The 57,671-nt window shown below is 35.3% G+C and carries 57 protein-coding genes, 4 pseudogenes and 1 riboswitch (1 of these 62 running past the window's edge); of the genes and pseudogenes, 16 read left to right on the top strand and 45 right to left on the bottom strand.

Annotated elements, in window-relative coordinates:
- The 3 genes from CQ058_RS24075 to CQ058_RS24065 form a co-directional block, all read right to left on the bottom strand.
- Positions 1–318 carry the 5' portion of a DinB family protein gene (locus CQ058_RS24075; RefSeq protein WP_002128104.1) on the bottom strand. 153 nt of this gene lie to the left of the window's left edge, so 318 of the gene's 471 nt are visible here — the first part of the coding sequence; the start codon lies at positions 316–318; the stop codon falls past the left edge of the window.
- Between the two features lie 237 nt (positions 319–555).
- A complete protein-coding gene (locus tag CQ058_RS24070) occupies positions 556–1,932 on the bottom strand; it encodes a sensor histidine kinase (protein ID WP_002168021.1) in 1,377 nt (458 codons plus the stop codon).
- A 1-nt stretch (position 1,933) separates the two neighbouring features.
- Positions 1,934–2,611: a response regulator transcription factor gene (locus tag CQ058_RS24065; RefSeq protein WP_002033085.1), complete on the bottom strand. Its 678-nt coding sequence runs from the start codon at positions 2,609–2,611 to the stop codon at positions 1,934–1,936.
- A 610-nt stretch (positions 2,612–3,221) separates the two neighbouring features.
- Between CQ058_RS24065 and CQ058_RS24060 the strand changes: the two genes are divergently transcribed.
- Complete coding sequence (locus tag CQ058_RS24060) at positions 3,222–3,734, top strand: DUF6141 family protein (RefSeq protein WP_002190137.1); 513 nt, start codon at positions 3,222–3,224, stop codon at positions 3,732–3,734.
- 222 nt (positions 3,735–3,956) lie between these two features.
- On the opposite strand, the gene CQ058_RS24055 is transcribed toward CQ058_RS24060, so the two are convergent.
- The 3 genes from CQ058_RS24055 to CQ058_RS24045 form a co-directional block, all read right to left on the bottom strand.
- Positions 3,957–4,796, bottom strand: coding sequence for a YitT family protein (locus tag CQ058_RS24055; RefSeq protein WP_000747487.1), 840 nt, complete (start codon positions 4,794–4,796; stop codon positions 3,957–3,959).
- Between the two features lie 339 nt (positions 4,797–5,135).
- Positions 5,136–5,405, bottom strand: coding sequence for a 2TM domain-containing protein (locus CQ058_RS24050; protein ID WP_002110712.1), 270 nt, complete (start codon positions 5,403–5,405; stop codon positions 5,136–5,138).
- Positions 5,406–5,585: 180 nt separating this feature from the next.
- Entirely contained in the window at positions 5,586–6,227 is a 642-nt protein-coding gene (locus tag CQ058_RS24045) for a F0F1 ATP synthase subunit alpha (protein ID WP_002168020.1), read from the bottom strand.
- A 311-nt stretch (positions 6,228–6,538) separates the two neighbouring features.
- On the opposite strand from CQ058_RS24045, the gene CQ058_RS24040 reads away from it, so the two are divergent.
- Both CQ058_RS24040 and CQ058_RS24035 read left to right on the top strand, forming a co-directional pair.
- The gene (locus tag CQ058_RS24040; RefSeq protein WP_002190139.1) at positions 6,539–7,570 is read left to right on the top strand and encodes a S66 family peptidase; all 1,032 of its coding nucleotides are present in this window, start codon (positions 6,539–6,541) and stop codon (positions 7,568–7,570) included.
- A gap of 196 nt (positions 7,571–7,766) precedes the next feature.
- Positions 7,767–8,177, top strand: a complete 411-nt coding sequence (locus CQ058_RS24035; RefSeq protein ID WP_002190140.1) for a DUF3224 domain-containing protein — start codon at positions 7,767–7,769, stop codon at positions 8,175–8,177.
- A 215-nt stretch (positions 8,178–8,392) separates the two neighbouring features.
- Here the strand turns inward: CQ058_RS24035 and CQ058_RS24030 are convergent, their stop codons facing one another.
- From CQ058_RS24030 to CQ058_RS23980, 10 genes are all read right to left on the bottom strand, one after another.
- A complete protein-coding gene (locus CQ058_RS24030) occupies positions 8,393–8,770 on the bottom strand; it encodes a hotdog family protein (protein WP_002033079.1) in 378 nt (125 codons plus the stop codon).
- Between the two features lie 85 nt (positions 8,771–8,855).
- On the bottom strand, positions 8,856–10,103 hold the full coding sequence (locus tag CQ058_RS24025) for a DUF1015 domain-containing protein (protein WP_002190141.1): 1,248 nt from the start codon (positions 10,101–10,103) through the stop codon (positions 8,856–8,858).
- 13 nt (positions 10,104–10,116) lie between these two features.
- Positions 10,117–11,289, bottom strand: a complete 1,173-nt coding sequence (locus CQ058_RS24020) for a 3-phosphoglycerate dehydrogenase family protein (protein WP_002190142.1) — start codon at positions 11,287–11,289, stop codon at positions 10,117–10,119.
- Between the two features lie 12 nt (positions 11,290–11,301).
- Positions 11,302–12,384: a 3-phosphoserine/phosphohydroxythreonine transaminase gene (gene serC, locus CQ058_RS24015; RefSeq protein ID WP_002190143.1), complete on the bottom strand. Its 1,083-nt coding sequence runs from the start codon at positions 12,382–12,384 to the stop codon at positions 11,302–11,304.
- Between the two features lie 209 nt (positions 12,385–12,593).
- Positions 12,594–12,785 carry a DUF378 domain-containing protein gene (locus tag CQ058_RS24010; protein WP_002084566.1) on the bottom strand — a complete coding sequence of 64 codons (192 nt, stop codon included), beginning with the start codon at positions 12,783–12,785 and terminating at the stop codon, positions 12,594–12,596.
- Positions 12,786–12,873: 88 nt separating this feature from the next.
- A complete protein-coding gene (locus CQ058_RS24005) occupies positions 12,874–13,941 on the bottom strand; it encodes a glycoside hydrolase family 113 (RefSeq protein WP_105590015.1) in 1,068 nt (355 codons plus the stop codon).
- 137 nt (positions 13,942–14,078) lie between these two features.
- The gene (locus CQ058_RS24000) at positions 14,079–16,469 is read right to left on the bottom strand and encodes a penicillin acylase family protein (RefSeq protein ID WP_002190145.1); all 2,391 of its coding nucleotides are present in this window, start codon (positions 16,467–16,469) and stop codon (positions 14,079–14,081) included.
- Between the two features lie 101 nt (positions 16,470–16,570).
- Positions 16,571–19,990 carry a DUF4132 domain-containing protein gene (locus CQ058_RS23995; RefSeq protein WP_105590014.1) on the bottom strand — a complete coding sequence of 1,140 codons (3,420 nt, stop codon included), beginning with the start codon at positions 19,988–19,990 and terminating at the stop codon, positions 16,571–16,573.
- Positions 19,991–20,101: 111 nt separating this feature from the next.
- The gene (locus CQ058_RS23990; protein WP_002190147.1) at positions 20,102–20,860 is read right to left on the bottom strand and encodes a DnaD domain-containing protein; all 759 of its coding nucleotides are present in this window, start codon (positions 20,858–20,860) and stop codon (positions 20,102–20,104) included.
- A gap of 449 nt (positions 20,861–21,309) precedes the next feature.
- Entirely contained in the window at positions 21,310–21,891 is a 582-nt protein-coding gene (locus CQ058_RS23980; protein ID WP_002190148.1) for a TetR/AcrR family transcriptional regulator, read from the bottom strand.
- Between the two features lie 221 nt (positions 21,892–22,112).
- Here CQ058_RS23980 and CQ058_RS23975 point away from each other — a divergent pair, with 221 nt between their 5' ends.
- On the top strand, positions 22,113–23,345 hold the full coding sequence (locus tag CQ058_RS23975) for an MFS transporter (RefSeq protein ID WP_002190149.1): 1,233 nt from the start codon (positions 22,113–22,115) through the stop codon (positions 23,343–23,345).
- Between the two features lie 185 nt (positions 23,346–23,530).
- On the opposite strand, the gene CQ058_RS23970 is transcribed toward CQ058_RS23975, so the two are convergent.
- The 10 genes and pseudogenes from CQ058_RS23970 to phaZ all read right to left on the bottom strand — a co-directional run bounded on the left by CQ058_RS23970 (position 23,531) and on the right by phaZ (position 31,045).
- Positions 23,531–23,989, bottom strand: a complete 459-nt coding sequence (locus CQ058_RS23970; RefSeq protein WP_002190150.1) for a hypothetical protein — start codon at positions 23,987–23,989, stop codon at positions 23,531–23,533.
- Between the two features lie 381 nt (positions 23,990–24,370).
- Entirely contained in the window at positions 24,371–24,682 is a 312-nt protein-coding gene (locus CQ058_RS23965; protein WP_002190151.1) for a DUF3895 domain-containing protein, read from the bottom strand.
- Positions 24,683–24,928: 246 nt separating this feature from the next.
- A pseudogene (locus CQ058_RS32770) lies at positions 24,929–25,090 on the bottom strand (alpha/beta hydrolase); the annotation flags it as partial.
- Between the two features lie 442 nt (positions 25,091–25,532).
- Entirely contained in the window at positions 25,533–26,264 is a 732-nt protein-coding gene (locus CQ058_RS23955) for a M15 family metallopeptidase (protein ID WP_012261264.1), read from the bottom strand.
- A 48-nt stretch (positions 26,265–26,312) separates the two neighbouring features.
- Positions 26,313–27,548 carry a CapA family protein gene (locus CQ058_RS23950; RefSeq protein WP_002190154.1) on the bottom strand — a complete coding sequence of 412 codons (1,236 nt, stop codon included), beginning with the start codon at positions 27,546–27,548 and terminating at the stop codon, positions 26,313–26,315.
- Between the two features lie 323 nt (positions 27,549–27,871).
- Positions 27,872–28,154: pseudogene (locus CQ058_RS23945) on the bottom strand (DUF817 family protein); the annotation flags it as partial.
- Positions 28,155–28,348: 194 nt separating this feature from the next.
- Positions 28,349–28,549: an NETI motif-containing protein gene (locus CQ058_RS23940; RefSeq protein ID WP_000166305.1), complete on the bottom strand. Its 201-nt coding sequence runs from the start codon at positions 28,547–28,549 to the stop codon at positions 28,349–28,351.
- Positions 28,533–29,729 (bottom strand): MFS transporter, encoded by a 1,197-nt coding sequence (locus CQ058_RS23935; protein WP_002142467.1) that lies wholly within the window; start codon positions 29,727–29,729, stop codon positions 28,533–28,535. Before CQ058_RS23935 ends, CQ058_RS23940 begins: the two co-directional genes overlap by 17 nt.
- A 113-nt stretch (positions 29,730–29,842) precedes the next feature.
- Positions 29,843–30,067: a hypothetical protein gene (locus CQ058_RS23930; protein WP_002013808.1), complete on the bottom strand. Its 225-nt coding sequence runs from the start codon at positions 30,065–30,067 to the stop codon at positions 29,843–29,845.
- A gap of 60 nt (positions 30,068–30,127) precedes the next feature.
- Positions 30,128–31,045, bottom strand: a complete 918-nt coding sequence (gene phaZ, locus CQ058_RS23925; protein ID WP_078175826.1) for an intracellular short-chain-length polyhydroxyalkanoate depolymerase — start codon at positions 31,043–31,045, stop codon at positions 30,128–30,130.
- Positions 31,046–31,219: 174 nt separating this feature from the next.
- On the opposite strand from phaZ, the gene CQ058_RS23920 reads away from it, so the two are divergent.
- From CQ058_RS23920 to CQ058_RS23905, 4 genes are all read left to right on the top strand, one after another.
- Positions 31,220–31,639: a MarR family winged helix-turn-helix transcriptional regulator gene (locus CQ058_RS23920; protein ID WP_002033056.1), complete on the top strand. Its 420-nt coding sequence runs from the start codon at positions 31,220–31,222 to the stop codon at positions 31,637–31,639.
- A 15-nt stretch (positions 31,640–31,654) separates the two neighbouring features.
- The gene (locus CQ058_RS23915) at positions 31,655–32,854 is read left to right on the top strand and encodes an MFS transporter (protein ID WP_002128166.1); all 1,200 of its coding nucleotides are present in this window, start codon (positions 31,655–31,657) and stop codon (positions 32,852–32,854) included.
- 99 nt (positions 32,855–32,953) lie between these two features.
- Positions 32,954–34,213, top strand: a complete 1,260-nt coding sequence (locus tag CQ058_RS23910; RefSeq protein ID WP_002190156.1) for a serine hydrolase domain-containing protein — start codon at positions 32,954–32,956, stop codon at positions 34,211–34,213.
- Positions 34,214–34,372: 159 nt separating this feature from the next.
- Positions 34,373–34,744, top strand: coding sequence for a cupredoxin domain-containing protein (locus CQ058_RS23905; protein WP_002084529.1), 372 nt, complete (start codon positions 34,373–34,375; stop codon positions 34,742–34,744).
- Positions 34,745–34,908: 164 nt separating this feature from the next.
- Here the strand turns inward: CQ058_RS23905 and CQ058_RS23900 are convergent.
- The 3 genes and pseudogenes from CQ058_RS23900 to CQ058_RS23885 all read right to left on the bottom strand — a co-directional run.
- Positions 34,909–35,454: pseudogene (locus CQ058_RS23900) on the bottom strand (alpha/beta fold hydrolase); the annotation flags it as partial.
- Positions 35,455–35,931: 477 nt separating this feature from the next.
- Positions 35,932–37,161, bottom strand: a complete 1,230-nt coding sequence (locus CQ058_RS23890; protein ID WP_002190157.1) for a serine hydrolase domain-containing protein — start codon at positions 37,159–37,161, stop codon at positions 35,932–35,934.
- Positions 37,162–37,721: 560 nt separating this feature from the next.
- On the bottom strand, positions 37,722–38,891 hold the full coding sequence (locus tag CQ058_RS23885; RefSeq protein WP_002167990.1) for a serine hydrolase domain-containing protein: 1,170 nt from the start codon (positions 38,889–38,891) through the stop codon (positions 37,722–37,724).
- Between the two features lie 366 nt (positions 38,892–39,257).
- Between CQ058_RS23885 and CQ058_RS23880 the strand changes: the two are divergent.
- A pseudogene (locus CQ058_RS23880) lies at positions 39,258–39,514 on the top strand (IS4 family transposase); the annotation flags it as partial.
- Between the two features lie 472 nt (positions 39,515–39,986).
- Here the strand turns inward: CQ058_RS23880 and CQ058_RS23875 are convergent.
- Positions 39,987–40,445, bottom strand: a complete 459-nt coding sequence (locus tag CQ058_RS23875) for a hypothetical protein (RefSeq protein WP_002142480.1) — start codon at positions 40,443–40,445, stop codon at positions 39,987–39,989.
- A gap of 224 nt (positions 40,446–40,669) precedes the next feature.
- Here CQ058_RS23875 and CQ058_RS23870 point away from each other — a divergent pair, with 224 nt between their 5' ends.
- The gene (locus tag CQ058_RS23870; RefSeq protein WP_105590013.1) at positions 40,670–41,152 is read left to right on the top strand and encodes a PRK06770 family protein; all 483 of its coding nucleotides are present in this window, start codon (positions 40,670–40,672) and stop codon (positions 41,150–41,152) included.
- A 384-nt stretch (positions 41,153–41,536) separates the two neighbouring features.
- Here CQ058_RS23870 and CQ058_RS23860 read toward each other — a convergent pair whose 3' ends face one another.
- From CQ058_RS23860 to CQ058_RS32395, 3 genes are all read right to left on the bottom strand, one after another.
- Positions 41,537–41,812: a hypothetical protein gene (locus CQ058_RS23860; protein ID WP_002084476.1), complete on the bottom strand. Its 276-nt coding sequence runs from the start codon at positions 41,810–41,812 to the stop codon at positions 41,537–41,539.
- 147 nt (positions 41,813–41,959) lie between these two features.
- Positions 41,960–42,172 (bottom strand): hypothetical protein, encoded by a 213-nt coding sequence (locus CQ058_RS23855; RefSeq protein ID WP_002190161.1) that lies wholly within the window; start codon positions 42,170–42,172, stop codon positions 41,960–41,962.
- Positions 42,162–42,287, bottom strand: coding sequence for a hypothetical protein (locus CQ058_RS32395; protein ID WP_258169520.1), 126 nt, complete (start codon positions 42,285–42,287; stop codon positions 42,162–42,164). The genes CQ058_RS23855 and CQ058_RS32395 overlap by 11 nt, the downstream gene beginning before the upstream one ends.
- Positions 42,288–42,562: 275 nt before the next feature.
- On the opposite strand from CQ058_RS32395, the gene CQ058_RS31900 reads away from it, so the two are divergent.
- Both CQ058_RS31900 and CQ058_RS23850 read left to right on the top strand, forming a co-directional pair.
- The gene (locus tag CQ058_RS31900) at positions 42,563–42,712 is read left to right on the top strand and encodes a hypothetical protein (protein WP_002142482.1); all 150 of its coding nucleotides are present in this window, start codon (positions 42,563–42,565) and stop codon (positions 42,710–42,712) included.
- 117 nt (positions 42,713–42,829) lie between these two features.
- Positions 42,830–43,393 carry a GNAT family N-acetyltransferase gene (locus CQ058_RS23850; RefSeq protein ID WP_002190162.1) on the top strand — a complete coding sequence of 188 codons (564 nt, stop codon included), beginning with the start codon at positions 42,830–42,832 and terminating at the stop codon, positions 43,391–43,393.
- Between the two features lie 220 nt (positions 43,394–43,613).
- On the opposite strand, the gene CQ058_RS23845 is transcribed toward CQ058_RS23850, so the two are convergent.
- Both CQ058_RS23845 and CQ058_RS23840 read right to left on the bottom strand, forming a co-directional pair.
- Positions 43,614–44,282, bottom strand: a complete 669-nt coding sequence (locus tag CQ058_RS23845; protein ID WP_003190427.1) for a protein kinase family protein — start codon at positions 44,280–44,282, stop codon at positions 43,614–43,616.
- Between the two features lie 403 nt (positions 44,283–44,685).
- Positions 44,686–46,326 carry a M20/M25/M40 family metallo-hydrolase gene (locus CQ058_RS23840; protein ID WP_002190163.1) on the bottom strand — a complete coding sequence of 547 codons (1,641 nt, stop codon included), beginning with the start codon at positions 46,324–46,326 and terminating at the stop codon, positions 44,686–44,688.
- A 745-nt stretch (positions 46,327–47,071) separates the two neighbouring features.
- Here CQ058_RS23840 and CQ058_RS23835 point away from each other — a divergent pair.
- Together CQ058_RS23835 and CQ058_RS23830 are read left to right on the top strand one after the other, a co-directional pair.
- Positions 47,072–48,001 carry a phosphotransferase gene (locus tag CQ058_RS23835; RefSeq protein ID WP_002190164.1) on the top strand — a complete coding sequence of 310 codons (930 nt, stop codon included), beginning with the start codon at positions 47,072–47,074 and terminating at the stop codon, positions 47,999–48,001.
- Positions 48,002–48,045: 44 nt separating this feature from the next.
- Entirely contained in the window at positions 48,046–48,393 is a 348-nt protein-coding gene (locus tag CQ058_RS23830; RefSeq protein ID WP_002013943.1) for a VOC family protein, read from the top strand.
- 186 nt (positions 48,394–48,579) lie between these two features.
- Here CQ058_RS23830 and CQ058_RS23825 read toward each other — a convergent pair whose 3' ends face one another.
- Both CQ058_RS23825 and CQ058_RS23820 read right to left on the bottom strand, forming a co-directional pair.
- Complete coding sequence (locus CQ058_RS23825) at positions 48,580–48,972, bottom strand: hypothetical protein (RefSeq protein ID WP_002192776.1); 393 nt, start codon at positions 48,970–48,972, stop codon at positions 48,580–48,582.
- 83 nt (positions 48,973–49,055) lie between these two features.
- Positions 49,056–49,826, bottom strand: coding sequence for a putative protein N(5)-glutamine methyltransferase (locus tag CQ058_RS23820; protein ID WP_105590018.1), 771 nt, complete (start codon positions 49,824–49,826; stop codon positions 49,056–49,058).
- A 512-nt stretch (positions 49,827–50,338) separates the two neighbouring features.
- Here CQ058_RS23820 and CQ058_RS23815 point away from each other — a divergent pair.
- The gene (locus CQ058_RS23815) at positions 50,339–51,685 is read left to right on the top strand and encodes a short-chain fatty acid transporter (protein WP_105590012.1); all 1,347 of its coding nucleotides are present in this window, start codon (positions 50,339–50,341) and stop codon (positions 51,683–51,685) included.
- 40 nt (positions 51,686–51,725) lie between these two features.
- Here CQ058_RS23815 and CQ058_RS23810 read toward each other — a convergent pair whose 3' ends face one another.
- The 4 genes from CQ058_RS23810 to CQ058_RS23795 form a co-directional block, all read right to left on the bottom strand.
- The gene (locus CQ058_RS23810) at positions 51,726–52,079 is read right to left on the bottom strand and encodes a hypothetical protein (RefSeq protein ID WP_002190167.1); all 354 of its coding nucleotides are present in this window, start codon (positions 52,077–52,079) and stop codon (positions 51,726–51,728) included.
- Positions 52,076–52,651 (bottom strand): NAD(P)H-dependent oxidoreductase, encoded by a 576-nt coding sequence (locus CQ058_RS23805; protein ID WP_002142490.1) that lies wholly within the window; start codon positions 52,649–52,651, stop codon positions 52,076–52,078. The genes CQ058_RS23810 and CQ058_RS23805 overlap by 4 nt, the downstream gene beginning before the upstream one ends.
- Before the next feature lie 22 nt (positions 52,652–52,673).
- Complete coding sequence (locus tag CQ058_RS23800; RefSeq protein WP_002033243.1) at positions 52,674–53,111, bottom strand: SWIM zinc finger family protein; 438 nt, start codon at positions 53,109–53,111, stop codon at positions 52,674–52,676.
- Between the two features lie 205 nt (positions 53,112–53,316).
- On the bottom strand, positions 53,317–53,637 hold the full coding sequence (locus tag CQ058_RS23795) for a hypothetical protein (RefSeq protein WP_002110869.1): 321 nt from the start codon (positions 53,635–53,637) through the stop codon (positions 53,317–53,319).
- A gap of 38 nt (positions 53,638–53,675) precedes the next feature.
- Positions 53,676–53,774: riboswitch (SAM riboswitch) on the bottom strand.
- A 121-nt stretch (positions 53,775–53,895) separates the two neighbouring features.
- On the opposite strand from CQ058_RS23795, the gene CQ058_RS23790 reads away from it, so the two are divergent.
- The gene (locus CQ058_RS23790) at positions 53,896–54,087 is read left to right on the top strand and encodes a hypothetical protein (RefSeq protein WP_002084448.1); all 192 of its coding nucleotides are present in this window, start codon (positions 53,896–53,898) and stop codon (positions 54,085–54,087) included.
- Between the two features lie 31 nt (positions 54,088–54,118).
- Here CQ058_RS23790 and CQ058_RS23785 read toward each other — a convergent pair whose 3' ends face one another.
- The 4 genes from CQ058_RS23785 to CQ058_RS23770 all read right to left on the bottom strand — a co-directional run.
- Entirely contained in the window at positions 54,119–54,841 is a 723-nt protein-coding gene (locus CQ058_RS23785; protein ID WP_002033247.1) for a YwiC-like family protein, read from the bottom strand.
- 184 nt (positions 54,842–55,025) lie between these two features.
- A complete protein-coding gene (locus CQ058_RS23780) occupies positions 55,026–55,727 on the bottom strand; it encodes an ECF transporter S component (RefSeq protein WP_002142494.1) in 702 nt (233 codons plus the stop codon).
- Complete coding sequence (locus CQ058_RS23775) at positions 55,700–57,361, bottom strand: ABC transporter ATP-binding protein (RefSeq protein ID WP_012261280.1); 1,662 nt, start codon at positions 57,359–57,361, stop codon at positions 55,700–55,702. Before CQ058_RS23775 ends, CQ058_RS23780 begins: the two co-directional genes overlap by 28 nt.
- A gap of 144 nt (positions 57,362–57,505) precedes the next feature.
- On the bottom strand, positions 57,506–57,671 hold a 166-nt coding region (locus CQ058_RS23770), incomplete at its 5' end, for a zinc ribbon domain-containing protein (protein WP_142396399.1).

The following is a 57,671-nucleotide window of genomic DNA, read 5'->3' as shown; positions in this document are numbered from 1 at the left end:
ATTACGTTGGGCATTTTCACAACGTTCAACGACTTTCTTCCATTCCTTATCATCATTAGATTGATTGGTAAGATAAAAGGTTTCATCACCGTCGAGATTATGTATCCATTCACGGTCTTCCAAGTTTGCAGCAAGTCTCTCTTTGTAATAAATGAGATGATTAACGTTCTCCCAAATGGTTTTAGTTGCCTCTCCATATGGTTTCCAGATAGCCTGTTCGGCTGTAAGTCCTTCTATAGCATGTTTAAACGGTGCATACCAACTCTCTTTATCGAATGTGGAATCTAGTCCGTTTAAAAACAAGTCAATTCGTTTCAAAGTAATCGCCTCCCTAAATAGTTAAAGTTTCAATAAAATCCTTATAACTCTGTAGAGATTCTACATTTTTAAATAAACTTCCTGCTAATCTTATTCCACAAACTGACCCAATTGTGAAATAGAATGACTCGCATTTTTTCAAACAACTTTTTATCACTTTACACGTAAGTGATAATATATTGACCAATTGACAAAAATAAGAAGAGGCTGTTCCAAAAACAGCCTCTTCCTTTCCATCTATTTCGGAAGCTCAACCCGAACAGTCGTCCCTTCCCCTTTCGTGCTATATACCGAAACGTTTCCATTATGAAGTTCAACAATTTTCTGCACGATCGATAACCCTAAACCACTACCTTCTATGTTTCTTGCCCTTGCCGTATCTACTTTGTAAAAACGATCAAATATACGATCCATTTCTTCTTTTTCCATACCGATTCCGTTATCTGATATAGAAATGACAATACCGGATTCTAATTCTTCTACAACAAATTCAATCGTCCCGCCATCGTTTGAAAACTTAATGCTATTCGTAAAAATATTACTCCATACTTGATGTAGTAGGTTTTCATCACCTTCTATAAATATGTCCGGTACATCAAATTCAACAGCTATATCTTTTTCACGCCATTTCCATTCGAGCATAAAAATGACGTCTTTAATTTGCTTCTGCAGATTGAATTCTTTTATCTGTAAAACCTTCTCTTCTTTATCTAAAGAAGCAAGCGTAAGTAACTGTTTACATAAACTAGACATCCGCTTACTTTCACCCTCAATAATTTTCAAGTAACGTTTTCTTTCCTCTTCACTCATATTCTCCGATTGTAATGTTTTCGAAAAACCTTGTATCGAAGAAAGTGGAGATTGGAATTCATGAGAAACGTTAGAAACGAACTCTTGTCTCATTTGGTCTAATTCTTTAATGCTCTTTGTCATCTTTTGAAAATTAGTCGCTAGTGTACCAATTTCATCTTTTCGATTTTCATCTAATTCGATATCATATTCACCACTTGCAATCTTTTGAGTCGCTTTCGTAAATGTTCGAATAGGACGAACAATATACCCTGCTGCGATCGCTATAAAAATGATACTTAATACAACGATGAAACCAAGTAATACCGCTAGAAAAATTCTCATTTCACCAAATTGTTGCTGAATATCAGGGCGAATGAATAAAGCGTACTGTTTATCATCGTGTTTTAGCGGTACACCGACACTATTAATTAATTCATTATCAAAAAATCCTGTAATAAAGAGGCGCGTTGGATATGTGGAAACGCCATTAAACGTTTCACCTTGCAATACTTTATGAACGGTATCATCACTAATTGTTATCTTACGAAACGCATTCCCAATACGTTTCCCATGATTTTCGTCATCTACAATATAAATTTCATACCCTAACTTCGCAATAGACTGTAAGTATGCCTCTTTATTCTCTTCACTTTGCTTTTCATATAATGATTTTACTTCTTTAGCATACATTAAAATCTTTTCACTATTGTACGGTTTTAACTTCACTTGATAATATACGTTCGTTAATAAAAAACCGATAATACTACTAAGAAGCATAATACCGACTGTCATAAAAACAAATCTAGAATATAGTGATTTCATTTTATTTCAACTCCAACTTATAACCGAGTCCGCGTACTGTCGTAATTTGAAAATCATCTGTTCGTTTTGAAAAACGATCTCTCAGTCGCTTCACATGAACGTCAACTGTTCGTTCATCTCCTTCAAAATCCATTCCCCATACTAATTCAATTAATTCTTCTCTCGAGAATGTTCTTCCAGGATAACTAGCAAGTTGTGATAATAATTCAAATTCCTTTAATGGAAGCAAAATCGTCTGACCGTTACACTTCACTTCAAACCCTTTTCGGTCAATTGTTGTACCGTGCAGCGTAATAATATCAGCATTAAGCATTTGATAACGACGCAATAATGCTTTCATACGGAAAATGACTTCAGCTGGCTCAAACGGTTTTACAATATAATCGTCCGTACCAGAAATGAATCCTTTTTCTTTATCTACTAGCTGATCTTTTGCAGTTAATAAAATAACAGGTATATCATGATACTTCCGGATTTCTTCGCATAACGTATAGCCATCAACAAACGGCATCATAATGTCTACTATCGCAAGATGAATATTTTCTTTCTCTAAAACGCCTTGCGCTACCTTTCCATCTTCCGCTTCAAAAACTTTAAAGCCCTCTTTTTGTAAATGGTAATGCAATAACTCTCTAATATGTTTATCATCATCAGCTAATAAAATATGTATCATCTTCATTAAACCCTCTCTTGTTCATCCTTCTACATCCTTACATTAAGAAACAATTGGATTTTTTGCAAGAAAAAGAAAAACAATTACAGCATTAATTTTTTCATGGCAATGAGCTAAATTTTAAAATCCATTACGTGAAATTATTGAGGTTATCAAAGATACTACGCATTAGAACCGCAATACAGTACAACAGATCGTATGATAATGTAGCTTTGGAATAAAGGTTCATAAATAATACCTACAAGCCAATATTTTACGATAAATAAAAAGAATCCATTTTGAAATAGATTTTAAATAGACTAAACTAAGAAGAGGATATTACGTTCAATATATGAGTATATATCCTCTTTTCTTATAAACATTAGATTACTTATACAGATAATAAAAATAAAACTCTATATGTATACTGAATTCGGAAAAGTTTGTATAATTTAGGTAGCTAACGTATCTCATAACGGAAAGCGTTGTGAGGTCTTTAGACTGAGCGTTAATTTTTTTAGGGGTGAAGTGCTATGAGAGTACAAGAAGTTCTCATAGAGAATAAAAACAAAGGATACATATTACTGGATCAAAAAGGATTCCCTGTAATAAATCATTTAGGAGGTGACAATTATTAATGAAACAACAAGAACGTATTATCTTTCGTGAGGTTCAGCGACCACAACAAATTTGGGTATGGATACTCATATTTGGGATCGCAGCACTGATGTGGTATGGATTCATTCAACAAATTATCCTTGATACCCCGTTTGGAGATAAACCAGCTCCCAATGGTGTGTTAATTGCTTTGTGGTTGTTTTTTGGGATTGCCTTTCCTCTATTAATGCTTGGGGTATTGAAACTGATTATAGAAGTCCGTGAAAAAGGTCTTTATGTTCGTTTTGTTCCTTTTCATTTTCAATATAAACAGTACCTTTTCAAAAATATATGTCACTATGAAAGCATTACTTACAGTCCACTAAAAAGATTCGGAGGATGGGGAATTCGTTTTAACCTTAAGGGTGAAACGGCCTATAACATGAATGGAAAGAAAGGTATAGAGTTAAAGTTGAAATATAACACAGTGGTAATCGGCACTCAAAAACCGGACGAATTAAAAAAAGCATTGGACTCGGCACAAAAAGCATAATGAAAATTAATCGTCAACAAACGGGTATCATTGTGGAATAAGAAAGGACATTACATATTAGTCATATAAAATATATAATGTCCTTGAATTTATTTGTTTTTTTAAAATTTAGGTCTTGATAATTAAGTGATCAAAATAGATTCTCATATTTTCGCATTAAGATTATTTCAATAAAAAACATTGCTCATTTTCTGCCTTTTTAAAAACTAATTCTAACTCTTATTAAGCCTTAGAAATATCAACAAATCCTTCTCCGAACACATCACGAACATCGTGTATAGCGATGAACGCAGCCGGATCCGTAGTTTGAACAATCCGTTTTAGCTTCACTACTTCTTGCTTATTAATAACAATATAAAGAATTTCCTTCGGAGTTTTCGTGTAATAGCCATGACCTGAATACACGGTAACCCCTCTGCCCATTAAGGTAGTCACCTTCCCGGCAATTTCATTCGGGTTATCAGAAATAATCGTAATGGCTTTCTTCGGATTTAAACCTTCAATTACAAACTCCATCACTTTCGTTGCTACATATAGCATAATAATTGTTATCATCAGTTTTTCTGCACCAATGATGAAATAAGATGAAAACGCAACAATTAAATCGAAGAACAGTAAACCATAGCTAATGCTCCATCCTAAATATTTATGCGTCATCCTTGCTAAGATGGTAGTACCTGCTGTTGTTCCGCCAACGCGAATAATAAGACCAATCCCGCACCCAATAAATATTCCTCCGAAAATGGCATTTACAAGCATTTCATCCGAAGCAATCGTCCAGCCTTCTGTCAAATGAAGAAATAGCGAGTTCGTAACTACAGCGATAATCGTATAAATTGTTGTAATCTTATTCAAAAATTTATAACCAGCTATTAACAAAATCGCATTTAAAATTAAGTTAACTAAGCCTGGTGACCATTCAAATAAATAGTACGTAATAATCGTGATACCTGTTACTCCACCCTCACCAAACTCGTTCGGAATAACAAACAAATTCACACCTAACGCAAAAAGAAATGCACCAATAATAATAAAAATAATGTCTGTCGTTCTTTTTTTCATACAGTACCTCACTTCTTATGTAAATATTTATTCTGTCATAAACTCTCACCATTATATCGTGGAATATTCAAATCGAACAGTGGTTTATTTTTATTTTAATATAGGATGATAAAACAACTTTATCCTATATCCACATGTAATTTAAAAAGTAAAACAACTGTATTTATTATGTACTACAAGTAAAGTTTTGATTTCACATGCAGTTGATGCTAAAAAAATGAATAGGAACACTCACTCGCACAAACTTCGAATACAAAACAAATAGGCGAAGCTATAGAATAGACTTCGCATCAAACATTTGATCAAAGAGATTTATATTCATACATTCCAGAAATAAATTTACTTATCTTTCTCCATATATTCTTTAATCTTTCGTTCTTCCCACTCTTTTCCGAATATCCCAAATGGAAAAGTTGTCAATCCGTGTATAACGATACCAATCCCCCAACCTGCAAGTGGATATAAAAACCATAATTTACTTGAATCAGAACTTATATTTATAATAAAAAGCATTAAGTTCACTAGTATATAAACCGTTAAATGAATATAAAATGCTTTTAAATTCTCCATTCTTTTTTTAGCTCGTAAATAAACCTCATCTCGCTCCACCCTTAAACACCTCTTTCAATATTGTATTTTTTCACCTTCGCTCCAGTGTTAACATCATATTCTAATCGGAAATCCATTATTCTCAAAAAAACATAAAACAAAAAAGTACCCATCGAATTATCATACATATGATGATTCGATGGATACTGCATGATACATTTGTTATTTACAAGCGTCTAATTAAGACCAAATCCAAACATCATCATTATTTTCAACGTTGCTCTTTACCTCATGAATTTTTTCGATATGATCCGTTGTGTTGTAGTTAATAGAAATTCCGCCCCAACCTACATACTTCATATCAATTTTCACTTTCTCACCCATATTAAATACTTGTCCCTTCGTTAAGAAAACATCAATAATAGCTTTCTTTCCATTTACTGATGGATACTGAACAATGACATATTTAGTGGAATCGTCTCCCTCATCGTTCATCGTTCCTACTTTTGATACTTCCCCAATCACATAATCAGGAGAACCGTCTTCTTTCATGTGCATACCTAATTTATTTGACGTATTTTCAACTGTATTTGCAATCATATATTCCGTAAAATTACGCATCATAGATCCAGTAGCTTTAACCTCATCCCCTACTTTCACATTTGAAAGGGAATCTATATACACACTAACAGGTTCCTCATATTGCTTAGATTTTACGACAATTACACCGTTATCTACTTCTACTACTCGCCCTTCTAACGTCGAGAGATTCGATTCAATAGAAGCAGCACTCGCTTTTGACAGTTCTAATCCTGGTAAATTCGTTCCTGATAATGCTGCGATCCCTAAAGCACCTGCTAAAATTATTTTTTTCATACCCATATGTAACCTCTCCATTCATGATGATTATATTTTTTGATTGGATACGACCAACCTGTAACTATTATAGTTACAGGTTATAGAAAATAGCAACCACCTTTCGCATGCAATGTTGCATACTGTAATTTTTAAATATAAAGTTTGATAAAAAGATTTATTGTATCTTATTCATATATTCAACAATAGTGTTAGGTTCATAAATAACAGCAGGTGTATTTGTTAATGGTGGCGAAATTAAATGTCATGTACTATGTTCTTCAACTCTACGGTTTGTATAGTCGTAGTTAATTACATTATGTAGGAGCGGAATTAATATGTTAATGAAACCAAAAAGATTACAGCCAGGAGATATTGTGGCGACAGTAAGTTCTTCATGGGGAGGTGCTGGTGATTCTAAGCTAAGATGGCGATATGAGCAAGGAGTAAAAAGATTAGAAGACGTCTTCGGTCTTAAGGTTGTCCCAATGCCAAATAGTTTAAAAGGTAGCGAATACCTTTACAACAACCCACAAGCTCGTGCGGAAGATTTAATGACAGCATTTAAAGATACTCGTATTAAAGGAATTATTACGAATATCGGTGGAGAAGATAGCATCCGTTTACTCCCTTATATAGATTTTAATGTTATACGCGAAAATCCGAAAATTTTTATGGGATACTCTGACGATACCGTTTCACATTTGTTTTGCCATAAAGCAGAAATTTCCTCTTTTTACGGTCCAGCCATTTTAACTGATTTTGCCGAAAATGTAGAGATGGATCCATATACAATTGAAATGGTAAATCGAACTCTCTTTTCAAATGAGAATATTGGCGAGATTCAACCAGCTCATGAATGGACGAGTGAGCGTTTAGAATGGATAGAGATAAATAAAGATAAAAGGCGTACGATGCAACAAAACAACGGATATGAGCTACTTCAAGGCTCTATCACTGTACAAGGGCGTTTAATTGGTGGTTGTATAGAAGTACTGGAATTTGCAAAAGGAACGGAACTTTGGCCTGAGAAAAAACATTGGGAGAATACCATCATTTTCTTTGAAACTTCTGAAGACCATCCAGAACCAAGCTATATAAAGTATTGGTTACGAAATTACGCAGCGCAAGGCATTCTTCAAAAAGCAAAAGGCATCATTTTTGGTAAACCAAAAGACGAAATGTATTATGAAGAATATAAACACGAAATACTGAAAGTTATGAAAGAACATAACTTAGAAGATTTGCCGATTCTTTATAATTTAAATTTTGGCCATACCGAGCCGAAGTTTATTTTACCTTACGGCGCGTTGGCAGAAATTGATTGTGAAAATGGGGCTTTCTCTATTTTAGAGAGTGGCGTGGAATAAAGGAAAACTTTAAATAAGTATAGTCATTTTCCTGATCCTACAGAAAAAATAGCGTGTTTTTTCATTTTAGAGAGTATTTTATTTTGGTTAGCTTGATAGCGACATGAAAGGACCCCAATAAATAAAATCACTCCTATGAGATATGACTGTGAATTGATACTTTTTAAAAGTATCTAATTGGAGGGAGATTACGTTTATGGAAGTAACATTTACAGTAAGTAAATGGGATGAAAAACTAATCGATGATACTAGAAAAGATTTTCCTATTAATATTGCCCATGTTGAATATGATATTGATGGTGAATTAAAAGGAAAAGCTTTTGTTGAATACTTATTATACTATTTAGACTCAAATATAAATGATGGTCACTTGGCTACTGCTAAAATTTCTGGATTTTTACACTTTGAAGGAATTTATAAGGGGCAACAAGGGACATTTACAGCTCTAGAGCAAGGAATATTTGATAAAGGAAATCTAGATTCCCCAGGAACAATTATTAAAGCTACCGGTAACTTAGAAAATCTGAGAGGGTCCTATAATTATCAGTTTACAGGTCAAACTAGTAAACTGATTTTAGAGTTTGAATTTCAGCAAAATACCCTATAATATAGTGGAAAGGACATTTCTTGTAATACTAGGAATGTCCTTTTTGTTGACAAGCTTATTCAACTATTCTTCTATTAGTTAAGAAAAGAACAGAGTATATTACATAACGTCTTATTATCAGTATTCAGCAATGTGTAAAATTTTAATTATGGGGGGAATTAAAAATCTAAGCCCGAGAGACATGGCCCCCACCTATTCGTTACTTTTCCTACTTACTAAAGAATAATCCCCGAAAAACTCCCCTTCATAACTTCTTTTTCAAGTTGATTTCTACATATAAACATCGCAATAATTTTTGTGCGATGTTTTTCATCGGGTTCAAATTGTTCAATAGTTACGTCACAACGAATTGTATCACCGCTAAAAACAGGACGTAAAAATTCAAAATCCATCTTGCGAGCTAGTACGTTATAGTCACCGCCAATTTTTGTAGGCAGCGTTGATGTTAACAGCCCTTGTACAACAAATCTCCCCTGCTCATCTGGTGTAACATGATGAACACCTTCATCTTTAGATACTTCTGTAAATAAAACAACATCTTCTTTTGTAAACGTTCGTTCAAAGGTGATTTTTTCGCCTACTTGCAATTTCATCGATACCCCTCCTCAAAAACACTTTTAACATAAGAAAAACCGAAACTATAATCATTTCGGTTTTTCAATCTAAAGAAGTCTATATTTATTTTAACGAATGAACAAACAACCCACTGCGCAGTTTCGGTTCAAACCACGTTGATTTTGGCGGCATAACTTCCCCTGCGTCTGCGATTGATAATAAAGCTTCCATTGATGTCGGATATAATGAAAACGCTGCTTTATATTCACCGCTATTTACAAGGCGTTCTAATTCTTCTAATCCGCGGATTCCTCCGACAAAATCAATGCGTGAATCAGATCGTGGATCATGTATTTCAAGTACTTGGCTTAATAAATGATCTTGCAGAATAGATACATCTAAACCTTTAACGAGATCATTCGCATCAAACGTTTCCTCTTTCACAGTGAGCTTATACCACTTCTCGTTTACATACATGCCAAATGATTTTGGTTCATTTGGTTTATACGGAGAACCATTTGCTTCTTCTACATAGAAGTACTGCGTAATTTGCTTTAAAAACTGCTCGACTGATAAACCATTTAAATCTTTCACAACCCGGTTATAGTCCCAAATTGATAATTCATCATGAGGGAATAAAACAGATAGGAAGAAATTGAATTCCTCTTCTCCTGTGTAATTCGGATATTGCTCTCTTCGCATTAGCCCTACTTTTGCAGCTGATGCAGAGCGGTGATGTCCATCTGCAATATAAAGATTGGGAATGTCTTCAAATGTATTTACTAAAGTCGTAATTACCTCTTCATCTGCAATCTTCCACGCAACATGCCTAACGCCATCTTCTGCTGTAAATGTAAAGATTGGCGCATGTTCTTCTTTCCAGCTTGCAATGAAACGTTTCACTTCTTCTTTTGTACGATACGTTAAAAAGATTGGCCCCGTATTTGCGTCACACACATCTACGTGGCGAATACGATCAAGTTCTTTTTCATGACGCGTTCTTTCATGTTTTTTAATTGTATCATCTTCATACTCGTCAATCGATGTACAAACGACAAGGCCTGACTGCGTTCTTCCTTGCATCGTCAGTTCATAAATGTAAAGCGCTGGCTCCTCATCTTGAACGAACACTTCTTCTTGTATAAATTGCTTTAAATTTTCACCCGCTTTTTCATATACGCGATCATCGTACGGTGAAAGTGCCGGGTCTAAATCAATTTCTGCTTTATCAACGTGTAAGAAAGAATATGGATTCCCTATTACAACTTCTCTTGCCTCTTCACTATTTAATACGTCATACGGTAAAGCTGCTACTTGTGCTGCTTTACCTTCTACTGGACGAATAGCACGAAACGATCGGATTTTTGCCAAGTTTCTCTCTCCTTTACACAATCATTCGAACAGCTACAACACCTGTGATTTTGCTTATATTTTCCACAATATTCTCTTTCATTATATCATCAATTCCGTTATCAATATCAATCATTGTGTACGCCCAAGAATGTTTACTACGATTAATCATATCCGCAATATTAATATGATGTTCTGCTAAGCATCCTGTAATTTGTCCTACCATGTTCGGAACGTTTTGATGCATAATTGTAATTCGTTTTTTTCCAATGTACGGAAGTTCTACGTTTGGATAGTTTACTGAATTACGAATATTACCTGTCTCTAAATATTCACGTAATTGACGTGCAGCCATTACTGCACAATTTTCTTCAGATTCAGACGTAGATGCACCAAGATGAGGCGTCGCTGTTACATTTTTCATTTTTATAACATTTTCATTCGGGAAATCTGTTACGTAATGTGTAATAATATCTTCTTCTAACGCTTTTTGAAGAGCATTTTCATCTACAAGTTCTCCTCTTGAGAAATTGAATAGACGCATTCCTTTTTTCATCGTCTCTATAGCGTGTTCACCAACAATCCCCTTCGTTTGGTTCGTAAGAGGAATATGCAGTGTAATATAATCACACGTTGCAAAGATTTCATCTAGGCTAAACGCTCTTTGTACTTGCGTAGAAAGACGCCATGCTGTTTCAACTGATATATACGGGTCGTAGCCAACAACGTCCATCCCTAAAGATAACGCATCGTTCGCAACTAAAGCACCGATTGCGCCAAGACCGATAACACCTAAACGTTTCCCTGCAATTTCTGATCCAACGAATTGCTTTTTCCCTGCTTCAACAAGCTGTGGTACTTCTTCTCCATCCAACTCTTTCGTCCAGCTCACTCCATTTATAATATTACGGGAAGACATAATAAGGCTTGCGATAATAAGTTCCTTCACTGCATTCGCATTAGCCCCTGGCGTATTAAATACTACAATCCCTTTTTCCGTACAACGCTCAACAGGAATATTATTTACACCGGCACCAGCTCTTGCAATCGCCTTTAAATCTTCTGAAAACTCTTCTTGATGTAAAGAATAGCTGCGAAGTAAAATACCATCTGGATGACCTACTTTGTCTCCAATTTCATAGCGATTCCCATCAAAAATTTGCAAACCCTTTTCGGCAATTTGATTTAACGTCTGAACACGAAACATATCTCCATCTCCCTATCTATTTTCAAGCTCAAATTCCTTCATATAGTCTACTAATTCTTGTACACCTTGGATTGGCATCGCATTGTAAACACTAGCGCGCATACCGCCGACTGAACGATGTCCCTTTAGCGTAACGAAACCGCGCTCTTTCGATTTTTGTAAAAACTGATTGTTAAGCTCTTCTGACGGTGTTGTAAACGGAATATTCATAAGTGACCGATACGTGGGATCAACTGGTGAAGTAAACAATTTAGATTCATCTAAAAAATTGTAAAGAAGTGAAGATTTCATTCTATTTTGTTCTTCAATCGCAGATACCCCGCCTTGTTCTTTCAACCACTCTAGTACAAGTTTTGCTACATAAATACTAAAGGATGGCGGTGTATTATATAGGGAGTTATTTTTACTGTAAGTTTCATAGTTTAACATCGTAGGACAAGCACTATTTGCACTGCCAATTAAATCTCTTTTTATAATTACAATCGTTAAACCCGCTGGCCCTAAATTCTTTTGCGCACCCGCATATATGAGACCAAACTTCGTAACATCATATTGTTCTGATAAAATATTTGAGGACATATCCGCAACGAGCGGCACTCTTTCTAAATGTGGAATATCCACATATTTTGTCCCCTCAATTGTATTGTTCGTTGTAATATGTACATAATCTAGTTCTTCATCATTTGGTAAATCATCCATTTTAGGAATTGTAGTAAACTTCTCTTTTTCAGAAGAAGCAATCACTTTTACTTCTCCTACTTTTCCGGCTTCTTGCAGCGCCTTTTTAGACCATGAACCTGTCAGTACGTACCCAGCTTTTTTATACGTACTCATTAAATTTAACGGTATCATAGAAAATTGTAATGACGCACCGCCCTGTAAAAATAAAACTTCATACTCATCAGGAATGTTCATTAATTCACGAAGTAAGCTACTTGCTTCATCAATAATACTTTGGAAATAAGAAGATCTATGGCTCATTTCCATAACAGACATGCCTGTCCCGTTATAATTTACAAGCTCCTTTTGCACTTTCTCTAAAACTGGCAAAGGGAGTATAGATGGTCCTGCTGAAAAATTATACACTCTCTCCATCACCCAGATAACCTCCCTATTTCTCATTTTTATTATTTTTTAAACTTTCTGAATTATAACCTATATACAATACACGGTCAATTTGTTTTCCGTTATTACGGTGCAAGACGCAATGGAATCGCTTGCATGTGCACCCTGCTTTTTATAAACATACAAAAAAGTGTTAAGTACATAATCGTACTTAACACTCTAGTAATTAAGTATAATAGCTACTTACTCGTAAAGAACCGATCGAAAATTTGATAAATAGCTGAAAGACCAAAGAGCCAATAAATAGTATCCACAAGCGCCGGCATAGAACCAAACCATTTCTCAACTACATTATAATCTAACGCCACAAACAACCAATTCAAACCGCCAAGAATCACCAAAATTACTGTAAGGTATGACAAAAATTTCATTATGATTGCCCCCTAGGTGATAAGATGGTGAAAGGCCTTTCACTAAAATATATGTAATAGATTCTAAAACTTACCTATTTTATAAAATTTATTTTCGATACCAGCCATTAATAACTGTCTCTGCTTCTTTACTATGTATTTGATATGAATGATTACTATCATTAGATCCGATAAACCAAATTGAAAAACCTTTAAAATATGGCTTCGCTTCTAATACATCTCGGTAAGCACGCCACCCGTTAAGTTGTACATCTTTCGAAAACACATTCGTAACATCTGGGTTCCACGGGCTTTGTAGTCCAAGTTCACGTGCTGGCACATTAAATCCACCAAAATAAACTGGCTTTCCAGTTGTTTTATGTAATGTCTCAAGTTGCTGAACGACATTTTGGCCACGATTGTATACTGTCGTCGCAAATAAGCTTTGTTTTACTTCTTCGTATGATGGATTTCTTTTTCCTGAAACTTCAAACCAACTATCAATACTTACAATGTCCACCTTTTTTAAATACGGGCGATTTATTTTCTCTTTAAATTTCGCCTCATAAGAAGGATCAAAGCTTGCAGTTAACCACCAGTTCATTTGATACAAAACATTTCCTTTATACTGCTGGCGAACAAAATTAATCGTATCATTCCAATATCCTTCTGCATATTCCATATTCACGAAATTAGAAGCGATTTTCAGCCCATAAATATTGTACTTACTTGTAATGGAATTAAAAATATCTTGTAAAACAACCGTTTTCCAATTCCAGAAGAAATCGTTAATATTACTAGGGTTCCACTCTGTTTCTCCAATATTTCCTTGCTGAATAAACGGAAACGGCTCCAATATAACTTGTATATTACGCTTTAATAATTCTTGAATTAAAATAATAGCTTGTTTCTTTTGCGCCTGATTAATTACCATATTAGCCGAATTTACATCCGAAATATCTACTTGAATAGGTACATTCACCGTATTTAAATTCAAGCGCTCTACATCTGCTAACACTTTCGCTACATTGCCTACTTCCCATACCGTTACGTTTCCTGATTTTATTTTTCCAGATTGAACAGTATTTACATCCGCCTGTATATTTCCCTGGAAACAAAAAGAAAACAACATGATACACACTCCTAAAATACTTACTAAACTCTTACTTTTCTTCACAAGTTTCCTCCTATAATTTTTGGCATTCTTGCTTATTCTATACAATGTTTCACATATATTCCATAAGAAAAATAATTCAAAAAAAGAGCGGTTCTCCCGCTCCTTTACAAACCATTCCATCTCAAAATATCTACACATTATTTAGGGACTAAATTTAACACTTTCCCTTCTATCCCATCTGTATTAAGTGTAGTCGTATGATACTCACCGTTCACCCAATCATCTATTTGATCATGATACCAATCGCTTCTAAAGTTTCCAGATTGTCCTGGCCCTACGATATGATAACCGTTTGACATATCTTTCGTATCAATAACAAATCTCCAAGATGCCCCATGATTTACAATACCGTTATCTCCGTAACTCGCTGCTTGAACGGTAACTTGACTTCCGCCTATTGGAACTGGTTTCTCACGATTAAATGCGAGTAATGCTAATATACTAGATGATCTCGAAATTGGATGTGTAAAAGCAAGTTGATGGTAATCGCCCCACTTCCACTCCGCTACATTCGGTCCATATTCCTTCTGTAATTTCTTCATTACATTTACGTACGATGTATGCACAACTTTCGTGAAGCCTCCGTACTTCGTAAACCAAGCGCTATTTTCTCCTGCTACTTCTTTTCGAATCAATTCATCAACTACTTGTGACTTCCCTTCAAATAACTCCATCACATCTTTCGGTATTTCTTTTGAAAATAGCGTATTCGAAATCTCTTTCATTAACAAGTGGAATATTAATGGTGCCGCTTCATCTTTACTATCGTAAAAATTCCACTTTGTTAATTGTTTTACGCCTTCTTTCTCTACTTCATTTAAAGATGCTTTATTTAACTCTTTTAACAATATAGGAGTAAACTCTTTCCCATATAAATTTTTTTGATCCATCTGTAAATCTTCTAAATCTTTCACCGTATACTTTTCCTTCTCTTGTAAAAACTCTTGAATACGCATTTGCCTATATGGCTGCGCCCACGTATTACTAATATGGTACGGATAATTATCATCAACGATTTTATTATTTGCAGTTGAAATAAACCCTTGTTTTGGATTTATTACTTTTGGAAGTTGATCAAACGGAATATACCCTTCCCATTCATATTCATCTGTCCATCCTGGCACAGGCAAACTACCATCGCCTTTTTTACGCACTGGTATATTTCCATTCGCTTTATAAGCAATTGTGCCATCGTTTGATGCAAACACAAAATTTTGAGTCGGTGTATGAAAATCTTGAAGAGCCGTTTCAAACTCATTCCAATCTTTCGCCTTATTCATATTTAATACAGCCTTTAATTCAGCAGAAGGCTCCAAAGCAGTCCATTTCAAAGCGAATACTGTTTTCGTTTTCTCTTTCCCCTTATCCGCAAACTCTGAAATAACTGGACCATGCCTCGTAACCGTAACGTTATACGGAATTGTTTTCCCGCCTTTTACTTTAATAGATTCATTAACAACCGTAGCCTTTTCCCATTTATCGTTATACAAAAATTCATTTTCATTATTAGGATTTCTCTTTTCAATATACAAATCTTGCACATCGGGACCTGTATTCGTAACGCCCCATGCTATTTTGTCATTGTGTCCTAATATAACGCCTGGTACTCCTGCGAAAATAACGCCACTCACATGTAAATCTTTCATTTCAAGTTGCGATTGATACCAAATAGAAGGTGTCGCAAGAGATAAATGAGGATCATCCGCTAAAATTGGCTTACCAGATACACTCTTTTCACCACTCACAACCCAGTTATTACTACCGTTAAACTCTGGTGGAATAACTGTCTTTGAAAAACTTTGTGCTACGTCCACATTTGTATTTTTCAATTCAGCTAGCAATCTAGGCGCATCTTTCGGATATGTAGGAAATAGCTCATTTGCTTGCTCTTCCGGAAGATTTTTCAACGCCCAATATCGAAATGCTTGTCCGTGCCAATGTCCTCCTAAATCAAACGCCATATACTTTCCAATCGTTAAAGAATCCACGATTGACCATTCAGCAGGTTCATATCCTAATATAGTAAACTCAACCGGCAATTTCTTTTCCTCTTTTGCCTCACGTATAAAAGTATTCACCCCATCAGCAAATGACTGCAGGGCATATTTCGCTTCTCCATCATATTGACTAACAGATGCTTCTGCCGCTCGCCGTAAACCGAGCGTTCGAAACAATTTATCTCGATCAACAGCTGCTTCCCCTACAACTTCACTTAACATACCAGAAGCTTGTCTTCTACTTAAATCCATTTGAAACAAACGATCTTGCGCTTGTACATACCCTTGCGAGAAATATAAATCATGCGCATTTTCCGCTTTAATATGTGGTACACCTTTACTATCTCGTTTCACCACAACAGCATGTTGTAAATCCTCAAGTTTTATCGTTCCATCTATCTTTGGCACAGAACTAAGCGTATATATGTTCAAAAAAATCATAGCGCAAATAAACAAAAAAAGAACGATACTACTAGACCAAATAAAAATTCTTTTTCCCCTATTTCGTTTCTTTTTTATGACGACTTCCATACAATCCCTCCTCTCTCAATCTATTCGCTTCTATTGTGAAAGAACCTTTTAGAAAAATTGAAAAACCCCCTTCATTTTCCTATCAATGAAGGGGGTTTTTCTTATCGTCCGCTACGCCAGCTTTCATTATGACCAAGATTTGAATCGGTCGCTAATTGCACATCATATAACATTTCACTAAAGAAGCGCTTATCTACTTGTTTTGGTACAATGCGTCTCTCATCATCAATTTCGTCGTATTCATATGAACCGCGGTTCACTTTGCCTGCCTTATAAAATTGAATTTCAAATACACATACATCTTCTTCACCTTCATATCCAATTGGCGCTCCGCTAAATGAAAGTTCCGCTCCTACTCCAGTTCTAGTGTCTTCTTTATAAAACGTATAATAAACACCGCCATCTTGAACCGATCCGCGAGTCCATCCAAGTGTCGTCATCTTACCGAATAACGAGCGACCATTTAGTAAAATACCGCCAAATCTCTCAACATCAATCTTATCATTTTCCTCTACTACAAACACTGGCCGTTCAATTTGTAGGAATGGCTGAACAATTCTGGAATTTGTCAGTTGCTCTTTCCACACTTCCTTTTCCACCTCGGATAATTCTAACGGATGAATTAAACCAATAACAGTTCCAGGTGAAAGCTCATGACGCTCTCCTATCATTGAATAAAACATATCACCCGCCGCATAACGGAACGTTCTCAGCAACTTTCCTTCCGTATATTCACCCCAAACAAGTGAAATGGCAAATTGCTTCATAATTGGATTTTCCATAAATACCGGCTTCCACGTATCGTATGACCAATAGCGCTTTAGTGATAGAGCAGTTTCCAAACGTTGTTTCTGCATGGAAAGAGCACTTCGAAGCTCTTTCTTTAAAGCGGCTAACTCTTTCTTAGCTTCTTCAGCTTTTTCTACATCATCTTTTGCATTCGGCTTTGGAAGTGACTTCATACGTTTTCCTTCTTCTGTCTCTAATTCAATTTTTGACTCAGAAGTTAAAATAGCAGTAAAACATCTATTCCCAAAATCAATCTCCTTCTCACCACTTATATTGAAGCCAAGATTTGGTGCCAGTTGATCTTCCAACTCTTCTTCTGTTATACCACGTGTTTTCGCAGCAAGACTTATTGCTTCTTTTGCCGCATTACGCACTAACTTATGCTTATATTTAAATGCCATCGCATGAATAGACACAAGTGCAAGCTTAGATGAGGACAACCCTAGAGCCCGAACAGCATCTGCTGCAATCTTTCCTCTCATATGAAGGACCCATTCATCAATTTGCTTTTTAAGTATACCGACCATTTTATCATCACTATACATCCCATATAACGAAAGAATACCACGTTTCTTCACATCTGCATCTTGAGAAATCCATACTTGATATATTTCTTGTACATATTCCTTCAAGTCTTGTTCATTCAAAATAGTACTAATTACTTCAGCCGCATCTTTCTTCTCAATAACGGAATCTGATACATACTGATTTACATATGCTAGCGGAAGTTTTACATCGGCTATTTCATTTGAATTACGAAGACGAATTTGTGGTTCGTTCCCAATCCATTGCACAAATGAATTTCTTTTTTGTTCCGTTACTATACGACTACAAAGTTCTTCTATATTTTCTGAATCTCCACCCACTCCAAGTAACGGAGCAAACTTCTCAATAAAAGAGGCGTTCTTCTTTTCTTGTAAAGCTTCCTGTACAAGTTGCATATATTTTTCAATCTTATAATCTATAAGTATTTCCATCACATGTTCACGGACAATTTTCTTTTTATTATGAAGTTCAGCTGCTACATCTGCCGCAGCTCCTTCATCTTTTGAAAGAATTTCCACTACAGACTCGCGCATTTTTTTAGATGAATCTCCTAAGCATTTGATCAAAATGGGACGCATTTTAATCATGTTATCCTTTGCTAACTCTTCTAAAATATATGCTTTTGCCACAGCAGAATACTCATCAAATCGTTCAATTATGTATGCTTGTTCTTTTACAATGACATGAACAAGCGCTTCCTTCGCCTTGTTTCTCTCTTCACTGTAGCATGCAGCTTGTTCAACTGCATAAGTGATAAGCTTTTCCTGACTTAATCCATACGAAAGAAGATCTTCTAATACTTGTTTCGGTTCTATCCCTCTGACAGAACATTCGTACAGAAGTTCGTATAAATTAACGTTATATTCATCTCCGAATTGCAGTGTAAGTACAGCTTCCCTCTTCGCTACATCATCTACGTCCCAAAGGAGTGCAACCTCTAATACTGGCATCCCCCAATACATACTTCTATACTTAGGATTTTTAAGTATTTGCTTCATATCCTCAAATGACACTTTCCCTATTAAATAATCACGATATGTATCCCGCACTGTAGACAATTTAATTTGCAAAGCAGCCACAAAAAATTCTTCTCGCATTTTCCCTCTATTTAGCTCATGTCCTTTTTCAGCTAACATTCGTGCGATGATGAGATAATTAATTTTACTTAAATAATGCAAAGTACGTTGAACAAATTCAGGATTTTCTTTCGCCATGAAGCATAGCAATTCATATTCATACGTCTTACAAAATTCTTCATTATTTAAATCATGTTGCCTCAGACGGTGCGCAAAAAATCTTTCCTCAGAAATCCAAAACTGTTTACAAAAACTTTGAATTTCATCATATGTTTTCTTATTTACACTACCTGTTCTTTTGTAGTTTTGAAGCTGACCGAGAGCTTGACACATGTAACGCGTAGCATGGTTCATAAAACCCCAAACGTTTCTCTTCGCTAATATTTCAACATATCGCCTCGCAACATTTGAATACTTATGAATACTAAATAATAGCCGCCAAATATATTCTGGTAAAGCCCCACCTACAAATAATTCCCTATCACTTTCACCCTTTATATACCGTTCAACAGCTTCAACCTTTTCCTTTTCTCCATTCAAATTCAATATAAATTCAGCATGTTCTTCTAATCTCTCGTCCAATAAAGAGCTATATGTACGGAATCTCTCATAATCTACTTCAAACATTACAAGAAGTAGCGATAATTGCTGCTTTATTGATAAAGCTGACAACTGCTCTTCTATATAGTTCGGATTCTCGCTTATTAATTCTCTAAGAAAAACATACGCTTCATCCACATAACTTGAAATATTGGATAAATATTTGCATGCACTTGCTACAAGTTTCTCCAACGGAAGTTCACTTTTTTCTAAATAAACCTTCATATTAGAAAAATTCACATATTTAAACCTTATTATAAGAACATTTAACAATTGCTCCCCTAGCAAATAATAAAATAACCGAAAGAAATCCTGATCTTGTTTATATACTTTTCTAAAATCATTTATAAATCGCTCGGCAAAATCGCCTCTTTTTTGATCTCTAATTGTCGTTAGTTGAATATTATTTAAAATCTCTTCTTCTCTCGTTTCTAAATAACGTGATGATAATTGTTCCTGTTCTTCTGTCATATGAATATATTGAAACAACTGAGATGTATTAGTAGTCAAACTTTGTTCCCCCGCATCTTTTTATCTATTATAAAAATACCCTTATTTAATTGTAGTATAGCATACAACCCACCGTATACGAACGTATATTCTGCATTAAATTTATGTAAATTAAAAAACACTACTCAAAACACTTCTCCTTCTCTCTAAACTTCCCATTACACACTTTTCTCCACTATATTCGCTACACCAATTCCTCAAGATACCCTTTACATAAGCAAGTGTCCCCTTATTATTTTCAAACGCAATTTTAAGTGCCTCTAGTACTTTATCTCCTGAAACTCTTTGCATCCATTCCTTTAATTCCTTCGCGATATATGGAGATAGACTACTAATGTTTTGTTCGTAAAATTTATAAACTTCACTATGCGGAGTGGCATCCTCTACTCTTTCTACCTCTTCCTTCTCTTGAATAATTGCTTGTTGTGAATTACTACTAACCTCTTCCTCTGGCATACCAAAATACTGAAGTAATAATGGAATCTTGCATTCTTCTTCAAGACATTTACGCAAAAACTTATGTAGGAACTCTTTACTTTTCACCATTTTCAGCTCACGTAATACACATTTCTCTATGTTCGTATTAAAAATAGGATTATAGTGTAACCAATTTATAATGAATAACTCTTTCGTTTCCGCATCATATAAAATCTTCCCGTATTCCACAAACCGGTTCAATAACTTCTCAACAGTCTCCATACTGTAACCAGTTTCAAGCTCTGCCAAACGCTTCGGTAATATGTAAATACCACATTGCTTCGTTTTCGTACCAGTTAACAAATATATGTAAAAATAACGCTCTTCTGGTGTTAAATCTAATATGAATTCATCTTGCCAAAAGTTCACCTGCACATTACGGTACACCGCCATATGTTTCCCACCTCCTTTTATTCATAAAAAGGCAAATTTCAATCCTTCAATATACATATAGGAATGAGGGCTTTATTTTTGCATTTGAATTCCAAATTTTTTTAACTACTACAACGCCGGTTTTATTTTTTCGCGCTTGTTTTGTTCTTGTAGTTGTTTTTGTTTTTGTTTTGTTTTTTCTTAGTGATTTATTACTTGGTAGGTGCTTATAAGGGGCTTTGAAGGGGCTTATATAGTGTTTTCATTCCTCTCTTATCCGATTCCTAATTATAAATGTCTCCAACAATCTTCATATATTGCAGACAACCATTATGATTCACCTGCTCATATTTACACGAAAATAAAAAGCACTTGTTGCCTTCGTAGACAATTCAGTGCTTAAAGTTAAAAGCTTATAAATAAAAGTGTCTATAATCGACATAGTTGATTGAAATACAATTCTGTTACATTTATTTTAGTAACGATAATATGATACATACCGAATTATCTACAACTGAACGTTCTGGGCGAGATTTCATTAACACCGTTAATCCAATTAATGAAGTGACTAGCGTTTGTGCCAATGCTTTAGCATTCACATCACTTTGCAGTTCTCCAGACTGAATTCCTTTAGTAATTAATTCTTGAAATATAACTGAAAGATACATTTGATGTTCTCTAGTCAGCACTTCAAATTTTTCATTATGAGGGGCAATCTCAACCATTGTGTTAATACAAAAACAGCCTTTATTTGATTCTTTTTTATATTCCTCTTCCACCATATTTTCAAAAAATATACGAATGGCCTCTTTTACAGATTGTTCTTTTTGAAGTTTTGTTCGAATGCTAGCTGCGTGTAAATTCGTGTATCTCCGTAATGCAGCTTCAAATAGCCCTTCTTTATCACCAAATGCTGCATATAAACTCGGTCTTTGTATTTCCATTTTAGCAGTTAGATCACTTAATGAAGTAGCAGCGTATCCTTTCTCCCAAAAAAGTTGCATAGCAGCATCCAAAGCTTTTTCTTTATCAAATTCACGTAGTCGAGCCATTTAACCCCTCCTCTTTTTTCACCTGTTTTCTAAATTATAAATCACGTTTTTATGTACTAATCAGTATATTATATATCGTATTAAATTATAAATGATATGTCAAAAGAAACTGAATTTAATTTACAATTCACTTGACATAGTAACTTATCCCTGATTATATTTGACTTACGAAATAACATACCATTCGGTACATTATTTTAATAACAAAAGGAGATGATATTATGGATACTAAAGAAAAAATGACAGCTGCTCTTACACAGAATAATGATCAGTTCCAATCACCTATCAATACAATCATGCCCCGCTATATAACTCTATTATTTTCAATAGCTTGCGGGATGGCTGTGGCGAATATATACTTCGCTCATCCTCTACTTGATTCTTTATCAAATGCGTTTAAGATCAACCATTCAACTATTGGTGTCGTTATTACGATTACTCAAGTTTGTTATGCACTCGGATTACTGTTATTAGTTCCACTTGGTGATTTGTTAAACCAAAAAAGACTTATCATTGTTCAAATGATTTTATCCGTTTTCGCTTTAATTGTGGTCGGAGTCGCTCCTTCCAGTACCGTACTTTTTATAGGTATGGCCTTAGTCGGAATTCTTGCGACCGTTACGCAGACACTCGTCGCTTACGCATCCATTTTAGCTAATCCAAAAGACCGTGGGCGAATAGTAGGTTTCGTCACGAGTGGTGTCGTAATAGGAATTCTACTTGCACGTACATTTGCCGGAACATTAACAGATCTAGCGGGATGGCGTTCCGTTTATCTTACCTCTGCTGTACTTATGCTCTTCGTAATTGGTTTGTTATATCGTAATTTACCTAGTCTTGAACATAAAAAAACAGCTATGACCTATCGTAAATTATTACGTTCTGTTCTCTTATTATTTGTAGAAGAAAGGATCTTACGTATTCGCGGAATATTAGCATTACTTATTTTTACTTCCTTCAGTATTTTATGGACTTCATTAGTTTTACCTCTAAGTGTTGCACCATATAATCTATCACATACAGCTATCGGAGCATTTGGTCTTGCTGGAGTTGCTGGTGCATTAGCTGCCACTAAAGCCGGACAACTTGCTGATCGCGGATTCGGAGAGAGAACTACTGGCATAGCCTTATCCTTATTATTACTTTCATGGCTCCTAATTAAATTAATGAACCATTCTCTATTCCTACTAGTTATCGGTGTTATCCTTTTAGATTTAGCTGTGCAAGCTGTACATGTCACCAATCAAAGTATGCTTTTCACAGTGCGTCCAGAAGCGAGAAGTCGCCTCACTGCCAGTTACATGATTTTTTATTCTATCGGCAGTGCAACAGGTGCAATTCTTTCCACAAACATTTATGCAAGCTACGGATGGAACGGAGTTTGTATATTAGGTGCATCCGTTAGTGCTTGTGCTCTTTTATTTTGGGCAATGACCTTACGGCGATCGTCATAAATAAAAGGGGAATAATTTATTAGTGCATTTTTTAATACGTATTTTTCTACAAGATTATAGAATACCATTTACTTTTTAAAATAAATCAACGGCATTTTCATATTAAAAATGCCGTTGATTTCAAATTTTATGTATGCGATTCGCCATGTCATGATAATAGATCATATACTAGCAAAATACATCTATTACAAATTACCTTTAACTTTTCCAACAATCTCGTTTATCGTATTTCGATCAAACTTGTCACTAATTTCGTATGGCTCACGATCTCCTACTAATTGTACGCCTACGATGTCGTTGCGGTCCTTACCGTATTGCACTTCAATAATAGATCCGCGCTCTATTTGTTTCCAAATGTAACCTGCTTCATCTTTATTATCTAAAATAATACAGTCCTCAATATTTTCATCGATCCCAATTAACTTGTTATCATCCATATACCCAATCTCGTATTGTTGACGTTCTTTCGCTTTGCCGCTTACTAATATACCTTTGCTACCATATGAGTAATCCGTATAATCCTTTTTCTCCGCTTGTACCGCTTTCGGCTCTTGTACTTCAGTTTTTTCAGTAGCCCCACAACCGGTAATAAGACCGATTGGCATAACTGCAGTTAATACTACTCTAGTAAATTTCTTTATCATTTAAAACTAACCTCACGTGATTAAGTTTTAGTTTCATTTATCGCTTTATTAAAGGATAACATGGCAACGCGAAGAAAAAGCCAAACAAAAAATATTATTTACATTTCCCACTTATATAAGGGACTAGGCCGTTTAAACCTAGTCCCTACATAACTTTAACTTTTCTTTACATGCTTAATGATGCTTCATCCTTATTTCTTTACTATCCCCTGTACAACTTATGTGTTAGAAACTTCTTCTTTCATTTTATCCCGCTATTTGTGGGCAGTAAGACTCCCACCTCAAAATTCGGCTGGAGCAAAGAAGTTAGGTGGGAGAATAGCTGCCCGTAAACGCCCGATTGGTGTAGGCTAATAATCAGTGGGGGATGCCCCCCACTGATTAAAGTTTCACTTTATATACCCTATCTCTTTTCTCATCACTTTTGACAAAAACCAGCTTTCCTTCTTTAACAAAACCTTCTAATAGTAAGCATACTTGTCCATATGCTTTCGGCTTATTCGTAGTGAATCTTTCATCGGGTATTTTACCAGCTCGTACTAATTGTTCACATAGCTCAAGTGCACTTATTTCTTCAGAATTAAATAATCCCAATATATCTTGTTGCAATGGCGATAAAGGTACTGGTATCTCAGCAACCTCCACCGTTTCTTTTTCCTCTTCAAATAAATCTTCAAATGAAATTTGATTCATTACATCTTTTCCTTTCTGATAATGAATTTGCTTAACATGAACTGAATCTTATATGTACTAGAACTTTTAAATTTAGTTATTGTTATGTAGTCCTTACCTCTTTACATAAATTTTATAACTCATGTGCATCATTTTAAGTAGTATGTTTCAATTATACCAAATATACGTTCTATCATCTATTGAATTCGTTATTGCAGAAATGAAAGCAATAGTGAACATCATCTGATTTGTTAGTTGCACAAAACATGTAACAAATCTATACTCATCTTTTAGTTTGTCAGCCACTTCTATAAAAGTAAGACTAGAGCCACCTAACCCATGTAAACAAAAGATAACCGAATTTTTCTTATTAACCCATTCTGTGATGTGTACTTTCTTATGTCGATTATTAACAAAATATCTCTTCACCCTATTCAGCTCCTAAAATATTTTCCCTACACCAACTATTTCATCTTAACAAAATTTGTAAGATGCTAACAAATAAAAAACACTACCAATCGCAGTGTTTGGGCTACCTCCACATGTCTATCAAGCTAAGAAAAGCTAACATCCAAAACAAAAAAGATGGCGAGGTTAATATTGTAGCATCTGGAAAGTAGGCAGTCTCTAAAGCCTAGTTAAGCAGATACAGTAAGCAAGTATTCTATGTTACGAATGAAAAAGAATCTGATATGAATATCAGATCCTTTTTCACTGCTTCTTTTATAAATTTAATTTCTTGATACATATATCTTTTCACACGATAACTGGTTCATACGTGCTCAAATTATCATACACCGTTTTCGCAATACTAGGAGGAAGGTTAATACTTCCACCAGATATGGCTTTTTAATAGAATCCAAGTGTATTTTTACTTGCTAGACTTAATTTTTTCGCAATACTCTTCTAAAGTTAATCCTTTTTCTTTTAGATAAACAGCAACTTCTTTTCCTACATAACGATAATGCCATGGCTCATACTTAATGCCAGTAATATTCTCTTTATCTTTTGGATAGCGGAGAATAAACCCATACTCTGCAGCATTCTTATCTAACCATTTGAATGCATCAGTCGTTTCAAATTTTGCATTTAAATCTTCTACAGTATTCTGCCATTCAACTGAAATAATGTCTAATGCTAATCCAGTGTGATGTTCACTTGCACCAGGATACTGAAGATATTCCAATGCCTTAGCACTAGCCTCTTTATCCGACAAACCTTGAGATTTATAGCTTTTAACTGAAGCATCATAATAAGTTTGTTGTAATTTTATAGCTCGATAACCTGATCTTAAATAAAGATTGATTCCCTCTTTTTTTGCAGCTGTTACCATATCCTGATAGGAAGTTGCAATTCTGCTATCGATTTTCATATTTGGCTTAGCATTTTGAGTGATACTTGTTAATTCAATCCCTAGTTCCTTTGATAACATATGTTCTCTATTTACAAGAATAATTCTCCAATCATTAAGATCAGAGATAGGTAAAACATCTTTTTTATTCGCATTTATCTCATTTTTATTTTTATCGTTATTATTAGTAGTTTCCTGAGATGTTTGTTTTCCACTACAAGCAGCAAGGCTCCATCCCAATGTCAATACCAATGCTAAAATTATAAATTTTTTAATTGTATCTCATTCCCTTTTTGTTTATTAGTCTTTATACCAATTTCCTAACACATCTCTAGGAATATCCTTGAAATCCTTCAAAGAAACGGGACCTACAAATTTTTTAATCCCATGATTTTTAGAATTTTCATCCGAATAATCTTTTAAAAATTGAATTTTAAATTGTTTCTTACCATCAGCATAGTCGGTTACTGTCGGTACGAGTGCCGCTTGTCGTATACCAAAAGTTTTATCTTCATACTTAACAAATTGTATATAAGATAATCCTCCAACCAATGTTTCTAATTTTTCTTGAGCAGAAATAAGATTTCCAAGAGAATAATAGATTAGCGTTTGATGTCCATCTTTATTTTGTTTCCATTCAATTGGTTGAATTACATGTGGATGATTTCCAATTACTACATCTACACCTAAATCTGTTAAATATTGAGCAACTTCTTTTTGTTGTTTTGAAGGTGTAGAGGTATATTCAACTCCCCAATGCACCATAACAATCACCATATCAGAACTACTCTTTGCCTTTTCCACATCATTTTGTATCGCTTTTTTATCAATTAAATTTAATGCCCAAGACTTATCAGCTGGAATTTTAATTCCATTCGTACCATATGTATAATTAAGTAATGCAAAATGAATCCCATTTTTTGTAATCGTTTTTATTTCATTGCGCTCGTTTTGACTCTCATTAATGCCTACCGGGATAACATCCGGATATTTCTTCCAGTATTCTCTTGTATTCGCAACACCTTTAATACCCATATCCATAGCGTGATTTGTCGCTTGAGTCACTATATTGAATCCAGTATCCACTAAAGATTGACCTACTTCTTCAGGTGTATTGAAAGTAGGATATCCCTGTACTTTTAAATTATTTCCTGCAATCGGGGTCTCCTGGTTCACTATAGCAAGATCACTTGATTTAACAGCTTTTTTGATATTTTCATAAATATAGTTATAATCATATGAACCGTCTTTTTGTTTGCCATCTTTAATTACTGCGTCATGGTATAAATTATCACCCGTTGCTATTAAATTCACAACCGATTTTACTTTTTTATCTTCCGTAAAATTAGGAGATTGTTGAATAGGACTTTTATCTACCCAATTTGGTGCTTTTAAGGATTTATCTATATTTGATTGAGACGGTGGTAATGAAGCTTTAGATGTCTTAACATCCGTATTACCACAAGCGGTTAAAAGCACTAAAAAAATAAGACATAATAAAAAAATTCTTTTACTTCTCTGTAAATTATGTAACATGTAATCCTCTTTTCTGTTTTATTACTTATAACCAGTTCTAACAAATAACTTTTTAAAACAACGTATTTTGGTTTTACACTTAATTATGGAAGGACACTCTGTTACATCTGCTTCAGAATATACGGATATTTTTTTCCACTTTCTAACAATCTATCGATTCCATCAGAATTGATAGATTGCTAGAAAAACATTATCCACCAGGATGTCGACTAGGTTCCAATCAACATCCTCCAGATATTGAACTTGATATACCTGTTCCAATTGTAGTAGCTGGTTAATCTAAACAAGAGAGGAGAATAGTTCATATAGCCTCCTCTCTTGCTTTACGTTTGTGAGTGGCTCCAAAAAGAGGGAATCGCTGCCGTCCCCTCTTTAGATAGTGCGAAATCTGTGTAACTAATTTCTTTAAGTTGAGCGACAATCATTATACTGATAACAACAAGTAAGACCCAAGAACTTATTTTATCAATATACGAAAAAAGTAGCAATATTTTCTGCGATCCATATAAAGAAGCCAATTAGGAGAAATGAAAAAGGAAGTGGCATTTTATATGTGTTGTTTCGCACTGTGAATTGTACATAAGTTTTAGCAAAAACAATAAATAAAGGCTCTGTTGCAAAGTTTTCTACATGAAGCTACAGTCTAGAAAACAGGATTTAGAAGAATTGGGCATGTCTTTTCGTTCTTCCCAGAAAATATATTTTCCTTCACTGATCAAGTGTAAAAAAACAAGCCATCCAATTCATAGAGGATGAATTGGATGGCTTGTTCTGTATCAAAAAGAAAATCTGTTATTTGATTACTTCAATTTCCCCTCAAAAACAATTTTTCTACCGCATGGTTCAACTTCTGTTTTGCCGTTTTTCTTCACTTCATGAAAGATTGGTTCTTCCATGCGACGAGACGGTGCATATCCTTCTTGTTCCATACGCGCTAAGCAGTCTGTAATTGTTTCGTTTTCGAGTACTTCAAATTTCTTTTTATTAGGTTGTTTTGTCATGCCCTAACCTACTTTCTATTTTTCTTGATGCGAATTGATTCTTCATGTAGACCATATATACCATTGCGAGAATTCCCATTATAATCATAACCGCAATAAAAAAGCTTGTATACTGTATTTTTTCTATAAATACGCCTCCTAATACAGGTCCCATAATACTTCCTATACTAAAGGCGATTCCGGATAATATATTACCCGCTGGTAGTAAGTGTCTCGGTAATAAATCTGTCATAAATCCAAGCCCTAGTGAGAAGCACGAGCCAATGACCATACCTGCTATAAGCATACATGCAAAGACGATCCAGTAATATTGATCAAATACTGCTGCAAGTAGGAAAATGCCCGTACTTACACTGAACGTCCACGTTAAAATACGGTCTCTCCCGTATTTATCACTTAATATACCGAGCGGGATTTGTGTAATAATGCCCCCAACTGCGAATGCTGGTAATAAGAAGGAAACTTCCGATACAGACCATCCTTTGCGAAGTGCGTATACTGGTAAGTTACTATTTAACATCGCTTCAAGTACGCCGTATGCGAGCGGACCAATTAGCGCAATCCAAGCTAATCCAACGACTTGTTTATAACGAGAAAAGGATGATTTACTTTCAGTTTTTGCCTCATCTTGTGCTGGAAATGCATTTTTCGTTGGTAGTAGTAAAAGCCATCCTATTAAGCAAAGTATAGTAGATACGATAAATGGTGTTGCAAGACCGTACTGAACAGTGCTTGCTAAATACGGGCCAACTGCGAAACCAATTCCGAAGAATACACCGTATATCGATACTTGTCTACCTATTTTACTCGGGTCTGATGTTGTCGTAATCCATGTTTGTGTTCCGACATGAAGCATATGATCTCCGACTCCAACTAGAAATCTAAGAACGAACCATACCCAAAATGAAAAAGTTTGTGTAAAAAAGAATAATGAAATAATAACGAGAAACCCACCAATAACGATAATTGGCTTCATTCCAAACTTTTGCATCGGTTTTTCAAGAAACGGTGAAATAACTAATATCCCAATATATAATGCCGTCGCATGAATACCGTTAATACTTGAACTAACCCCTTCTTGTTCAAAAATCATTGCAATGGTCGGTAAAAGCATCCCTTGTGACAAACCTGAGATTGCTACAATTCCAACCATAATCCAAAAAGTAAAACGCATCGACATCCCTTTCCCTCTCCTTCTCACGCTTTCCACTTTTCATTATAAACTGTTTCTTCAAATGCGTGTACGAATATTCATAATAAAAAAGAAGCTAAAAGAATGAACCTTTTAGCTTCTTATCCTTCCCATACTTGCGCTTTCACATTGTAATGAAAATGCTTAAAATATGGATTTTCATAAAATGAAGGCCCAAATAAAATCGGATGTGTATGGACCATTGATTGCTGCACTTGCAAAGGAACTACAGCTGGTGAAACTTGCATATACATCGGATTTATAATCATTTTTATATATTGATGATCATTATATGGAGAATGATATATTAAAAATGGATTATGCATTGACTCTCTCCCCTTATACATACAAATGCTATAGTATATGCAAGTTTTATATTTCGGGAATTATTTATTGTCTAACCAATCCTCTACATGTTTTATAAATACATCTAAACAATCTATAAACGGTGAGTGTCCGCAATCTTCTAATATCTTCAACTCTGCATTTGGCAAATGTTTTGCTAATTCCTCACCGACTACTTGCGGTACGACGTAATCTCTGTCACCTTGTATGATGAGTGTTGGAGCTTTAATATGATGAATTTGCTTATTTCCCTCTACAACCCCATTATGTTCATCCGAAATATTAAATGTAATGAGCGCATAATTCACATCTACGAAATTACGTTGCGTTAACATATCATCTAAATACTTTTCATAACGATCCGGTTCAGGTTGATTATGTGTATATATTAATAGATTCCATACTGTACGGTAATATAATTTATTCATATTTTTTATCGCATCTAGCACTGGAGCAATTTGTACTGGATCTTGCGCGATTTCTTCTTTCGTCTTTACTAAACTTGATACGATCGGTTGCCCGTTAATATCTTTTTTAAAAATTGGATATCCCTTCATTCCCACTGATTCTACTAAAATCAACTTTTCGACAAATGTTGGATGATTCGCTGTAAATTGCATCGCAACACCACCGCCCATTGACCAGCCCATTAATGAAAATTTTTCTAGTTTTAATTGATCGATAAATAGTTTTACATCTCTTGCAAAGTCTTGTAATGAATCTATCGATTGATTATATGTTGATTGGCCAAATCCTCTTAAATCAAGAGCGTAAATATGGTATTGATCTTGCAACTTTTCAATAACTAAATCCCAGTGTTGTGACGATGTCATGTTCCCGTGAATGAGTACAAGAATTTCTGTATTTTGCCTTCCAACTTCCTGATACGCAATCGTTTCTCCGTTCGATAGTGAAACAAACTCCATTGTTGCAGGCTTAATCATCACAAGTTCCCCCATTCTATTTAATAGAAAGAAAATTCTTTACTTAATTAAAGAATACCATGTAGAATGTACGTTCTCAATACAAAATCTATACGAAATTTCCACATAAAACAACATGTCTATTACTAGACAAGTAAAATAAAAAGGTATATAGTTAGCTAGGTAACTAATTTGAAAGGATCAAAATACATGGACGAAAAACAACATTTTTTCCACATTGTCAGTCAAACTTCTCGTAAGTTTACGAAGAAATTTAATGAACGTGTATCTCCAACAGGATTATTTAGTGCGCAATGGGCTGTTATTTTCCGCATTAATCAAACTGGATCTTGTACCCAAACAGAATTATGTCAATATTTAAATGTTGAATCACCAACGATGACTCGTACGTTAACACGTATGGAAACGATGGGCTGGATTATTCGTACTGAAGGAAAAGATCGCCGTGAAAAGTTGATTTCATTATCTGATACTGCACTAAAAATGATTCCAGTATGGCAAGAAGAAGTTGATTCCTTTGAAGAAAAGACGCTAGAAGGTATTAAAGAAGAAGACTTACATGAAGCTTTTCAATTGTTACAACAAATTATCAAAAATTTAGATCATTAATATGGAGGGATGACGATGCAAAGTGAAAAACTTTGGACGAAGGATTTCCTCGGAACTTGTTTTAGTAGTCTGTTTCTCTTTTTAACATTTTACATGCTTATGACTACTCTGCCTGTCTATGTTATAGACAGCCTAAAAGGAAAACCTGAGGAAATTGGTTTAGTTGCAACTGTTTTTCTTATTTCATCTGTTTTATGTAGACCATTCACAGGAAAATGGCTCGATGATTTAGGAAGAAAGAAAATATTATTTATTTCACTTTCACTATTTTTAGCCGCTACTGTTATGTATTTCGGTACGCAAAGTTTATTTTTATTACTTGCCCTTCGCTTCTTACATGGTATTGGATTCGGAATGGCAACAACAGCAACTGGAACAATTGTAACTGATGTAGCACCAGCTCATAGACGCGGCGAAGCACTTGCTTATTACGGCGTATTTATGAGTCTACCGATGGTAATTGGTCCTTTTTTAGGTTTAACAATTATTTCTCATTTTTCATTTACTGTACTATTTATCGTTTGTTCAGTATTTTCATTACTCGCATTTTTATTAGGATTACTAGTCAATATTCCGCATGAAGCACCAGTAAACAAACAAAAACGAGAAAAAATGAAATGGAAAGACTTAATTGAACCATCTTCTATTCCAATCGCTCTTACAGGATTTGTTTTAGCCTTTTCTTATAGTGGCATTTTATCCTTTATTCCTATTTATGCGAAAGAACTCGGTTTAAGCGAAATTGCAAGTTACTTCTTTATTTTATACGCACTTGTTGTGGTCATTTCTCGTCCATTTACAGGGAAAATATTTGATCGTTTCGGTGAAAATGTACTTATCTATCCCGCTATTATTATTTTCACAATTGGGATGTTCATTTTAAGCCAAGCGCAAACTTCATTTTGGTTCCTTGGCGCAGGTATGTTAATCGGTTTAGGATACGGAACATTAATTCCAAGTTTCCAAACGATTGCAATTTCTGCCGCTCCAAACCATCGACGTGGTTCTGCGACAGCTACTTACTACTCGTTCTTTGATAGTGGCATTGGCTTCGGTTCTTTCATTTTAGGTATAGTCGCTGCCAAATCAAGTTATCATAATATGTATTTTATCGCAGCTATTATCGTTGCGTTCACTTTACTTCTATATTATGGATTACACGGACGAAAACAAAAATTCAAGAAACAAAGTACAGACGGACAAATATCTGCTTAACGTTCATAAGGAAAGTAAACTTACCCGTTTACTTTCCTTATTTTGTATTTATTTTAAGACGAGCGTATACTTATAATAGAAACTAAAGGAGGTACCTATATGAATGTAAAGAAATCTCCCCTGCTATTACTGTTACTAGTATTACTATTCGTAGTTACAGGGCTTGGGTTTACTTTTTTAAAAAATAATAAAACGACCCCCACTAAAGCAAATGTCACAAAAGAAAACTGGTTGGACGATCCTTACTTACGCTGGTCGTATACACATATGAAAGAATTCACTTTAATAAATGAAGTAAAAAACATCCCTGACCAAGTTGCTCCCTTCCCTACCGCGTTACAAAACTTAGACGATTTTGCTGTGGAGCGTAGATTTGGAAATACGACTCCTCTAAAAAAACTTTTAGACGAAAACAAAACAGATGCTTTTGTCGTTGTACATAATGGTCAACTTGTTTATGAACGATATTTCAATGGATATAACGAGAGTGAACCTCATGGAATGGCATCATTAGCAAAGGTGTTTACTGGTGCAATCATACAATCTCTCGCTGAAGAAAATCTTATTGATGTAGAGAAAACAGCTGACACTTACATAAAAGAATTAAAAAATACACCGTTTGGAAAAGCAACACTTCAGCAATTACTGGACATGCAAGTTTCCGCTGAATACCCTACTCACGGATATATGCAGCTAGGACTAGAAAATCAAGATGCACAACTATATTTAGCTAGTAATATTTTACCCCGAGGTAAAAATTACGAGGGGCCTATGAAAATTTATGATATGTTACTAGAAGCAGAAGAAACTGCACCACCTGGTTCAGCTTTTTCTTACAATAACGGATCAACTGAAACACTCGCTTGGATTATCCGAACGATTACAGGGAAATCGTTAGCTGAAAATGTAAGCGAACGAATTTGGTCTCACATTGGTATGGAAGAAGACGCTTATTACGTTACAGATGAAACAAAAGTAGAACAAGCAAGCGCTGGCTTAAATGCAACTGCTAGAGATATGGCGAGGTTCGGACAATTACTATTAAATAATGGTCAATATAGCGGAAAACAAATCGTCCCTTCTTCTATTACAGAAAGTGTGAAAAATGTACAAGAAGGTGAGCTCGCAATTGGTCATGGTGCTTCCATTTCTTATCATAATCAATGGTGGATTCCGCACAATGAACAAGGTGCTTTCGAAGTGTTAGGCAGTTACGGACAAACTCTTTACATCGATCCGAAAGCAAGTATGGTAATCGTCCACTTCTCTTCTAACGCTGCGCCTAGTAATGAAATCCATTCGGTTTATTCCGATATGTATATTGATATTGCACATCATTTGGAGAAGCTTCCACAGTAGTGGAGGCTTTTTTTATTTACCCAAATCCTATTCCAGTTAGTACTTGGTTAGTAGGAGTTGCCGAAAGAATTACTATTTAAGCCACGCCTAAACCCCATTTATATTGATAATATTTTAGTAATTTGAAAACACTAGTGCTTAGGAAAGGAGGGATTACGAATGTCTGTGAAAAAGCTATTAACTGGATTAATCATTTCACTTGCGATGATTGTAGTTATGACTACTTTAGGTTCGCTCCGTGTATTTGCCGAATCCGACGTTGTGAGACAGCCTATTGAGGTTGAATTGAATGATGATTACTTTAATCCGAGTATCATCACTGTTCCGGTTGGGAAAACGACGACGTTGCTATTGAAAAACAAAGGAAATAGAGAACATACCTTTACGGTGAAAAAACTCGGAATTGACGCCGAAGTCCCGTCAGGAAAAGAAATAACAATTACCGTAAAACCTGAAACTCCCGGTACATATGAACTAATATGTCGGTTCCACTACTTGAAAGGAATGGATGGAAAAGTAATAGTCCAATAACGAGCGGTACCGGCCCTTACAAGACAGAATTATCAATCACTGAGTATTAATATTCTATAATTGAGTAACAGCTCCAAAACTGATTTTCAATAGAAAAAAAGGGTTACAAATTCAATTGTAGCCCTTTTTCCAAGTGTTTTTGTTTTATGCGATTCCTATAATGATTATAAGAGTGAAGTATGGTTCGAAATAGCGCTGATTATATGAACCCAATCGTCGCAATGAATCTCGTGCCCCGATCCTTCGGTTAGTAATACAGCATGGGGAATTCCATTAACAAGAGCAAGACCATGCTCGTATGGAAGCACTGTATCTTCTGTACCGTGGATAACCAAAGTAGGTATATTAATTTCTTTTAACTTCCCCTCATAAGAATCATCGCCTTTAAGAAGTGAGTGATTAAACATACTGAGTAGGTTATTTGCTCGTTTTATTTCTTTTTCTACCTGCTTATAAGCCCTCTTCTCATCGAACTTATGCTTTGAACCACAGAGTAACACTGATCCTGTAACCAAGTAATTTGCAACAGATTCTTCATCCGACCAATTTAGTTTGGCCCCATTAGCATGGTAAGTGAGTATCTTCTCATCGATCGGAGGCAAATTCCGTTTGTTGTCTTCAGAGCCAAAAATACTTGATGCAATCAAAGTTATACTTAGAACTCGCTGAGGGTTCCTCAAGGCTACAATTTGAGCAATCATTCCACCCATTAGAAAAAGCAGGACAATAATATTAAATTGGCTTCCATTCGCAGGAGTTTAAGCCTTGTATTTATGACTATTTGGTTAAGCAATCGATATGTTGTGCTTAAACGTCAATATATTTAAAAAAGGATCTCTCTTGATAAAGAGAGATCCTTTTCTTATTTCTTCTTCTTTTCTGTCGGTTGGCTTTGTTTAGCGAAATTAGATGAATCATCGAAATTCGGTTGCTTTTTACCAGCATTATTACTTCTACCTTTTCCCATATGTAATGCACCTCCCCTCATCCTTACTATTCCCAATAAAAAAAATCCTCTTGCATCCAAGAGGATTTTTTATTTGGCTCTTATTAATAATGCCAAACTGTTCTCGTAGTACTTCCAACACTTCCCGTCCTGCCATAGCTTTTAACCATGGTGTTGATGGTGGCCATCATGCGTATAATTTGTCTTGGAGTTTTCCTTTAAACAATACCTAAGTTCGGTTTCAGTCTTCGATTGCTTGGTAGACCGTGGTCCAGAAGTCTTGGATAAGATGCGATGGGGCCGGAGTTGACATCCCAACCTGGGTAAACAGAATTCCAATAAACTGTTTGTCTGGATCAGCGTAAGCTGTAGTGCCAGTTCCGCCATCCCAGCCGAATTGACCGATAGACGCATAGTCTCCAAGATAGGTACGCACCCCCATCCCAAAGCCCCAGCCACCTTGTATCCCTTGTCCAAACGACAAATGGACGTTGTTTTTGGCCAAATCGTCTCGGTATACTTGTTGTTCAGGAGTAAGACGGTTGGTGGTCATCAGCTGGACTGCGGGCCTAGACAGAATCCGTTTGGTTCCGTGCATCCCTTTGTTCAACAGCATCTGCAAATACGCGTGATAGTCGTCGATGGTTGCGAGCAGCCCACCACCGCCTGCTTGAAATGCTGGAGGTTTGCTGTAACGTCCGCCTGTACCCTCATCCCACACGATGAACTCACCTGTCTGCGGATCTGGGTTGAAGGCAGGTGGAAGCCGGTCAATCTTGAGCTCAGGCACGTAGAAACCAGTGTCCTTCATTCCCAGCGGATCGAATATGTGTTCGCGCAGGAACGACTCAAATGTCTGACCCGTGACCCTGGCAACAAGAATGCCGAGCACTTCAATACTGATATGATACTGCCACCGCTCTCCGGGCTGGTAGCTTAGCGGAAGTGCACCTAGGCGACACATAAACTCATCTGGATCGGGCATATCCTGCCCTGGCGTGTCGAATATCCCACTCTCGAAGAACGCGTTCATGATCGGAGAACCCATCAACGTGAGATCCACTCCGAGACCGAATGTGGAGGTCAACAGGTCTCGTACAGTGATAGGACGCCGTGCTGGGACGGTCTCTTCCAGTGGACCATCGGGCTGTTTCAACACCTGCCGGTCAGCGAGTTCGGGCAGCCATTTGTCTACTGGATCGTCTAAATGCAGTTTGCACTCGTCGAGCAGAACCATTACCGGTGAAACTGCGATCGGCTTGCTAGTGGACGCCAATCGAAAGATCGTGTCCCGACGCATTGGTGCGCCACCATCATGCCTCATTGTTCCAAGCGCTTCGACGTGCGTCTCCCCGTTTCGGCTGACTAAGGCGACGAGCCCAGGAATCTTTCCAGAATCGACATGCTGCGCCAGTACATTGCGCATTTTGCGCAATCCTGTTTCAGAAAAGCCTTTATTGTTTTGTCCCATTTTGTTCTCCTTTAGTTTAGATTGAGATTTCTAATACATATTGACAATCAATTATTAGTTCTTCAAATAGAAAAATTCCCCTTTTTAATAATTTCGACAAAATATATTTATGTATATGGAGGCATCATACATCACTATCAACCTAAGATAAATTCATATCCATAATTCACAGAGAACGTTATTCTTTTTGTAGAAATATACAGAAAGGATGGCGATGTATTGCTATCCCATTGTAGATTAAGTAAGAAGAGGCACTTTGATGATAGTGCCTTTTCTTTATAAAAAATCCAAATGCTGGCACATAATGAATTAATAAAGATAGGCTAATTTAAATTTATGGAGATTTAATAATAAGGAATGAAATCATTGAAAACATTCATGCAACCATTAAAAATATGATTATAAGATTTGCGAATTGATTATGATATATTTGAAAAATGCCGATATACTTTCAACTAAGTAAAAAAGCCCCAAATTTTTTTAAAAATAAGTTGGGGCTTTTGAACTAGAAAAGTATATTTTTAACTATGAAAACTATGAAAAAAATTTTTCCTTTTTACCTACTTACCAAATTCAGCAAGTAAAATATTTTTAAAAGGATCAGGACTGTTAGCTCTACCCATACTGTTCAAACTGACGGCCAACGTATGCTTACCTCCAAGTATACCTCCAGCAAAAGTACTAAATCCTGGAATACCACCTGTGTGTCCCCAAATCGGGACACCGTTTGGAAGCTTAGTTTCATAGATTCCAAGACCGTATCTCCCGATTTCAGCTCTTCCTGTAGGAACTGTAGTAAGCATTTGTTTTAGTTGCTGTTCTTTCATTAATTTTCCACCGAGCAAGTAAGAAAAGAATTTGTTTAAGTCGTCAGCAGTAGAAATCATATCTCCAGCCGAGCTACCTATACTTGGATTAAAATAAGTAACGTCTTTTAGCTCACTTGCTCCGTCTGGTTGGACATATCCACGGGCATGCTTAGTGCCTGGAATAACGCTTGAATTGCCAGGTAGGAATGTATTCGACAATTCAAGCGGTTCAATAATCCGATTTTCAATCTCTTCCGCATAACTGTTTCCGGTTACTTTTTCAATAAGGATACCTAGTAATACGTATCCTGTGTTTGAATAAGACCAGCCCTTTCCTGGGGCAAAGTCTGGGGGCATCGAAAGTCCAATCTTCACTAGCTCTTCAGCGGTATACAATCTTTTTGTATGCGTAAAATCAGCTTCTTTTGACCTTGAGTATTCAGCGATGCCACTTGTATGATTCAACATCTGGCGGATAGTAATCTGTTTAGCATCATATCCATTTCCTTGAATCACACCAGGCAACCATTTTTCGATGGAGTCGTCTAGATTCAGGCGGTTCTCTCCAGCTAATTGAAGTAAAACCGTTGCGATGAACGTCTTCGTTACACTGCCAATGCGAAAGCGAAAATCTGTTTTCATTGGTTGCTTGCTGCTCAGATCCGCTACCCCAGCGGCATAACCCCAAGTTTTTCCACCCTCAGAAGTTTTAGCAAGTATCCCCGGGTATCCAAGTTGCAATGTATCCCGCATTGCTTGCTTGACGGAAGTACGATCTCGTTGAGTATTTGTTTGTAACGAACTAGATACATTTTGAGTGGGCTCTGCTTTTACAATTGAGGTTGGCGTTGTGTATAACAGGGAACTTCCAGCTATTAAAAGAGCCAGACTTGCAAATGTAATTTGACTACGTGTTTTCATAAGGCATTCCTCTCCTCTATTCATATTGTATAGGTGGTTGCTTGATATTTCATACTCACCACACAGCTATCATCTCTACCGATGATAAAAAGTCAACATTGAATTCGTAATCATCTTCATAATGATTATTTTTACAAGCTCCATTCTGTCCTAATAAACGGTAAATCCCTCTTTTTGCATGTATGTTAACCTCAGAAATTATTTCTTTTCCATGAAACACTCTTATTAACTGGTTTGTTTTTCATATATAAGTTATATCTGTTCCTCCTTTCATGCTTCTTTATATTTTCATCATACACAATGAAAATCTCTTTTTCCTTACCTATTCCTTACAAATCCCTTACGTTCAAAATAGCTTCTGTGTCTCAAATGTGCCAATTAATTCTCATCAAGAAGAAACGAGAATTAAGCGAATATAAAGCGATTTATATCATAAAAGATTATTTTCTACTTATTTATGAATCTCTACAAAAAGACACCAAAGAATTAACAAAGATATTGTTTCGTCTGTTTGATCTCTTACAGAAAAACGGACGAAAATCCCATAGGTATGATAAGAAACCGTCTTTGATATCTTAGGCGTCGTATATAACCTTTCTATGCCTCACAAGCATGTAACGTAATCCAAAAAATTAAAACCCAATAGGGTTTATCTGGTATGAAAATATTTAAAGAACTTACACTGGATCTTTAGAAAAAAGAAAAAAGCCCATCAAGCTAAGGTTTTGAAGTACCCCCTAAATGAAAATTTTCTTTCTCTACAGTTAGTTTTTTTGAGAAGTCAGCTCATTTTTTTGTTTTTGGGGTGTTTACTTTTCTTAAGTTGATGGATGTGGTCTCACCATACCATTTCGGGAAAATTGTACGTTTAGACACAATCCGGACATATTTTAAGCGTTTTCTGTACTTTAAGAGACATCTGTCCAGAAAATCTTATGTTTATGAACAGAGGATAAAACTCAATAATAGAATATTAATATTCAATTTTTATATAAAAAAATAAGCTCCGAAGAGCTTATTTTAATAATAATATCAACGCAATTATCAATGCTATTATTGAAAATACAATCATAAATAATGAAGCTCAGTCATGAGCTATCGCCCTGTTACCGTCATTGCTGCTGTGTAAATTGTATCTACAGAACCGTCAGCACTTACAATTTCAACTTTATAACGGTATGTTCCATTGTCGTAAATGTTTTCTCCATATCCTGTGAAAGTTAAAATTTCATCATTTGCTCCAGCTGGAACCCATTGATTTTGCCAATGGAAGAAAGTATCATATTCTCCCCAGTTGTCTCCATATTTCTTTTCGATGCTGACATTATAATGAATGTCCTCAGCTCGGTTATTTGTAATTCTTGCAATTACGTTTCCACCAAAAGTGTATTCCGTAGCGTGAACTTGAACTGTAACACCATTCACCGTTTCGCTAGGACCACAGATGTAATGACAATCTTCACTTGCTTGTGCTTCAGGTGTGTTAATGTTCATAACCGTCAAACCGCCGAAAGCTAAAGCTACTGTTAATGCAATTGTAGCTAATTTTTTCATGATAATTCCTCCTATTAACCGTTATAAGTGAATGTTTTTGTTTTTACGTATTCATTGCCAGCATAAAAAGATTTCTATGTCTCATTTTTATCACCCTTCAGCCATAACGAAAATTTTATACATCGTTGACTATTGATAATGATACGTTATGTAGACCTCACAGATAGATATGGGCATACAGTTCTTCTTTTATGGTACACTTCAATAAAAGGAGGGGAAGATGTTTGAAAAAGTGGATTAAAATCACATCAACCTTAGTTATTGCTATAGCAGTTGGTATTTTTACTGGCTACAAAGTCGGTACGTATGCAAGTTCAGACGTTAAGGAAAAGCAGACTGAGAGAATTAAAGGGGAAGAGGTAATACTTGACCTCAACTCTGATCGTCATATAATCAATGCAATGCACAAAATGACTCATCAAAAAGTATTATCCCACGAAAAGCAAGGATTTATCAAAATGACTCCAGAAAACATCGAAAAAGTACGTCAAGCGATTGATGAAAGTAATAGTGGAACCTTACAACATAAAGAACAGTACCTTAAGATTTTGGTTCGTTGGTATGAAGGCGATTTCTCTCAATCGGTTGAGGAACATAATTTATTATGGGAATGGGACAATAACAGCACTGGTAAAGCATACGAATTAGCGACACCGGAACAAGAAGAAGCATACATTTTAGAACAAGCGAAGTCTGAAAAACAATAAAGGGGTATCGTCACCTCGCTATCAAACTAATAAAAAGAAATGCCCCCTAAAATGAAAAAACACGCTATTCTTTCTGTAGAATCATAGGAAAGGATGGCGTTTCTGTATATTGTTACAAAAAGAATAGCGTTTTTTTCGCTTTATAAATACAATTTCTTTTTCAGTAAAAAATGTGGGTGGTCCCCCTCTAATACCCCAGAAGGAAAAGAAGAGTTTGAATTCTTTAACGTACAGGGCGTTCCATATATCATTGTAAAAGATCATGAAAATAACACTCGAAAATCAATTCTTGGATTCAGCACTCAATCATTAGAAGAGGCTATTTTATAATAATCATCACAAAAAAAGAAACGAACAAAAATGTTCGTTTCTTTTTCATGGTGTTTAATGCTCAAGAAAACTTATAACCGCATAAGTATATAGAACGACTAGAGCAAAGGCACATATTCCCATAATTATAATCGCTAGTGCGCTTTTCTCTTGTCTAAACCCTATAATTCCAAGAATAAATGCACTCCACATTGTTACCTTAAGCATTGTAGAAAGGTTGGGAATTGAATATCCACTCAACCAGGTAGAGAAACTTACAATTACGGAAAAAGAGAACAAAGTTAGAACAATAGATAATATATTAATGTGCTTCCCATACTTCAGTTGCATTTCGCTACCCCCTTTTCTTTTCATTAGTGAATAATAGGTAGATGGTTATATTTTTAATTTATTCTAATTTTTCTTAAAAATCCACAACAAAAAGAAGAGGTTGTCCCAAAAGTCGCTGAATAGTTACTTTTAGGTAACCTCTTTTCTTTATTTTTCACTTTCCTCTAGTTTAGAGATACTTGCTTCTTTTTCAGGTAACGTATCAACAAAATCCTTTTGAGATTTTAATAAGTCAGATTGTTGTATCCAATCCATAAGATCATCTAAAGATTTACGGGCTTCTTTTACATCACCAGTAATACCATTCATGTTCAGCTTATTAAATGTAGCTAAAAATTCTTGTTGAATCTCACCTTGCAATGCATTGCTTTGTTAATTTTTTATTTTCATCACTTTTTGCCTTTTGAACATTATTCATAGCTTTCCCGTTTTCATGTTTATCAAAAGCATCTTGCGCTTTCTTTAAATTTTTCAAGTTCTTCACGTTCACGCGGAGACAATTTTTCTAGTAGGGGTACCCCCCAGCACCATCAAGCTAAGAAATGCAAAAGATAAAAATTGTAAGCCAATAGATAAAAAAATAATAATTCCTTATTCAACTAACGCATGCATGAGTTAAACAACCTAAGGCTGCTTCGGTAGCCATTTTTTGTACCAACTGGCAGTTTGGTTTTCAATATGTGAAAAGGGATTTCTAAGTGATTAATTGAATATATATTTATTGTTTACTAATTTTTGGGAGGTCCCTTTATGGGAGATAAACTTTACTGTATTGCTACATATCAAGTTCTTAATGAAGAAAGAATAGGAGCTTCGCACGGTTCTATAATAATTTATAGTGCTGCTGTGACGGGATCTCCTGTTAGTGAGATAGGGTGTTTTTTAATTTATTTATCATAATAACGTACCACGAAATTGCAACTCTCGTCCTCAAGAATTATTTCTTTTGGGTGAAAGTTTTTTTATTATATAAGTTTCATTCTGTCATAATTTAAAGTTTTCGAGAGGAGAAATGATATGAATTCTATTTTATTAGATGTTCCGTTACAAATAGAAACAGACAGACTAATTCTTCGAGCACCACTTCAAACTGGTGACGGGAATGTCGTACACCAAGCTATTAAGGATTCAATTAATGAGTTAAAACAATGGTTGCTTTTATTCCAGTCAATTCCTACTGTTGAAGAAACTGAAATTATCCTGAGAAATGCCCATATAGATTTTTTAAAAAGAGAAAGCTTTCGCTATCTTATCTATCTTAAGGGTACTAATGATTTTATTGGAACTGCTAGCCTTCACGGAATTAATTGGAAAATTTCTAAATGTGAAATTGGATACTGGATTAATACGCAATTTAGTGGCAATGGATATATGACAGAAGCAGTAAGTGAGTTAACAAATCTTGGATTTCAGTTACTCAAATTTAGAAGGATTGAAATACGCTGTGAATCTACTAACACTAAAAGTCGTACGATCCCTGAAAAACTAGGTTTTGAGCTTGAAGGGATATTACGTAATGAAGATCTTTCAGCTGACGGTAAAGAACTAACTGATACCTGCATCTATGCAAAGGTAAATTAGATTGAAATTTTAATACTCAATTGCGTCTGTGTACATAGTTTATTCCCCTTCTAATCCATTATTGTGATTTGTTTAGAACTATAGTACATCAATATGTTTAAAATGAAATGTACTGAAATGGGTATATTCTATTGTTACAATCATTTTATAAATAAATTACTTCATGAAGTTATAAAATTAGGACCGTACATATTAGACATATCTAAAATGTACGGTCCTTTTACAATTTGAATTTCTTTTTAAGCTTCTTATATTTTCTATATGAACGTCGAACAATGTTTAACATGAAATACGGTATTTTAACAGGGAAAGGCAATTTATAAATGAAAGGCAAGTAAAATGTAAAATATGCCTTTTCTAAGTCTCTCCACTTACTATCTTCTTTTGTTTTTAAGAAATCAGATACATCGACTACATATCCCCTTCCATTTTCCATCATCACATTTTTTCCGTGAACATCACAAGGAGTTAATCCTTGCTCCCTTGCATACTCTATAGCTTCATTGATATCAAGGATTACCTGCTTAGGAATTTTAATCCCCTTATGAATAGCATCGTATAAGGTAATTTCTTTTAAACGTTTCAATACTATGAAATTTTCTCCTTTATATATAAGATTCGAATAAGAAGGATGATTTCCGATTCTTCGGTATACTTCTGACTCTTTTTCAATTCCTTCTCCTTCTCGCGCGTAAACTTTCACTACCCAATCTTTGTATTCTTTGTGCATAAATACTGCGGCATAATTACCTGTCCCTAAACACTTCCAAAGTCTAGGAATATCTTTAACTACTATAGGCTCGAATTCATCCTCACTTCTTATGCTTACCTCTTTTAATAATTCGTCCTTTATCAATCTCACAAAACTATTTATACTCATCATTTCCACTCCGGTTTTGCTACAAGGGGTACTACCCCATAACCATCAAGTTAAAAAGTACATTCTTCCCTAATACGAAAAAAATGAGCAGACTTCACTAAGTAACTAACTGTAGCGAAATAAATTTTTCATTTAGGGGGGTACTTCAAAATCTTAAAATGGATATTCTACGCAAATATATATTATTGATACAATAAGTTATGTTAACTTCACATAATTATATTATACAAAAACTCAGCAAATACCGTTACAAAAAGTGTACAAGCCATATCTACTCTCTCTAAATAGTTTATTGCGAATCTATTTTAAGGAGAATTCTTACATCACAATTTCATAAATCTAAGGTTTCAAACTATTCATTACGAAAAAAAGACCGTATCACTACGGTCCTTTTCTCGCTCTTATGCAAACACTATGACTGTGTAACTTTATTAGAAACAAGTAGTTTTTCAATACATATAGGTAACATATCTAATAACGTTTCAAATGCGTAATTTACGTCCAGACGCTCCGTCCATTGATGTGCATCTTTTCCTACTGGTCCCATATTTAATACTGGAACGTCAAACTCTTCTAATTCCTGAAGTGGAATCGAATAACCTTTATCCCATAATGGCATATTGTCGACAAGAGAACTCATTGAATCCAATGGGTTTTGTAAGCCAACATAGCTTAAATCTGAAATTCCTCCAAAATAATTTTGGTTTTCAAATGTAATGCTATGATTATAGTGGGCATACTTTTCCATTTCTACAACTACCTCTTTAATTAAAGGATTGTTGCGTGAACTCACAGCTGGATAGTATGGCGGCGCAAAGAAAAGTACAATCATTGGAGCCTTTTCTTTACATAAGATAGCTAATTTGTCTACTAAATCAATAGTTACTGCACGATCATCTTTATCTTCTCTATTTTTTATAATATCGGATTGAATTTCATCTATTTTTTCTCTTCCATGTTGTTCAATTGCATAAGCGATAAGCTCTTCATACGTTAATACATTTACTTTAAGATTCGGCGGTATGAACGGATTATACTTAGAAAAATGATACGCTCGCTCCTCATACGATTCTTCGATTTTCTCTGCTACTTTCGTTACTTTTTGGCGTAACAATGAAACTACATCTGTCATCGTTTTTTCTAGTAAAAACAAATTAAATAACGTGACAGCACGATGAGGAATTTGCACAGAATAATCCTCCTTTAAGTCTCTTTGAAGCAAGTTAGTTGGTGGAGGACTCGCTTCCCCTTCTACAATATCACAAAGGTCCGTATTCAACTCTAATTCCGCTGTTAATAATGCAGCCATATAGCTCCCATTTAATCCTGCAAAAGGTTCACCTACATGTGTCTCTTTTCCATAGCAAAGGAAACCAGGTAACACCTTACCAATAGAACCAGTATAAATGTACTTATTTTGGTCACCAGGATGTCTTGAAAACATAGGCTCTGAATTTAGGACCGTTTTATACTCTAAGTCATGTTCTTTTGCTAAGTCTAATAATCTTGGAACAGCAGCTCTCATCCCTACAGAGTTCACTTCTTCATCTGGAACAGCCAATAAAAGAACATTCCCATCAAATCTTCCTTCACAAGCTTGCTCAACCATCGCCATTTGTAAAGTTAGACCACATTTCATATCCATCGTTCCTCTACCAAAGAGCCAATCTCCTTGTTCTATATCTTCACGTACATGATCTGGTAGCTCATCTTTATGAGAATAAAACATAGATGTTAATTTTTTAGGGTTAAATGCATCTTCTTTCCACACTCCGTAATCTTGTACATCTACAACATCAAAGTGGCTAACAAGAATTACGGTATTTTTCGTACTATCGCTTTTCTTTACTAGGGCTGTAACAAAATATCTTCCATCTCCCGTCGGATTTTTTTGTAAATGATGCGGATTTTGTTTGAAATACTGTAAATCAGATAGTTGTTCTACAACAAAGTCTGGCAATATAACTTCAGCTTCTGAACCTGTAATACTAGGAATTTCAACAAGATTGCTTAATAATTGAACCAATTGTTCTTTAGATTGCCACTTTGACATATAAATCCCCCTATTTTTCCGCATTATGAAATTCATTTCCAATATATGAATAAAAAATGACGACAGCTATCAAAATTATAATTTTGCCGTTTGGCAAGCTTATGGTTCTTTTCATTTGCGGCAAACATATGCTTCCAGGATTTGAAGAATATGTTTAATATCGCTTTTAAATAAAGTCACGGTGTTTATTTAAAAGACGCGATGTTTTGTCCCTTTAGATCTGTTTATCTAAAGAGAGGTTTTTATAGTGAAAAGAAAATCTGAACTGAAAGACGGATTAAGAAACTGCTGAGTAGCAATAAAGTTACTCCACTAAAGGGCCAGATTGTTGAGGAACGTTTTCAGGAAATTAGATTATTCGAGTTTGAATATATCATTGAGATTATGAAGGTTTTTTACTTAAACTGACGGGGCAGTAATACTCAATTAAAAAATAATGGTAAAGTTAGCGAAAAGAAGAAGGATTGAAAATCGTATAGATTCATTCATTGTAATACATTTTAAGTTTTTGTGTGGCGAGGTATTTGAGAAGTAAGAATGATTTCATCAAAAAAACATTGAAGCTCCAACGGGTTTTTATATGACTATTTTTCCAGACCCAATTTAACATCACAAATTACAAATAAACATTCTATACTTTTGGTTAGATTTTTTATATAGTTTGATTGACAGCAAAACCTAAGAAAAGGGGTGTTATTCATTGAGAATCACTTGTCACCTTGATCAATCTGATTTACAGGAGTATATGCAAAAAGTCTTTGGTACCAGTTATTTGGTTTCTAGTGTAACGAAAATGCATGGCGGTGCACAAAAGGTAGTCTATAAGATTGATTGCAGCAATGGATTTTCCTGCGTTCTGTATGTTTGGGATCTTACCATGAATTATTTTCAAGAAGAAATAGCAAACCGAGATATACATGAGCACTCCTATAGTAGTGATTTATTTGAATTAAATAACAAGTATTTAATTCAACAAGGAATTCAAACTCCCCTTCTATATGATCTGAATAAGGAAAGAAACCGTCATCCTTATGATTATGCTCTCGTTGAATATGTAAATGGACAAAAGGCAGAAGTTTATTTTCAACATTCCGATTCATATGTTAAAGATAAAGTGTTTCAGCGGATAGGAGATATGCTGGCAGACATGCATGCCAACGAGAGACTTACTCATGGGAAAGTGAATCAAAGTGGGATCAACACGGAAAAATGTCATCACTTGCAAATGAAGAATGCAAAAAGAGATTTAGATTACGCATGCCAACATATTGACAGCATCAGGGCTAGTCATAGCAATCTACTCGATACATTGTACGAGCTTGAATCAAAAATTGAAACAAGAAGTCGTTATGGATTTATACATGGGGAACTCGGCCCCGATCATGTATTAATTAATAACAAACTAGAACCTTATTTGATTGATATCGAAGGAGCCGAGTTCTTTGATATTGAGTATGAGCACAGTTTTTTGCAGTTTCGATTTGGGGATTATTATCGATATTTAAAGAATGATACTCTCGACCCCAACAGGATGTTATTCTATCGATTCCATCATCATATATCCTTAACTTCAGGCGGGTTGAGATTGCTTCACAGAGGATTTCCGAATCAACAATTTGCAAAAGATCTAACCGATTACCATTCCCGTTGTGCACTGCGTTTTATTGAAGGTTGAACTTATGTCATTAAAAATTTAAAGATAGACAGGAGTTAAATACAATGATAAAAGGTTTCGGAGGAATATTTTGGAGAACTAAAAATCTTGATGTTATAAAAAAATGGTACAGTGAAGTGTTGAAAATTGAAATAGAAAATTGGAACGGGACTGTGATTAAACCCGAATTAGGAACTGAGACTATCTTTTCTTTCTTCACTGAAAATGACAATTATTTTCCAACAGAACAACAAGTGATGTTGAATTTCCAAGTACATAATCTAAACGAGACTATTCAGCATCTTGAACATATTGGTGTACCTCTTGAAAAGAAAGAAGAGATTAGTGAATTTGGAAAGTTTATTTGGATTAAAGATCCTGAAGGTCGATTGATCGAACTGTGGGAGAAATAGCCGGTTGCAATCATTTACTATTAAGCTAACGAGTGCTTTAGTTCAATAAAAAAAGTCGATTCCTTTGAAGTGCACCTTCGTTTATTAGACACAGTCTAACAATCGGAGGTGCACTTTTTTAATCTAAATTAATACTTTTAATAAAATCAAAATGATTTTCATCAGCTAATTTATCGATATAACCTGTTATATACAGATTGCTTTAGATACTTCTGTATTCTTAAACTCAGAATAAAAATCAGGAGAAAATGATACTTCTAAAACAATACTATCCCCAGGTTTAATATTTAACTTATTACCTTTAGCTAACACTCTAAATGGATTTGTTGTTTGGCCAGAAACAGTAGGTGATTTAGGAAATGAAAACATAACATTATTTTGTACAATAATATAATCGGTATTATTAGTCATTTTTATTTTATAAGATATTTCAGTGTTCATATTAAGATTTTTAGAAATTAATTCATACACTATTCCATTTTCAACATCTGCTTGTTTAAAAGTAATATTATTTTTACTAGAACAAGCACTCAAAACAAAAAACAAAACCAATATGATTATTCCACATTCTTTTTTCATTGATCTATTACCACCTATCAGTAAACACTATATTCTCTTTGGATTGTCATAACATTTGAAACGTACGTAACACTAGTAATACTCTAAAAGCTAGAATTAGAACCGATTATGACAGTAGCGTCCAGTTCCTTGTTTCTAGCAACTTTTGTGCTAAGCCCAGCACCAGCAAAGATTTCAAAGGCCTGGGGTGCCTGAACTTCGCTCGTCTCTATCAAAAGATGTCCATCCAAAGCTAACCAGAGTAAAGCTTCTTCTGCTACTCTTCGCAGAATGTTAAGACCATCTTCTCCTCCGTCAAGCGTTACATTTGGTTCATATAGGCGTGCCTCCCGGGGGAGAAACTTTATTATTTCAGTAGGAACGTAAGGTACGTTCGCAACTAGGATATTTACATGGCCCTTAAGTGAGTCTGGTAGAGCTTTATACAAGTCACCTTCAAAAGCACGACCGCCAAAATTCGTTACATTGCGGCTATCGCATTGTACTGCGATAGGGTCAATGTCAACAGAATACAATTCAACTCGTCCCAAAGCTGCTGCCAGTGCGGCACCCACCGCACCTGATCCACAACATAGATCAACAATGATATCGCTAGAACGCGACAGGACCTCTGTTTGATGAACAAGGAACTCGGTACGTTTACGCGGTACAAAAACGCCTCGATCCACTTCTATTCGTAGACCACAAAACTCCGTGTATCCAACAACGTATTCCAGAGGTAAACCGTTGACCCGCATTTCTACCATTTTCATAAGGTCCTCTGGAGTTAGTGCCTCTGACATAAGTAACCGGGTCTCATCTTCTGCAAAAACACAACCGGCACTTCGAAGCTTGCTAACTATATATTTTTCCATTTTCATATCCAAAAATAAATTTGTTTTATTCTCTATATTATCTCACCACTTTTGATAAAGTTTGTTTGTAATTCAGAGTTCGTTAAAAATAGCTAATATCCTTTTTCAATAATCTGATTCTTACATAAACTGTCATTTGATGGACATATTCGTCTATGACCATCTCTTTCCCTTGTATATAGAGCATTCTTTTCAATTTCTGTTTTCGTCAAATCTAATTAACAGAGATATAAACGAAAACACATATTTTTACACTATTTCGATTTATATATACAAACTATATTTTTAACGTTTTGGGCTATTTGCTTTGCTTAAGTTGATTTGCATAGATACTACCCCTCTTTGAAATATTTCAGTTCAAAATGAAATAACATTTCAACATAGACTATCAATCTACCTAGACATTATGACAACCACCTTAGATATCTGAATTTTCTATACATTAAAGGTTATCACCTAAACAACCTCGAATATTGTAATAAACATACATAACATAAGGAGGTTGAGCTATTTTGTTTCGTTCATTTACAAATGGATGTGTTGCTCTTGTGCAGCGTTTCTTACCAGAACCGTTTATTTTATCATGTTTATTAACTGTTTTCGTTATCTTCTTCGGTATGTTTGCAACGAGCCAAACACCTGTAGAAATGATTAATCACTGGGGTAATGGAATTTGGGGACTTCTCGCTTTTTCTATGCAAATGGCTCTTGTACTCGTGACAGGATCTGCATTAGCAAACGCTCCTCTTATTAAAAAAGGATTAACGAGAGCAGCGAAATTACCGAAAACAAATGGACAAGGTATTATTGCTATTTCAATCGTAAGTTTACTAGGAGCATACATAAACTGGGGATTTGGTATTGTTGTATCGGTTTTATATGCAAAAGAAGTGGCCAGACAGTTAGAAGGATTAGATTATAGGTTAGCAATTGCTTCTTCCTACTCTGGATTTCTCATTTGGCATGCAGGCCTTTCTGCTTCTATCCCTCTTACGTTAGCAACTGGCGGCGAAACGTTAATTAAAACGACAGCTGGAAGTATTAAAGAAGCGATTCCAATAACAGAAACGTTATTCTCACCATACGCACTCGTGCCAGTTATTATTTTTCTCGTTACGATGCCTCTCATTAACCGGGCCATGCATCCAGATGAAAAACATACGATAACTGTAGATCCTAGCGTATTCCATGAAGAAGCTGCCGCTCAAGAAGTAGGGAACAATACGTTCGCTGAAAAAATGGAAAATAGTATGATTATTACACTTTGCATCGGATTATTAGGTCTTATTTATATTTTTAACTATTTTAGTACGAAAGGCTTTAACCTTACACTTGATATCGTTATTTTTATGTTATTAATTGCCGGTCTTATTTTCCACCGTACTCCTATTCAATATATTCGCGCTTTCTCTGACTCAACTAAGAGTGCTTCAGGTATTTTACTTCAGTTTCCGTTCTATGCTGGAATTATGGGGATGATGATTGGAGTAAATAGTGAAGGTCTTTCGCTTGGAGGAGCTATTTCTACTTTCTTTATTAGTATTTCAAATGAAACCACATTCCCGCTCTTTACATTTTTAAGTGCTGGCATTGTAAATATTTTCGTTCCATCTGGAGGCGGTCAATGGGCAGTGCAAGCACCAATTATGATTCCAGCTGGCGCTGAACTTGGTGTACCTGCCGCGAAAACAGCGATGGCAATTGCATGGGGCGATGCTTGGACAAATTTAATTCAACCTTTCTGGGCATTACCGGCATTAGCGATAGCTGGTTTAAGCGCGCGTGATATTATGGGATTTTGTGTTGTTAACTTACTATATGCAGGATTTATCATTAGTCTATGTTTCTTATTTCTTTAAACGAAAAGCTAGTTTTATACTAGCTTTTTTATATAATAAATCATTCGTTATCTATACAGCTTATTACCTTCCTCCACTCTACCTCTGCATGATTTAATGCTTCATATGTAAACAAATCTTCACATACTTTTTCAATCATATGAGGATTGTTCTTAAGGAACTTCCACTGCAATACTTTAGGAAGAACATACGTTCCATATTCTTTACTTCCCTTTATTACCTCATCAACTTCTCTTTCACAAATCCCTCTTATTAAATAATCATTTCTTAATTGTATTTGAATTTCTTGAAACGTTTCGCTGTATTTCTTCAATTGGACTAAACAATTAATATACGTACGCAAAAGTTCGTCATCACAATTGCAACACTTTATAATACGATCGATTTCATTCATAATGTACGAGCCGCTTCTTCTATTTGTAACAGCCATTTTTCACGCTTCGTTACTTTACTCGTTTTCACAGATTGAAAAGTAGAACGTTTTATATCGCGAATACCACAAAAACGTAAAACCCCTCTTTTCATCATAATCCAATCCGCTGATCGATATAATAGGGCCACGTACCATAACGGTGAGTCTAACGTATTAATAACCCATGCTTTCTTTCCTTTAAATAAGCCTTTCGGTAATGACCCCTCATATTTATAAGCAAATCCAGCTACAAAAATACGATCGATAAATCCTTTTAAAATAGCAGGCATGCCCCACCACCATATCGGATATATGAACAGAAGAATATCCGCTTTCTGCACTAATTCTCTATATCGCTTCGTCTCTTCTTCATTTAGTAAATCACGTCTTTTCTTCTCTTCATTAAATACAAGCACTGGATCAAATTGTTCTTTATATAAATCAAGTAGCGTAACAGAATGATTTGTTTCCTCAAGTCCTTTTTGCACATGCTCTAAAATTGCCCCATTAAAGCTTGAAGGATTAGGGTGAGCATATATAATTAGTACGTTCACTACAAAACAACTCCCTCTTTAGTTAAAGTTTCCCCTTCTTTAACATCGTCTCTACAATTTGCACATTTTTCGAACTTTGTAACAAACGATTTAATACTGTTAGTAACTCTTCTTTTTCTAAACCTTTCAATTGCTCTTTAACTGTACTCTCACCAGCACCTTGAATTTCATACACAACTGCCGCCATATGTTTACAATAATTTTCATAAGGACACTCGCAGCTACTTTCTGCAAAATCTTCAAGATCAATAATCACTTCATAATTCCCTGCATTTCCAGTAACGAAAGCAAATACTTTCTTGTCGTGTATTTCAACATCTTCTACATGTCCCTCTTCATAATATTCATATCCTCTATCTATAATGTACTTTGGAATCCATTTCATTATATCTTTTAATAAGTATGCATACATCACAACACCTCTTCCTCTAATTCCCTTTTGACTTCCAAAATCCTGCATGTTATTCTAATAACTGTCAAGTAGCGAGTCTACGTGACAAAACGACTGACACCTATTCGGCGGAGGTGTCTCTTTTCATTTGCAGCCGATATGAAGTGCCTCTTTCAGGCACATTCAATCTTTGACACTACACACTCAACACCATTCCCTTGTATCAGGCTGCTTTAGCAGTCTTTTACTCTACATACTTCAAAAAAAAGAGAGCTCAGCTCCCTTTTCCCGCCTTATAAAATACCCCTTTTTCAGCATAGCGATATTCATCATCAGCTAAAGTAATTTTCCCATCCAGTTTGAGTTCATCTAATAGTCTTGATAAATAAAATTGATGTAACATTTTTTTAGTGAATTTTCCTTCATGATGCGAAACGATATGTTCTTGAATATCTAACAATGATATTGGCTTATCTTGCTCTATCATATATTCATAAACTGTACTACGCAGTTTTACGTATTTTTCGAGTGTCACAGTACTTCGCAACCCCTTTCTTCTTATTATATGTTTTCGTAATCGGTTTTTTTGCAACAAAAAAACCTCTCCGATAAGAAGAAGTTACGTATATCTTCGTCTTATCTCCCAGAACAAATATGTTCTGCTGGAATTAGCACCTGCATCGCGGTTGCTGGGTTTCATCGGGCCAGTCCCTCCACCTCTCTGGATAAGAAAATATTCACTTTGAATTTAACTATACGTAATTTTATTATAATTGTCAAATAAATATAAAAAATTATATTTTCTTCTTTATTGTTCATACTACAAAAAGATGTACAAAAGGAGGCTACTACTTTGAAAAAGAATGCTCGTGGATACGTACAAGATTCTTTTCATTCCTTACAAGAAGCGAAACATTGTTTAGAAGATGCATTACAGACTGTTGAAGAAGATTTTAATCGCGCACGTATTGAACAATCCCTTTACGCTGTAGAGCAAGCTCTTCAACGTTGCGATTACACCGTTCACATTTTAGAACAAGAATGAAAACTTCCCATCAAAAGATGGGAAGTTTGTTTCAAATGGCATACTTCATCATTATTACCGTTATTATTAAAAAATATACAGAATTAACAATTTCTAAAATCCCTACTTTTAATATAGAAATCTTTTTGCCATACAACATAATGGCCCGAATTACACTTGGTACAAATATGAGTGAACACCATGGATTTATAGCAAATACAATTACCGTTAATACAATATGGTATCCCCAAGATATAAAACGATACTTCGGATTATTTTTTTCACGAATCATCGTTTTCACATAAAACGTACTTCCTAAAAAATATAGAAATGAAATAAGCGTAATGAATAATGCTGTTTTATCTATTAATTTCATGGAGAAATAATAACTGATTAAACCACCTATACAAAACACTATAATCGCACAAACATCATTTAGTAATGCTCGTTCATTTTTTTGACGAGCGTAATACATATTTACAATAAACAATGGAATCATTAATACCGCGAATAAAAGAATTCGCCATTCATATAATAAAGAAATCATCCCAAATACAAATGCAATGATAAAATAAACAATTGCAGCGTGTAGAAATTCTTTTTTTCTTCTCTGCCTTATGTACATGAGAAATGGATAAGTAGCTAGATAGATAAAGAACCAGGCTAAAAACAGTGGGATATGATAAAAAGTAGGTTTACCAAGTAATACACTTAATAGAAATGGTATGACAAGCATCGCCCATGCTCCATGTTGCTTCGGAATAACTAACTTCATTAACTATACACCTCCCTCTTGAAAATAATTCTCACCTACTATTATACAAATAATTTCATATAATAACGGACATATATTGAATCTATTTTTTGACAATAAAAAATGCTTCTTACAATATGTAAGAAGCATGAAAGAGGCAAACGAATATGTAAGTCGCGACCCTACCTTATATGAGTATGCTTTTCTATGTCACGTTATGCTCATCTAATATACCATATTTCTTTTTAAATCTTGTGAGGATCGTAATCCATGACGTACTAAATAACAGAAGGAAAATAACATTCGATATCGCGTGACTCAGATCAAAGTAAAAACTTGCGACATAGTAAGCAATAACTGTTTCCCACGTTGCTTCTTGTATAAAACCAAGAAGACCCCAAAAATTCATAATCCAGCCAAATAGAAATCCAACGGCAAATCCGTACAACAGTCTTCCCCACAGTTTTTTCATTAAAAATGTATTACGTAATAGTCCAGCTATAAACCCGATCATGCCCCAAGAGAACATTTGCCACGGCGTCCACGGACCTTGTCCTAAAAAAATATTAGATACAATGGCAGCCGTTGCCCCAATCATAAAGCCAGTTTCACTCCCAAAAACAATTGCAGAAACGATAATGACAAAAGAAGTCGGTTGTACACTTGGTAAAATAGAAAATGGTACCCGGCTAACCGCTGCAATCGCCGCTAACACAGCAACGATAACAATTTCACGTGAAACAAACGCCTTCCTTTCAAAACGAATATAGAAAGGTAACATAATGACAGCTAATAAAAACAAACTACTTACCATGTAATACCCGTCCATAATAAAAGTCGTAAAGAGTAGTGTACATATTACAACAGCAAAAATAAATATTATGAATGCAACATATCGTTTGGACACGCTTCGTACACATCCTCCCACGTTAATGCAAATGGCAACTCTCTACGGATGAATCGATTAATAGATGTTGTATAAAAGAAGTTACCACTAAAGAACTCTTTCGGTGCATCATTCATAATGACTTTCCCGTCAAATAACATCATGCACTGATCAACGTATTTCGCTGCAAACTCAATATCATGCGTTGCCATTACAATTGTTGTACCTTCTTTTTGCAACTGTTTAAATAGCTCTCCTACTCTTTCCTTTTTCCATGGATCTAGTCCCTTTGTCGGCTCATCAAGTAATAATAAAGTTGGCTTTGATAATAACGTTGTACATAATGCGAGTAATTGTTGCTCTCCGCCGCTACAATCATGTGGATGGCGCTCTTTAAGTGAATCTAACCAAAACTTTTTCAACATTTCTTCTGCTATTGTTTTTCCCTCTTCACCATATAATTCATGCGCACGCTCATAAACCTCTTCCCATACTGTATCAAAAGTAAAATGATAGTACGGATGTTGCGATACGTACCCTATACTTTTAAATCGTTCTTTCGAATCAATTTTATGTACCACTTTCCCATTCCACTTTACCTTACCTCTTCTAGCTTTTTGCAATCCTGCTAAAATCGTTAACAGTGTAGACTTCCCGGTTCCGTTTTTCCCAACTAGAGCTGTCCATTTTCCCTTTTCGATGTTCACTGTTAAATCTCGTAAAATAAGTGGACTACTTTTTTCATATTGAAAAGATATATGTTCTGCACTTAAAATTACTTCTTGCTTTTCACATTGTTCTACTTGCCCATTCCTATTTGATATCGCTGAAAAATCATTCATTTTCATTTGCGCTTCTCGCACTGTAAATGGAATCTCTTTCACATTCCACTCTAAAAACAATCTTGGAATTTGCGGAATGAATGGACGAAACTTTTCTACTTCCCACATGTTCGCTATCACATTTTTAGGAGTATCATCATAAATGATTCTGCCATTATCCATACAAACAACGCGTGTTGCGAGCGGTATAACTTCATCTAAACGATGTTCACTTAAAATAATCGTAATTCCGAGTTCTTCATTAATACGTTTTAATAATCCTAAAAACTCTTTCGCAGCAATAGGATCTAGTTGTGCTGTCGGTTCATCCAGTAATAATAGTTTCGGCTGCATGACTAACACCGCAGCTAAATTTACAAGTTGTTTTTGACCACCAGATAAAGTATGAACAGATTGATGTAATAAATCTTGAAATCCCAAAAAGCTAATGAGCTCCGCTATTCTTTGTTGAATAATATGTGATGGTAATCCGATATTTTCTAAAGAGAATGCTAATTCTTGAATAACGGTATCCATTACGATCTGATTTTCTGGATTTTGAAATACCATACCAATTTCTTGGGCAGATAATAACTCTGGTACTTCTTCTAATAAAGCACCATCATAATATGTATGTCCAGAACGCGTGCCAATTGGAAGTAACTCCTTTTTAAAATGTTTTAATAAAGTTGTCTTCCCAGAACCTGAACCGCCAGCAAGTACTATAAATTCTCCTTTTTGAACAGAAAGAGAAATATGCTGTAACGCTTCTTCATTTTCATCAGTATATATAAATGATAATTTTTTTATTTCTGCATGCGCCACCATATCCATTCCGATACGATAAACTTAACTAAATCTATACAATTTAATCAAATTTACACAAGTTAGTGCTTCATCGCGTTCTCGCAACCCCGAAGGGACGAGAGGTATAACACTCCACACGAGGCAGTATCGTTACCTCCTATTATCAAGCATTTATTTTACCCATCTTGATAAATTTATCGAAGCATTTAAATCCCTATCGTGATGGCTATTGCATGGAACACAGTTCCATTCACGAATCTTTAAACTCCACTGTCCTTCTGGTTGAACTGAATGGTCGTATTTAACTCCGCAACATGAGCAAATCTTGCTGGAAGCG

It is taken from the genome of Bacillus sp. MYb56, assembly GCF_002976445.1.
GTDB lineage: Bacteria > Bacillota > Bacilli > Bacillales > Bacillaceae_G > Bacillus_A > Bacillus_A mycoides.
This window is presented reverse-complemented; position numbering and strand designations above follow the sequence as displayed.

Excerpts from the sequence above, each read along its gene's own strand:
- CQ058_RS23950 (WP_002190154.1), bottom strand. The coding sequence starts at position 27,548 with ATGTTACATAATTTACAGAGAAGTAAAAGAATTTTTTTATTATGTCTT.
- CQ058_RS23920 (WP_002033056.1), top strand. The coding sequence starts at position 31,220 with ATGGACGAAAAACAACATTTTTTCCACATTGTCAGTCAAACTTCTCGT.
- CQ058_RS24035 (WP_002190140.1), top strand. The coding sequence starts at position 7,767 with ATGGAAGTAACATTTACAGTAAGTAAATGGGATGAAAAACTAATCGAT.
- CQ058_RS23785 (WP_002033247.1), bottom strand. The coding sequence starts at position 54,841 with ATGAAGTTAGTTATTCCGAAGCAACATGGAGCATGGGCGATGCTTGTC.
- CQ058_RS23820 (WP_105590018.1), bottom strand. The coding sequence starts at position 49,826 with ATGGAAAAATATATAGTTAGCAAGCTTCGAAGTGCCGGTTGTGTTTTT.
- CQ058_RS24020 (WP_002190142.1), bottom strand. The coding sequence starts at position 11,289 with ATGTTTCGTGTTCAGACGTTAAATCAAATTGCCGAAAAGGGTTTGCAA.
- CQ058_RS23830 (WP_002013943.1), top strand. The coding sequence starts at position 48,046 with ATGATAAAAGGTTTCGGAGGAATATTTTGGAGAACTAAAAATCTTGAT.
- CQ058_RS23840 (WP_002190163.1), bottom strand. The coding sequence starts at position 46,326 with ATGTCAAAGTGGCAATCTAAAGAACAATTGGTTCAATTATTAAGCAAT.
- CQ058_RS23775 (WP_012261280.1), bottom strand. The coding sequence starts at position 57,361 with ATGGATATGGTGGCGCATGCAGAAATAAAAAAATTATCATTTATATAT.
- CQ058_RS23930 (WP_002013808.1), bottom strand. The coding sequence starts at position 30,067 with ATGCATAATCCATTTTTAATATATCATTCTCCATATAATGATCATCAA.
- CQ058_RS23850 (WP_002190162.1), top strand. The coding sequence starts at position 42,830 with ATGAATTCTATTTTATTAGATGTTCCGTTACAAATAGAAACAGACAGA.
- CQ058_RS23910 (WP_002190156.1), top strand. The coding sequence starts at position 32,954 with ATGAATGTAAAGAAATCTCCCCTGCTATTACTGTTACTAGTATTACTA.
- CQ058_RS24040 (WP_002190139.1), top strand. The coding sequence starts at position 6,539 with ATGTTAATGAAACCAAAAAGATTACAGCCAGGAGATATTGTGGCGACA.
- CQ058_RS23800 (WP_002033243.1), bottom strand. The coding sequence starts at position 53,111 with ATGCAGGATTTTGGAAGTCAAAAGGGAATTAGAGGAAGAGGTGTTGTG.
- CQ058_RS23825 (WP_002192776.1), bottom strand. The coding sequence starts at position 48,972 with ATGAAAAAAGAATGTGGAATAATCATATTGGTTTTGTTTTTTGTTTTG.
- CQ058_RS23810 (WP_002190167.1), bottom strand. The coding sequence starts at position 52,079 with ATGAATGAAATCGATCGTATTATAAAGTGTTGCAATTGTGATGACGAA.
- CQ058_RS31900 (WP_002142482.1), top strand. The coding sequence starts at position 42,563 with ATGGGAGATAAACTTTACTGTATTGCTACATATCAAGTTCTTAATGAA.
- CQ058_RS23935 (WP_002142467.1), bottom strand. The coding sequence starts at position 29,729 with ATGTCGATGCGTTTTACTTTTTGGATTATGGTTGGAATTGTAGCAATC.
- CQ058_RS24060 (WP_002190137.1), top strand. The coding sequence starts at position 3,222 with ATGAAACAACAAGAACGTATTATCTTTCGTGAGGTTCAGCGACCACAA.
- CQ058_RS23975 (WP_002190149.1), top strand. The coding sequence starts at position 22,113 with ATGGATACTAAAGAAAAAATGACAGCTGCTCTTACACAGAATAATGAT.
- CQ058_RS23860 (WP_002084476.1), bottom strand. The coding sequence starts at position 41,812 with ATGCAACTGAAGTATGGGAAGCACATTAATATATTATCTATTGTTCTA.
- CQ058_RS23970 (WP_002190150.1), bottom strand. The coding sequence starts at position 23,989 with ATGATAAAGAAATTTACTAGAGTAGTATTAACTGCAGTTATGCCAATC.
- CQ058_RS23875 (WP_002142480.1), bottom strand. The coding sequence starts at position 40,445 with ATGAAAAAATTAGCTACAATTGCATTAACAGTAGCTTTAGCTTTCGGC.
- CQ058_RS23980 (WP_002190148.1), bottom strand. The coding sequence starts at position 21,891 with ATGGCTCGACTACGTGAATTTGATAAAGAAAAAGCTTTGGATGCTGCT.
- CQ058_RS23915 (WP_002128166.1), top strand. The coding sequence starts at position 31,655 with ATGCAAAGTGAAAAACTTTGGACGAAGGATTTCCTCGGAACTTGTTTT.
- CQ058_RS24070 (WP_002168021.1), bottom strand. The coding sequence starts at position 1,932 with ATGAAATCACTATATTCTAGATTTGTTTTTATGACAGTCGGTATTATG.
- CQ058_RS23940 (WP_000166305.1), bottom strand. The coding sequence starts at position 28,549 with ATGACAAAACAACCTAATAAAAAGAAATTTGAAGTACTCGAAAACGAA.
- CQ058_RS24065 (WP_002033085.1), bottom strand. The coding sequence starts at position 2,611 with ATGAAGATGATACATATTTTATTAGCTGATGATGATAAACATATTAGA.
- CQ058_RS23890 (WP_002190157.1), bottom strand. The coding sequence starts at position 37,161 with ATGGGACAAAACAATAAAGGCTTTTCTGAAACAGGATTGCGCAAAATG.
- CQ058_RS23885 (WP_002167990.1), bottom strand. The coding sequence starts at position 38,891 with ATGAAAACACGTAGTCAAATTACATTTGCAAGTCTGGCTCTTTTAATA.
- CQ058_RS24010 (WP_002084566.1), bottom strand. The coding sequence starts at position 12,785 with ATGAAATTTTTGTCATACCTTACAGTAATTTTGGTGATTCTTGGCGGT.
- CQ058_RS23990 (WP_002190147.1), bottom strand. The coding sequence starts at position 20,860 with ATGGCGGTGTACCGTAATGTGCAGGTGAACTTTTGGCAAGATGAATTC.
- CQ058_RS23835 (WP_002190164.1), top strand. The coding sequence starts at position 47,072 with ATGCAAAAAGTCTTTGGTACCAGTTATTTGGTTTCTAGTGTAACGAAA.
- CQ058_RS24030 (WP_002033079.1), bottom strand. The coding sequence starts at position 8,770 with ATGAAATTGCAAGTAGGCGAAAAAATCACCTTTGAACGAACGTTTACA.
- CQ058_RS23905 (WP_002084529.1), top strand. The coding sequence starts at position 34,373 with ATGTCTGTGAAAAAGCTATTAACTGGATTAATCATTTCACTTGCGATG.
- CQ058_RS24045 (WP_002168020.1), bottom strand. The coding sequence starts at position 6,227 with ATGGGTATGAAAAAAATAATTTTAGCAGGTGCTTTAGGGATCGCAGCA.
- serC (WP_002190143.1), bottom strand. The coding sequence starts at position 12,384 with ATGGAGAGAGTGTATAATTTTTCAGCAGGACCATCTATACTCCCTTTG.
- CQ058_RS24000 (WP_002190145.1), bottom strand. The coding sequence starts at position 16,469 with ATGGAAGTCGTCATAAAAAAGAAACGAAATAGGGGAAAAAGAATTTTT.
- CQ058_RS23965 (WP_002190151.1), bottom strand. The coding sequence starts at position 24,682 with ATGAATCAAATTTCATTTGAAGATTTATTTGAAGAGGAAAAAGAAACG.
- phaZ (WP_078175826.1), bottom strand. The coding sequence starts at position 31,045 with ATGGGGGAACTTGTGATGATTAAGCCTGCAACAATGGAGTTTGTTTCA.
- CQ058_RS24055 (WP_000747487.1), bottom strand. The coding sequence starts at position 4,796 with ATGAAAAAAAGAACGACAGACATTATTTTTATTATTATTGGTGCATTT.